Origin of the sequence: Corynebacterium sp. LK33 (genome assembly GCF_014334955.1) — a bacterium.
In the GTDB taxonomy this organism is placed as follows: Bacteria; Actinomycetota; Actinomycetes; order Mycobacteriales; family Mycobacteriaceae; genus Corynebacterium; species Corynebacterium jeikeium_D.
Genome location: NZ_PDGU01000008.1, coordinates 173,015 through 229,163 on the forward strand (window position 1 = coordinate 173,015; position 56,149 = coordinate 229,163).

Here is a 56,149-nt window from a genome sequence, read left to right on the forward strand (position 1 = left end):
ATTTCGGCCATGACCACCTCTTACTCCGAAGATCTCGCCCTCGCACTCTCGCTTGCCGACGCAGCCGACGAGCTCACGATGTCCCGCTTCGAGGCGGCCAATCTAATCGTCGAGTCCAAGCCCGACCTGACACCGGTCTCCGATGCCGATATCGCGTGCGAAAAACTGCTCCGCGAGATTCTGTCGGACAAGCGCCCGAGCGATGAAGTTCTCGGCGAAGAATTCGGTGGCGAAGCTGTGTTTGAGGGGCGCCAGTGGGTCATCGACCCCATCGACGGCACTAAGAACTTCGTGCGCAATGTCCCGGTCTGGGCCACCTTGATTGCCCTGCTGGAGGACGGCAAGCCGGTTGTCGGCGTAGTCTCTGCCCCAGCACTGGGCCGTCGCTGGTGGGCATCCGAGGGCGACGGCGCATTCAAGCGCACCCACGTCGATGGCCGGGAAGCCACCGAGCGCCGCATTGAGGTCTCGAAGGTGGCAGACATCGCGGACTGCTCAATTTCCAACTCTTCGCTCACCGGCTGGGCTGAGCGCGACCTACGCGATAACTTCATCGGGCTTACCGATGACGCCTGGCGACTGCGTGGCTATGGCGACTTCTTCTCCTACTGCCTGGTAGCCGAGGGTGCGGTCGATGTCGCCGCGGAGCCGGAGGTTTCCCTGTGGGACCTGGCAGCGCTTGCGATCCTGGTGGAGGAAGCTGGCGGCCGCTTCACTTCCCTCGCGGGTGTCAACGGGCCGCACGGCGGGGACGCAGTTGCGACGAATGGGTTGCTTCACGACGCCGTCGTCAAGCGCCTGGGCGGGTAAACAGGGTTTTCCAACCTATCGCAATTTGCGACGAGCGGCTCACTATCTCCCGTCCGCGTGACCGATATCCAGGATACGTCGCAGCTCAGCAAATACCTCAGGGCGTACCTCATGGGTTACCACCCGTCCACTCTTAGACCTAGTTAGCAGCCCGGCATCCGCCATGGTCTTTAAATGATGCGACACCGTCGGCTGACTAAGCCCAGAAACAGCGGCCAGCTCCCCTACGGTCATCGGACTACAGCCAGCGGCAGCGAGCTGAGACAAAATTTGCAGGCGCGCCGGTTGCGCCAGCGCTTTGAAGAGCGTTGCCGCAGCCTGCGCTTCCGCCGCGTCGAGAGGCCGACCGCCAAGTGCACAGCATTCTGAGATTTCGTCCATACCCGTTGAGGCTACACGGCCTCCCCTCTAAATATATTGACAATCATCGATATATTGATTACACCGGAAACTATGACACAGACTACAAAGTCACTCAGCTTCCTAGACCGCTTCTTGCCGCTATGGATTGCAGCTGCAATGGCAATTGGCCTCATTCTGGGCAAAATTGCACCGTCACTTGTGAACTGGCTGGCAGAGGCAAAAATTACGACAATTTCCGTACCAATCGCCATCGGATTGCTGGTCATGATGTACCCACCGCTCGCAAAGGTTCGATACGACAAAACGGGCAAAATTTTGACATCAAGGAAGCTGATGGGCATCACAGTCTTCCTCAATTGGATTCTCGGCCCCGCACTGATGTTCACCCTTGCCTGGATATTCCTCAGTGATAGTCCAGAACTGCGCACTGGCGTGATCATCGTCGGTCTCGCCCGCTGCATTGCAATGGTTTTGGTCTGGAACGACCTATCTTGCGGCGATACTGAAGTCGCTGCCGTATTGGTGGCCGTCAACTCGCTATTTCAAATTTTCATGTTCGGCGCTCTAGGGTGGTTCTACCTGCAGATTCTGCCCTCCTGGTTGGGACTGGAAACCACTTCCGCCACCTTTTCTTTTTGGGCAATCGCACTATCTGTAGTGGTATTCCTCGGTATTCCGCTTCTGGCTGGCGCGGCATCACGCATAATTGGTGAACGCACCCGTGGTCGCGACTGGTATGAAAATGAGTACTTGCCCAAAATCTCACCATTGGCACTTGCCGGCCTTCTATACACAATCGTGTTGCTCTTTGCGCTTCAGTCACAGCAGATTCTTGAGAATCCCTGGACCGTTGCGAAAGTGGCACTACCACTAGTGATCTACTTCCTCGCCATGTTCGCGATCGCTCTCACTTCGGCCAAGGCCGCGGGCATGAACTACGCAACCTCCGCATCGATTGCCTTTACGGCCGCCGGAAATAACTTCGAGTTGGCAATTGCGGTTGCGGTTGGCACCTTCGGCCCATTGTCCCAGCAAGCACTTGCGGGAACGATTGGACCACTTATTGAAGTACCCGTACTCGTTGCACTTGTCTACGTCACCCGCTGGCTCGGGCCACGCTTTTTTCCCAATGACCTTTCCGTACCGGACAAACTATAGAAAAAGGATTCTGAAATGAAGGAAATCCCGAAGGTACTTTTCATCTGCGTGGCAAATGCCGGTAAATCCCAGATGGCCGAGGCCATTGCGCGTGCAAAATATGCCACGCAGTTCATCGCCCTTTCAGCAGGAACGAACCCCAAAACTACTACCAATGCGCTTGCAGCCAAATCAGTTGCAGAAATCGGCGCTTCTATGGACGGTGCATCACCAAAGCCGATTGACCCCACGATTCTCCGGACTGCAGATCGTGTTGTCATCATCGGCGATGCCGCTCATGTAGAGCTCCCCTCGGACGCTCAAGGCTCACTCGAGCGTTGGCTTACTGACGAGCCTTCAAAACGAGGCATCGACGGAAAAGAACGCATGGACCTAATTCGCGATGACCTCGAGCACCGTATCGACGAGTTAGCTGTCGAACTCCGTTACACTAAGAATCCCTAAGCGGCAGAATCCAACAAAAGCCGCCTTATCGCCAGCGTAAGCCACACGACTGCGCCGACGCCTGCGATGAGGCCGAGGAGCAGGAACATCAGGCCGACTGCCCAGAGCCCGGTGGTGTCGTCGGTGCCGGCAATGATGCTCCAGCACAGGGCGTAGCCGGCGACGGCAGCCCACCAGGTGGGCAGCAGGTTCAGAGTTGGGACGGCCACGCGCATCATGGCAGAGGCAGTGAGGATGACCATCGCAAAGCCGCTGCAGAAAACCTGCCACGGCGAGTAGTCGTATTCGCCCTCGAGCGTCCACGCGAGCGTACAAAAGCAGATTAGGAATGCTGCGACGAAGACGAAAATCGTGTGCCCAAATGCGATACGCTCGCCGTATTTTTTGGCCAACCATGCGGCGCCCACCCATGCGAGGACGGTGGGGATGGCAATGATCAACAGGTACGCGAGGAAGACACCTGGCACCTCAGCCCAGGTGAAACTCGTCAGCATCGATGTCATGCCACCAGGCTACGCCTGCCTCTTAGCTTTTTGAGCGCGCTAGTTTCCCAGTAAAAACACAGACGAAACACCATGATTTACACATAGTCACTTAATGTATTGTCAGGTTCGGTTGCTACAACTAGAAAGTCGTTTTCAATACGCCGTTTGTAGAGAGTGCTTTTTACCAAAGAGCACCTCCCTATAAGTTGTAGTAAAGGAGAAATCCGGGGTGAATAAACCTACCCGAATTGTGGGGCTCGATATAGCGCGCTCACTCGCCATCATCGGCATGATCATTGTCCATATGGCCTCACTACTTTGGAGCACAAAGGTTGTGCTCTCTGGCCTACCCTCATCACTGTTCGCCATTATCGCCGGCGCCACAATGATGATTATCGGCCGCAATTACAGCAGCACTACCTTCTTGCGCCTGATCACTCGCGGTGCCCTGATCATTCTCATCGGCCTGGCGCTATTGCCGGTGGGTGGAGAAATTCAGGTGGTCCTCGTCATCATGGGCCTGGTCATGATGCTGGTTTCCTGGATGCCAGCGCTCGGAACCTGGTGGCGAGTCGGCTTCTTCATCGCCGCAACCATCGCCGCCACAATCAAGTACGCGCCTATGACGCTGCCGCAGATCTATCCACTACTCGCGTGGATCGCATATTTCATCGGCGGCATGCTGCTTTACGACGTCTACCTACGCAGTCGCCTGCAAGACACTTCCACCTCCGAGACCAGCGCTAATGCTCGGTTGAGCTGGATTGTCACCGCTGTCAGTGCTGTCATCACGGCCGTCGGCATGTACTTCCGATTTGATCCCGAGATTGCTGGCTGGCTCCGTTTTACCGGACACACTGGCGTCTTCGGAGAAATCATTCTCTCCGTCGCAGTTGCCGCCATTGTGCTGCACTTGTGCCTTTTCGTAGGCGATCGCTTCCCAGCTGTGGTTTACCCATTCGCGGCTATGGGAACAATGTCGCTGACCATCTACATCCTGCACGTTCTCACCGCATTTTATTGGCAGCAGAATGTTGCATTGCATTCCACATTGTCTGCAGCAGGTTTCATCGTATTCTTCCTCGTCATCGCTAGCCTCTGGAAGAAATTTGTCGGACAGGGCCCTGCCGAAAAACTCGTTGCCACCGCAATCAAGGCCATTGTTCCTTCTGGGAAAGGGGAATAACTGTGAAGAAAACATCTTTTTCCATCGCAGCAATTGTTAGCAGCACCCTGCTTCTATCTGCGACTCCAGCTATTGCATTGGAAAACGGCGAACCCGCGCCCGCCAATGCTGAAAGCAGTTCTGTGGCCGCGCTGAAGATTGGCAAAATCGGTAATTTCGGTGACTGCACCGGCACGCTGGTTGCCGATCAGTGGGTGCTCACCGCACGCCACTGCCTGGAGTCTGTGAACAACGAAGGGACCCAGGCCCGGATCGGCGGGAAGGTCTACGATGCCGATTCTTGGGCGCTTTCTCCAATGTCTGATGCGGGATTGCTTCACCTGACCCAAAAGGTCACCGACGCAACCCCGGCGAAGGTCTCCCGCGATATCCCCACACCTGGACAGACGGGAACTCTCTACGGCTGGAGCAGCAGCTCGTCCATGGCACGATCCGGGCAGCTTCCGATGACCAAGATGGTCGTCAATGAGCTGCTGGGCGGCGGGCCGACTGAAGGAACTCCAGGTGAGGCTGCGCCTGGTGGTGCTGTTCCGGGTGACGCTACTCCAGGCGAAGCTGTTCCGGGTGAGACTATTCCGGGCGGCGCTGTTCCGGGTGACGCTATGGAATCAATGGAGATGCAGCCAGGAGCTGCCATGCCAGATGACTCCAAAACCGAGTCGATCCCGGCAGGGACAGAAAGTATCCCAGCCGACGCTGCCATGATGCCAATGATTCAAAGCGCCATCCTGGACGCACATTCCGTTTCTGGCGCGGGTATGCAGGGAGGCGACTCCGGTGGCCCATTCTTCGTTGACGGAGAGCTCGCTGGTCTCGCTACCGCCGGAACCTCCAATGGCGACCCTGACCTGCCCTCCCCCAGCGCAGCTATCACTACCCTCGCTGGCACTGCTGACTGGATCGATGACATCACCTCCGGCCGTGACACAGAAAGTGTGCTAACTGCGGAGAACACTCCTGCTCCGCCAAAGACCATTCAGACCAGCGGTGATCACATGTGGGCCTACCTCGCCATCGCATGCGCTGGCGTGGTTATCGCAGCGGCTTGGTCGCGCATTAGGAATGGGCGACAGTAGAACCGTCTGACCTCAACCAAGACCACCTCCCAGAAGGAACTGGGTAGGTGGTTTTTTGATGAGGCGGTTCCTCCCCCGGTTCCAAAAGCTTCTCATCCCCGCACCGATTACTGCGGGCTTGCTCGGCTTGCTGCTAGGCCCCAACGCTTTGGGAATAATCCAGTTCAGCGAGCATGTCGGCGACTACGCGACCATTCTCATCGCGGCAGTCTTCGGTGCCCTGCCATTCACAATGGATTTCGATGCCAAGGTGCGCCAGCGCGCGCGAACGATGTGGTCCTATTCCGTAGGCATGTACCTGGCGCAGTGGGGATTCTTCGCACTGCTTGGCGTGAATTTTTTTTGCCCCACTGTTCAATACGTCAGACTGGTGTGGCTATTCGGTGGAGTCGCGCTTATCGGTGGGCTAGCCCTGTTGATTCCGCCGATGATCATGCTGAAGAAATCGAAGGCCAGGGCTTCGTAGAGTTCTTTATAGAGGGCGGGGACAGGAAAAGTTTTCTCCCGCCCTCTACTGTTGCGACCCCACCGTGGACTGACCAGGCCCGTCTGCCAGCTATTTTCTAGCGCTGCGCTCACCTATCGATGCATGATTCACCTATCGATGCGCTCCAGCGTATCCATAAGTGAATAACTCATCGATATGTGAAACCGAAAGCCAGCAGCGCGTACATGAGCTGAGGCGAATCGACCGGAATCAACCCAGCACCCCCTCAAGCTAAGTACCTTCAGGCCGACTAATCGAGCAGCGCCTCACACTGCATTTCTGATGACCGCCCCTTTAATGCCCGGTTGTGCAGTGCGCGAGTTCGTCAGACCCAACGGCTACCCAACGACTTACCCCCAAAAAAACGGTGAAAAACGGTGATTTGACCCCCGAATAACGAAGACCCCTACCAGCGTTTACACCGGTAGGGGTCTCTTCTTAGTGGCGGGGGCTGGATTCGAACCAACGACCTCTGGGTTATGAGCCCAGCGAGCTACCGAGCTGCTCCACCCCGCGTCAACTGTCCTGGCTTTTACAAGCACTCACAGCGGGTGCTGACCTCTCCGGCCAACGAGATGTAACTGTAGCACGGACCTTCCAACAAAGACCAATCCCCAGGTCATAGCCAGTTTCGCTACAACCTGGGGACTCTGCGAACCATAAGACCCTATGATTCTCGGCTAATCTCCCGTTGCAAGCCTTACTCTCTGTAAACCTTACTGGCCGTTGGCCTTCTGGTAGTCAGCGGCAGCGCGGTCGAGCTCGGCAAGTGCCTGGCCCTGGGCTGCGTAGTCACCGTTCTTCTGGGCGTCGTTAAGCTTCTTTAGCGCGTCGGAGATACGGCGAGCGGCGTCGTCACGCGCAGCGACATCAACCTTGCGCTCTTCCTTCGGTGCCTCGTCGTCGGACTCAGCGTCGGCGGCGTCCTTGTCCTTATCCGACGGCTGCTCCTCAGCCTCTTCCTCACCGCGGACCTTGGTCACGGCGGAAGCATCGATACCGACCTGACTCAGAGCCTCAGTGACCGTAGCGCCGTAGCCCACCTGACCGCGGTAAGCGACGAGAATACGCAACAGCTTCGGGAATGCGGTCTCCTGCCCCTTGCGTTGGGTGTAGACCGGTTCGACATAGAGAATCTCGCCATCGCCGACCGGCAGCGTCAGCAGGTTACCGTTGGTGACTACGTTCGTACCCTCGAGCAGGGTGCGGTCCTGGGCGACCTCATCTGCGGACATCATCGTGTCCTGCGCCTGACGTGGACCCATGGTCTGGGTGTTGGTCGGCAGAGCACGAATAGTGATTTGGCCGTAGGTCTCCGGCTCGGAGGAAGCACTCATCTGAGCGGAGAGGAACTCACGCTCCAGTCCACGGAATGCCGAGATCAGCTGGAAGCTCGGCTTGCCGCTCTCCGGATCGGAAGCGACAACATAGTACGGCGGCTGAGAGAGGTTCTTGTCTTCCGGTGCGGTCGGGTCGGACGGGACAGACCAGAAGGAGTCATTGGCGAAGAACACGCCCGGATCGCTGACGTGGTACTTCGCCATCAGCTCACGCTGAACCTTAAACAAGTCCTCCGGGTAGCGCAGGTGCTCCTGCAGCTCCTCGGAAATCTCGGACTTTGGCTTCACCACACCTGGGAAGACGCCTTCCCAGGCCTTGAGCACCGGATCTTCCTCATCGAACTCGTAGAGCTCAACGGTGCCATCGTAGGCATCGACGGTCGCCTTGACCGAGTTGCGGATGTAGCTGACCTCGCTGTTCGGCAGCGGGCGTGGAGTGCCATCCGGGTTAATGGAGTCCTGCGTGGTTTCCTGGAGGCTCATGCGCTGGGAGTACGGCATCTTGGCCAGCGTGGTGTAGCCGTCGACGATCCACTTCATACGGCCATCGACTACAGCCGGGTACGTCTTGGTGTCGGTAGTCAGCCATGGGGCGACCTTCTGAACACGGTCACGCGGATCGCGGTTGTAGATAATCTTGGAGTCCGACCCAATGCGGTCGGACAGCAGGATGTTGAGTTCCTGGTAACGGGTGGCGAAAATCATGCGGCTGGCAAGTCCGCCAACGCCAACACCGCCCTCACCGTCGTAGGTGAAGTTTCGGCCGTCAGCATCGTACTCGTAGTCCTTGCCGTCACCATTGCCACCGACAATCGCGTAGTCGGCATCGCTGTTGGCGATAACCGGACCGTAGTAGATACGCGGCTGCTTCAGGTTCAGGTTCATGCCGTTCGGGTCCTCGGACTCGAACAGGTCAGCCACGGTGTACAGCGGGTAACCACCGCGGGCGGAACCGGACTCGGAGGCAACCTCGTCAACCTTATTAGCCGGCGCAGCAACGAAACCATTGCCGTGAGTGTAGACCGTGTGACGGTTAATCCAGTCAGTCTGGTTGCCCTGCAGAGTCTGCGGGTTCAGCTCACGAGCAGCGACAATGAAGTCACGGGACTCCCCATCAATCTGGTAGCGGTCAATGGCAAGCGGATCGGAGAAACCGTAGAAGTTCTTCAGCTGACGTTGCTGAGTGAAGGTACGCGGCAGGACCTCCGGATCCAGGATTCGGATATTGGCCAATGTCGCGGCATCGCGCGAAATCGAATCCGCACCTTCCTTTGCTGCCTCCTTATCGCCTTCCTTTTCAGCCGGAACGCCCCAGTCGCGCTCGACCTTCACCTTGTCGTCGGTAAGCCCGTAGTGGTAGCGCGTCGATTCAATGTTGCGCGCAATGTATTCACGTTCCTTGGAAGCGCGGTTCGGGTTAACCGAGAACTGCTCAACTGCCATCGGCCAGGCCACGCCGATCAGCCCCGCGGAGACCAGCATCAGCACTGTGGCAAACGCCGGAATGGAGAGGTTGCGCAGGAAGATAGAAGCGAAGAATGCAGCGGCCACGACAATTGCGATGACCAGCAGCGTAATCTTTGCCGGCAGCAGCGCATTGATATCGGTGTAGGAACCACCGGTGAAGGTTTTCTGCTTGTTATTCAGCAGCTCATAGCGGTCCAGCCAGTAAGACACAGCCTTGAGCAGCATGAAAACACCGGCCCAGCACGCCAACTGCGCACGAGCCGCATTGGAAACGCGGGTCTTCTCCCCTGTAGTCGGGTTACCTGGGCGGATGCCACCAAGGAAGTAATGTGTCACCAGCGACAGCAGGAACGCAATAACTACCAGGACAACCAGCGTCGAAACGATGTACGACCACAGCGGCAACTGGAATGCATAGAAGCCCAAGTCCTTGCCGTACTGCGGGTCAGTCTCACCGAAGGACTGCCGGTTTAAGAACAGCTGCACCGTCTGCCAATTGCCCTGCCCCACAAGGCCACCGAGTACGCCGAATACAACGGGCAGCGTGGTGAACATCGACTTCGAACCAGATTCAGCCATCCGTCGGTACACTGCCTGCGGGCTGCGTGGATCCGTCAGCCCGAGGTCGACGGGACGCGAGCGCCACGCCAGCCACATAGATAGAAATGTCAGTGCACCCGTTATTAGGCCTACGGTGATAAACAGGACAATACGAGTGAGCCACGTGGTGGCGAATACCCCTCGATAGCCCACTTCACCGAACCACTGAAAGTCCGTATAAAAATTGACGGCGATGGGAATAACAAAGGTCAGCGCGGCAATCACCAACACGGTAATTGCCAGCCACCCCGGGCGGCCACCCGCCGATCGTCTCGGTCGAGTCTGGTTTAGAGACAACGTCTCTCCTGTTCAAGTTGAGCTTGACTTACCAGCGAGCTGGCAAGTCGAACGTACGCTTATCTGTCATCTACTCTAAATAAAGTTCCTAACAATTGACTAAGGATGCTGTTTAAACAGCGTTGCCAGGAAAGGGGCGTCGTCAAGCGTCATGAGCGAAAACAACGGCACACAGACTCATCTCAGCCAGCAGGCACTCAATCGCGCCGTGCGCGAGGCTGTCGAATACGTCCACGCCGAAGGTTGGGACCGTGCTCCGAGTCTCTTCGCCCTCGTCCCCACCGCCGCGCTTGCCGACGTGCTTGCCGACGAGCTGATTGACAGCGCCCCGCTGACTGTCGTTGCGCAGGAGCCTCTCCCCGAGGGAATTGAAGGTGGTAGCCCTGAGTTGGCGGACTTTATCGCTCGAACATCGTGGCCAGCAGGTGTCGTCGGTGCCGTGTTAGCGCAGGAAATTATAGTCCTTTCCCCGGAGCAGGCGGACAGTTTTGAGGGAGCATCCGTAGACGAGGTGCGGGCACAGGCGGATGGCGAGGCGGCTCGTCAGGCACGTCTTTTCAGTGGCGTTATCAGTGAGGGGCCACACCTAACGCTGATTCAGCCGCGCCCCACAGAAGCAGAACTGGATGAGCGTGGCCCCTTTGCTGAAGATGAGATTGAGCTAAAAGATGGTTCTGGGGTAGCCGATGGTGTCATCGCTGCGCTGTACTCCACGTTCGGAAGTAACTCATAACTCCACCTACCAGCGACAAGAGACAAACAAGAGGCGTTGAAAGCGCCGAATATCCTTATAACTAGCTGATTCCGGTTGACATCAGGACTAGAACCTAGTTGTATAACAAAGTGATAAAGGCGCGTCTCTAAGTTTCCGCTCAGGGTTCTGTTGGACTTGGTTCTGTTGGACTCGGATTCTTCCAGGGACGGGCGAATGTGGCGAAGAAATCGCGAGTGTAGCGCGAGTTTTTCCTTCTATTGGTTTTCAACTAAGAGGTTTTTAATTATGAAGAACAACGTTGTTCGCCGTGCAGCAGCCTCGGCAGCTGCAGCTTCTGCGCTGGCAGCCTCCCTCCTGACTGGTGGTGTTGCCAACGCTCTTCCTACTGGTAACTACGTTGCCTTCGGCGATTCCTTCGCTGCTAACCCGGGCCAGTCCGATCCGGCCGTGCCGGGCCGTGGTGGCTGCCCAATTTCGGTTTCGAACATCGGCTCTCACGTTGCTCGCGAGACTGGCCTTGAACTGCACGACTACTCCTGCAACGGCACTACCGCTTTCATGCCGACTCAGCCGCAGAAGTCCCTGATGGGACAGGTTGACAACGCTATCGCCCAGGGCTCCCTCGGCCCGGCTACCCAGCTGGTGACCATCTACGTTGGCGCCAATGACGCAATGCAGGGCGCTGTGCTGCCAATGCCGGTTCAGGATGACCTGTACACCACCAACGTTGTTGCCGCGGTGCAGAAAATCAAGGCCGCTAACCCAACTGCTCGCGTCATGCTGATTGGCTACCCAGCTTTCACCTCGAATGATCCGACTCACTACGCTTGCCCGGTCAACGCCGCAGGTTTTGCACCGCACATTCCGGCTGCCGGCATGCACCAGTTTGAGATGGCTCTGCAGAACCGTCAGGAGCGCGCTGCAAATGAGTCCGGCATCGGTTTCGTCAACATGAAGAACATTGCCAACATCGATGTCGCAATGTGCGGCCCGGACGGTGAGCGTCAAGTCTCGGCAATTCTGGATACTGACGTTGCTTCCTACAACATGACCAACCACCCGACCTTCCACGGTTCGGCAGTTACTGGCACCACCATCGCCAACGTCTACAAGAGCACCTTCTAAGGTCTTTCGACGTCGCTCAGACGTCTTCAAGTACAACGAGAAAATCCCCGGCCATAATGACCGGGGATTTCTATTTGTGGAGCTGCCGAGAATTGAACTCGGGTCCACCGCCAACTCGCCAGGGCTTCTCCGTGCGCAGTTCGCACGATCGCCTCTACTCGACCCTTCGGCTCAGGCAAACATGTCCGAATGACGGGCCCAGCCGCAAGTAAGAAGATCCCCGATGAGCCTTACGGCACACCCATCGGGCGAGCCCTTTTAAGTCGATGCCAGGGTCCGGACCAAAGGGCAAGCCCGGTCTGACAGACACGCTAGTCGCTTAATTAGGCAGCGAGAGCGTAGTCGCGCTGAGTGTTCTCGGCGCTTAATCAGTTGCTACGACGCTTAAACGGTGGTCTCTAGCCTGCACCGGCACGCTTCCCCTGGCTCACTGTACGGTGTCGAAACCATGTCAGCCCCATACAACGCCTTCGAGCGCGGGAATGTGCGTAGCACTCAAAGGATGTTCAAGAATAACGCTTTACGACGAGAAAAGTCAACAAACCTCGTCATAAAAGCCAGCAACCCAATACGGTCGTCAACTCCGGGTTGACACTAGCGTCAACCTATGGTTGACTGCAGTCATGGATCCATTGACGACAATCCGTCACCGACTGCAAGCAACGAACATTGCCGAACAAGAACTTGAAGATGCCGTGGCGCAGGCTCGCGCAGCGGGCCATTCATGGGCAGAGATTGGAAATGTACTCAATATCTCCCGGCAAGCGGCATTCAAACGGTTCGGAAGTGTCCAAAACCCCGTTTCAGGAGAATTGATGACTGCCACAAAAACTACACATATCGCCGAACTCGGCGAAAAATTCCTTCGCCACATCATCAACGGTGAAGAAGCAGAAACCGTAAGCATGATCTCCCCAAAGCTCCGGAAGGATCTCCCCTGGTCCACTATCTACTCTGTCTGGGAAGATGTTCTCACCGAGACTGGGGCGTTCGAATCTTTCGACGACACCCAAGTCACCAGCCTCGGGGGAACCAGGACTAAGGAACCGACCTCGCAGAAACTCCTGTCGAAGATTCTCGGCACAAGTCTCGTCATCACCACCCTCAAACATGAGGCTGGCGAATGGATGGCTCGAGTTGCCTTTGACCGTCACGAAAACGTCATTGGCCTGCTCATCCTCCCAGTCGATGCGACTGAGTTCCCCTTCTAATAGAGCCCTTTCCTAATGAAGACCTCTGCTACCCCTTGATGCCCTTCACACGGCGACCCAGCGCACGAGTAGCTTCGCGCTCCTCCGTGCGGCGCTTGATGTCCTGGCGCTTGTCATAGTCCTGCTTACCGCGGGCGAGTGCGAGCTCGACCTTCAAGCGACCGTTGGTGAAATACAGCTTCAGGGGTACAAGCGTGTTGTTACCATCGCGGACCTTGCCCCACAGGGTGTCAATCTCCTTGCGGTGCAACAACAGCTTGCGCGAACGACGCGGCGAGTGATTAGTCCACGAACCGTAGGAGTACTCCGGGATATGCAGCCCGCGCAGCCACACTTCTCCGTCATCGATGGTCGCGAAGGCGTCGTTAAGCGATGCTTTGCCCTCGCGCAGCGCCTTGACCTCAGTGCCCACGAGAACGACACCGCATTCGTAGGTGTCAAGAATGTTGTAGTCATGGCGGGCACGACGATTGGTGGCCACCACCGCGTTGTTGGCGCTGACCTTTTCTTTCTTCGACTTCTTCTTGCCCATAACCTACTTAACTCTAGTCGAAGAAGGTGCACTACAGCTATTTCCTAGCTATTCCCTTAACTTTCCCTTGTGCGCCTCCTTGCAGCCAACATATATATGCCTCTGGCCTTTTACGTTGTGACGCAACTTACTTTCCCCTAACCTTTTACCAACGTCTAACACAGAGGGATTTAAATATGGGACAGTCAAAAACGTTGGAACCGGACAAAGCGCCCCCGAAGCCAAAGGGGTTCCTAGCAACACTGGAACGCATCGGCAACGCACTGCCAAATCCGTTTTGGCTATTCGTGATTCTTGCCGGTGTAGTCATCGTTTCTTCGTGGCTCGGTGAGGCTGCGGGTATGCAGGCTAAGGATCCCGCGTCGGGTGACATCATCGAGGTGGAAAGTCTCGCTACCGCTGAGTATCTGCAAAAGATGGTTTCTGAGGCGGTAACGAACTTCACGGACTTCGCACCAGTTGGCCTGATTCTGGTGTGCATGCTCGGTGTCGCCATTGCGGAGTACTCCGGTTACATCGGCTCGGCAATTCGCGCGGCAATTTCCAAGGTGCACTCCCCTGTCCTGCTGACATTCATTGTCGCCCTGGCCGGCGTGACTGGTTCGATCGCTTCTGACGCCGTCTACGTGATTCTCATTCCGCTGGGAGCCGCCTCATTTGCCGCGGTTGGCCGTAACCCTATTGTCGGTGCGATGGTCGCCTTTGCCGCCTCGTCGGCCGGGTTCAATTCATCACTGGTGCTCAACATTACCGATGTGCTGCTGGCAGGCATCTCCACGCATGCTGCGCACTTCGTAGATCCGGAATACGTAGTTTCGCCGCTGGCCAACTACTTCTTCACCATGGCCTCGTCGATTGTGCTGGCTCTGATTATTACGGCTGTTACTGAGCTGTTCATCACCAAGCACGTGGAGAAGACCATCCACGAAGATCATGTTGACCACGAAGCTGCCGAGTTCACCAAGCCGGGCGCTTCGGAGGAGGCTGCTGAGGAAAACGCTAAGAAAAAGGAGCAGGACACCGCGTCGAGCAGCTCCAACAGCGGCCGCGATAAGCTCGTTCTAAATCCCTCCGAACGCCATGGCCTGCGCTACGGCAACATCGCCGCCGTCATCTTCCTGGCGCTGTGGTTCGCTGCCCTATTCATCCCGGGTTCGCCTCTGCGCGGCGAAGGCGACGGCATCTTGAATTCCGTGCTGCTTACCGACGTCGTGGTGTCCATTGCCCTCTTCTTCGCCGTGGTCGGTATTGCGTACGGCATTGGCGCCAAGACCATCACCTCCTCTGCAGATGTGCCCGCCTTCATGGAACGTGGCCTGGGCACACTGACCACAATGATGGTGCTCTTCTTCGCTGTTTCGCAGTTCACGGCCTACTTCAAGTGGTCCAATATCGGCCAGTGGACCGCCATCAAGGGCTCCGAATTCCTGACCAAGGCGGATCTGCCGCCGCTGTTGCTCTTTGCTGCCTTCGTCCTGATGGTGGCTGTTCTCAACATGCTGATTACCTCGGGCTCTGCACAGTGGGCACTGATGGCGCCGGTCGTGGTGCCGATGCTGATGTACGTCAACGTCTCCCCGGAGGTCTCTCAGCAGCTATTCCGTATTGGTGACTCCCCGACCAACATCATTACACCGATGTCGCCGTACTTTGCGCTGGCACTGACCTTCCTGCAGAAGTACTACAAGCCGGCGGGTGTCGGCACGCTGATGTCACTGGCCATCCCGTACTCGCTGTGCATGCTGGTGGGCTGGTTCCTATTCTTTGTCGTGTGGTATCTCGCGGGTATTCCGCTGGGGCCAGGAGTTCCGGTGCGTTAACTCACAACTTCTGGGCAACTGAGGGATTGGTCGAATTTTTCGGTCAATCCCTCACTTATTTGCGGTACTCGGGTCTAGTATTGCGTACGGTCGCCACCACAACGGGCGTCGTTAAGCGAAAACGTACACACTTTGAGCACACACTGAGACGCGGATATAACCTATGCCAACAAAGCACCTAAAATTTACGGGATCGACAGGCGAGACTCTAGCTGCATCGATTGATTTGCCGGATGGTAAGCCACGCGCGTGGGCACTATTTGGTCATTGCTTCACGTGTAATCGGATGGTGCCCGGCGCGTCACGCACCTGCAAGGCGCTGGCGAAGAAGGGCATTGCGGCGTTCCGGTTCGACTTCACTGGTCTTGGGCAGTCCACTGGCGATTTCGGTGAGACGACGTTCCAGACCAACATTGATGATCTCAAGGCTGCCTACAAGTTCATGGAGGCAGAGTTCGAGGCACCGTCACTACTAATTGGGCACTCGCTCGGTGGCGCAGCGGCACTGAACGCCGGCCACGATATGCCGAAGGTCAAGGCGGTAGCGACAATCGGTGCGCCCTTCGATCCAGCTCACTCGATTGTGCGCATCGCCGGTGATATTTCGACGGTCGATGAGCATGGCACGCAGGTTCTGCAGATTGAAGGTCGTGGCATTCCGATCTCCCGTGAGTTCCTGGAAGTGTTGGCGGACTACAACCCGGAGGTCTATCTCAGCCAGCTGCGCAAGCCGCTTCTGATTCTGCACTCTCCGACCGACCAGACCGTCGGTATCGACAGTGCGCAGAAGATTTTCCAGGTATCTCGCTATCCAAAGTCTCTGATGAGCTTGGATCGCGCGGACCACTTGCTCACTCGCGCTAAGTCCGCTGCGCGTGCCGCTGACCTGATTTATGCGTGGGCTGACAGCTATCTTCCGGAGGCTGAATAGCCCTGTTATCATTAGGAGTTATGGACACGACTGAACACTCTGGCCATTCACACGGCCACGGTCACTCACACGGTCATTCACACGGCCACGGTCACGGCCATGACCACGCTCATTTTGACCCCGCGAATACTCCTGCTCGCCGCCTTCTCGCGGCTGCTGGTCTAACTCTTGTCGTTTTTCTCGCCGAGCTCATCGGGGGCTTGGTTTCGGGTTCACTGGCGCTGCTGGCAGATGCCGGCCATATGGTGACGGACTCCGCGGGCCTGCTGATGGCAGTTGCCGGTTTGGCTATCGCCCAGCGCGGAGCCAATCACCGCGCGACGTACGGGTACCGTCGTGTTGAAGTTCTGACTGCTCTCGTCAACGGTCTGACCGTTTTCATCATTGCCGCTGTGATTCTCTGGGGCGCAATCCGGCGATTCGGGTCAGTGGAGCAATCTGAAATCCAGACCACGTCGATGCTCATCATCGCGGTCATCGGCCTGCTCACCAACGTGATTGCGGCGTTCCTGCTCGCGGGTGCTGCCAAGGAGAGCGTCAACGTCCGCGGCGCATATCTCCATGTGCTTGTCGACGCCGCTGGTTCGGTCGCCGTCATTATCTCCGCTATCGCTATCGCATACACCGGCTGGACTGCCATCGACTCGGTGGTCTCTATCGTGATTGCGGTCTTCATTGTCCCGCGCGCTGCCATTCTGGTGCGCGACTGCCTTCACGTGTTGCTGGAGTACACCCCGGAGGGCGTAGACACCGAGAAAATTACTGCTGACCTGTCTGACTTGGACGGAGTGGTCGATGTCCACGACCTCCACGTCTGGTCCCTCAATGGCAATGACCTGCTGGCGTCTGTCCATCTCGTGCGCTGCGACACGCTCCCCAACGGCGACGAGCACGCATTGCTCGACCGCGCGCAGGCACTGCTTCACGACGTCCACGGGATTGAACACGCCACGGTGCAAATTGAAAGAACCGGGCACGCTGACCACGAGTACCCGGCTCATACCTAAAATGTTCGGCTAGTAGCTGAAGTAAGATGCTAGCCCTCGAGCTGCTCCCCTAGCTCCAGCCACTCCATCTCCAGCTCTGCCTTCTGCTCAACCACCTCCGCAGCACGGCGATCGAGGTCCGCCAGCTTTTGTGTGTCCAAGTTGGCTACATCAGCACTCGCTTCCGCCATCTGCGCATGCAGTTCACTTTCTTGCTGGCTGAGCTTCGCCATCTTCCGCTCCAGAGCACTCATCTTCTTCTGGACAGCATGAGCTTCCGCAGCCGAGAGCTTCGAGGTATCCTCCTCTGAAGCTGCGCCACGGGTCTGCGGACTACCGGCATTTGCTTGAGAGGCACCACCACTAGCGGCCGAGTCAGCCAGCTGTGCGCGACGCTGGAGGTACTGACTAATCCCGCCTGGCAAGTTCGTCAGCTCGCCATCGCCGAAGAGGGCCCAGGTCGAGTCGGCAATACGCTCAATCAGGTAGCGGTCGTGCGAGATGACCACCAACGTGCCCGGCCAATTGTCCAGCAGGTCTTCCAATTCCTGCAGCGTGTCAATATCCAGGTCATTCGTCGGCTCGTCGAGCAGCAGGAAGTTCGGCTCACTCATCAACACGCGTGTGAGTTGCAAGCGGCGACGCTCACCACCGGAGAGGTCTGCGATTGGGGTGCGCTGCCGCTTCGGGGAAAAACCCAGTCGCTCCGCCAGTTGCGAGGCGCTAATTTGCTTCTTGCCCAGGTCAATGTAGGTCGCCACGTCCTCCACAGCGTCGAGCACACGCATATCCAGCGGCAGATCATCGAGCTCCTGTCGCAGCCAACCCAGGCGCACCGTCTTGCCCTCAATCCGCTTGCCATCGCTTAAGGGGTAGTCTCCCGCCAATGCGCGCAACAAAGTCGTCTTACCCGAGCCGTTGACACCGACCAGGCCAATGCGCTCGCCGGGGGCCAGACGCCACGTGACGTCGTTAAGCAATTCCCTACCGTCGGGCGTTTCCAGGGACGCATGCTCTAGCTCCACGACCACCTTGCCCTGTCGACGCTGCGAAAACGCCATCAACTCCACGGAATCACGCGGCGCCGGGACATCGGCGATGAGAGCCTCAGCTGCTTCGATGCGGTAGCGAGGCTTTGAGGTGCGGGCCGGCGCACCCCGGCGCAACCACGCGAGTTCCTTACGCGCAAGGTTCTGGCGACGCTGCTCGGCGGCATCGGCTTGGCGCGCACGCTCGGCACGCGCGAACGTCCAGTCGTTGTAACCGCCATCGTAAAAATCGACGGTGCCGTCGTGGACTTCCCACGTCTTCGTGGCAACGGTATCCAGGAACCAACGATCGTGCGTGACGACGACCAGGGCTGCCCGGCGCGAAAGGACATGATCGGCCAACCACTGCACACCCTCAATATCGAGGTGGTTCGTTGGCTCATCGAGAATGAGCAGATCCAGATCTCGGACCAGCGCGGCCGCCAGGTTAACGCGACGGCGCTCACCACCGGAGAGATTGGCGACCTTGGTATCCATACCGAGGTCATTGATACCGATGCCATCGAGGACCTCGCGGATGGAAGCGTTACCCGCCCACTCGTGTTCAGCGAGTCCCAGCGGTGCAATGACGCACTCAAACACGGTGGAATTCGGGTCGAGCTCGGCGCCCTGGGTGACATGCGCCATGGCCATGTCGTTGGCTCGCGAAATACGTCCGGAGTCCGCTGGCTCCACGCCTGCCAGAATCTTCAGCAGTGTGGACTTGCCGCCACCGTTCAAACCGACAACACCGATGCGGTCGCCCTCTTGAACACCGAGGCTGACGCCGTCGAGCAGAGTCTTGAGCCCGAAGGACTTAGAAATATTCTCGCAATTAATCAGATTCGCCATGATGAGTATTTATTGTGCCCCATTCGACGTTGCCAAGCACACGCCGGACATACCAGGCCACCGGCAGCTCATCGAACTGCTCTCGGGTTACCCATTTAAACTCCGGATGCTCGCCGCTGAGCTGGACATTCTGCGTGTCGTCGGCCTCGCGTACTAGAAAGGTCACCGTGTGGAAGCGGAAATTCTCCCCGCCCAAGTCCGGATTGGAATAGTGGGCAAATTCACTGACCTCCGCTGCGCGCAGGCCGGCCTCTTCACGCAGTTCGCGCACAGCGGCCTCCGCGGGCTCCTCCCCCGCGTCGAGCTTGCCACCGGGCAAATCCCACTGGCCCCCGAGGAAGCCCTCGTATTCACGCAGCAGAAGCAGCAAGCGGTCACCTCGGAAAACTATGCAGTTGCACACCCAGCCGTCGTCGTCAGGCCAGAACTTAGTCCAAGCCAGGTCGCGCGGTTCGCGCCGGCCGATTTCGGCCCTGCTGGGGTTGTCGTCACGGTGCATGGGGGAAAGATCGCCTGTCCTTTGTTAAAAGCGCTGGTCTCGTGAGACCTCAGCGAGGCGAACGAAATCGGCAATTTCGAGCTTCTCTCCTCGCTGCTTGGGGTCAATCCCCGCTGCCATAAGCGCCTCTTCGGCTGCGGCACCAGATCCGTAAATCCCCGATAGGGCCGCACGGAGGGTCTTGCGGCGTTGCGCAAAAGCAGCGTCGATAAGCGGGAAAAGGCGCGCGCGAAATTGCGGCGAAATCTCCCACGGAGCCTCGGGGGCATCGGCGGCATTGGGGTTCTCAGGAGCGTCGGAGCGGGCGTAGCAGTCAATGCGCACAAGCCCGGAATCAACCTTCGGGACCGGCCAAAAGACGTGCGGACCAATGGCACCGGCGCGACGCACTGTGCCGTAGTAGGCGGCCTTGACGCTGGGGACGCCGTAAATCTTGGAGCCCGGCTGAGCCGCCAGCCGGTCAGCGACCTCAGACTGCACCATCACGAGCACGCGGCGGATGGTGGGGAGCTCGGCAAGCATGTGCAGCAGCACCGGTACCGAAACGTTGTATGGCAGATTGGCCACCAGCGCATCTGGGGCGGTCTGAAAGTCCTCGCGGCTGACCTTCAGCGCATCTTTCTCAATGAGCTCGAGTTCACAGCCCTCAGCGCGCTCAGCGACTGTCTGGGGCAAACGCTCCGCCAACCGAGAATCGATTTCAACAGCCGCGGCGCGGCCGCAGTGTTCGAGCAGCCCGAGGGTCAGCGAGCCCAAGCCGGGGCCGACCTCAACAGGGTAGGAATCCTCCGGCAAGTCCGCCGCAGCGACAATTCGACGCACGGTGTTGGCGTCGTGGACGAAGTTCTGCCCCAATTTCTTCGTCGGGACAATATCCAACTGCGCCGCCAAGTCGCGCACTTCGACCGGCCCCAGGAAAGAAACTTCTGCTTTAGTCACAGTTAGATACTACGGGGTCAAAAGACAAAATAGGTTTAGCTCGTTTTGGCTAGTCTGAACTAGCTTTAACGAAGCCCCATGGAAGCGGTGCAAGCGGGCCATGCACCCCAACCCTGACCAGCCTGGACGCGCTCGGCGACAGCGATCTGCTGCTCGCGGGAAGCCTGCGATGCACGCGGTGCATACTCAGTACCGCCGTAAGCTGCCCAGGTGGAATCGGTGAACTGTAGACCACCGGAGAAACCGTTACCGGTATCGATAGCCCAGTCGCCGCCGGACTCACACTGAGCCAGCTGATCCCACACACCGTAGCCAGCGGCCGGAGCTGCAATGCGAGACTTAGTGCCCTGGCGGATAGTGGAGATACCCGGAGCCTTTAGCTCCTTTTCTTCCAGGACCTCGCGTCCGAGCTCTTCGCCGTCGCGAGAGGTGACCTTGACCTGACGCTCTACCTGGCCCGGCTCACCCTCCTGCTCAACGATGCGCTCGTCTTCGAACATCGAATCATCTTCAATGATGTTCTCGTGAGCTGGAATTTCCTCAGTCTCGGTGATGGTCTTATCAATCAGACGAGACAGCGCGATGCGCATGCCTTCAGTGACCGGCGCATCCAGACCCGGCTCAACGGTGTCGTCTTCACGCAGCTCAATGCCACGCTGTGCCAGTACATCACCGACGGTCAAAGCCGGGACGGTCAGGTCGATGTCCTTGGCATCGTCGTGAAGCACAATATTCTTGGCACGAACGACGTCGAGTTCGACCCCCTTAGCGGAAATCTCGCCCTTTTCGACCTCGACCTTGTCCTTATCGGAGATGAGCCCCTGCTTCTTCAGACCTTCAATCAGCTCATCGGTAGTGATGGCATTGGTCTTGTGCTCCTGCGGCTTGCCATCGACAATCATCGTGACCGGCTTGACAGAGCGGTAGACCAGCTTGCCGCCGTCCGTGAGGTCGCCCTGACGCTGAACCAAGTCTCCGCCGGTGGTTTCGACACCAGCCTTCTCTAGAATGGCCTTGTCATCCTTGGACCAGGTTGCAATTTGCTCGACCTTGCCGTCAATCTCGACGGTGATGGTGTCGTAGTTGGATGCTGCGACAGTGCCACCCAGAGCAACAGCAGCGACCAGACCGCCAGCAGCGATCTTGGACGAAGTGGAGACTCCGTCGTTAGCACGATTGAGATGACGCTTCTTCGCAGCACTCACGGGGTTCGTCACAGCCTTTCGGAGGATGGGCAGCTTTCAGATGAAAGAAATACAGTTTGTAACAGTACGGTAAAGATTCAGTGTTGTCTAAAATATATCGATAAAAGTGACGGGAAATACAACAAACCGCCCCGGCTGCATTTCCACAGCTCAGGGCGGCGATACGCCGGCACGTGCTTAAATGCCGTACACCCGACGTGCGTTATCCGTCAAAATCTGCGCCATCTCCTCCGCCCCGATTTCTCGGGCCGCAGCCATCGCACGCGCCTGATGCCCGATAAAAGTTGACTCATTGCGCGCACCTCGGAACGGCTCCGCGGTCATGTAGGGGGCATCGGTTTCCACCAGCAGCTGCTCCGCCGGCGCCTCAGCCACAGCCTGCCGCAGGTAATCATTGCGTTTGAAGGTCACGTTTCCGGTAAAGCTCAGCAGGTAACCGCGCGCAATGGCCTCGCGGGCAACCTCAATGGGCGAGGAGAAGCAGTGCAAAATGACCGTATTGTCATAGCCGTCCAACGCCGCCATCAGATCTTCATCGGCGTCGCGGTTATGAATCATCAACGGCTTGCCGACGGTTGCTGCGAGCTCCATATGCCACTGCAACGCAGCCAGCTGTTCGCTCTTCGACGCGCAGCCGTCGAGAGAATCCAACCAGTACCAATCCAATCCCGTCTCCCCCACGGCCACAACCCTGGGGTCGGCAGCCATTTCGGTTAAGCGGGCCTTGGCGTCGTCGTCAAGCTCGTGCGCGCGCGTCGGATGGATGGCGGCGGCGGCCCAGACGTTGGGGTGCGCGTGTGCGGCGGTAAAGGCCAGTTCGGTTTCCGGCATGCCATCGCCGACCGTGCAGACTCCGACGACGCCCGCTGCGGCGGCCCGGTCCATGAGCGCCGCAATCTCTTCCGGAGTTTGCGCCCCACAGGACGCGAGATGCGTGTGGGCGTCAAACAGCGGAGTGAGATACTCCGCGGGTTCTGCAATCTTGCGTTTGCGCTTTCCCATACCTCTACTGTGCCCCTACTTCACCTGTGCCCACTCGGGGCCGTGCTCAGCCAACTCAGAGTCGAGCTTGGTGAAAATCGGCTTCGGCTTGGCCAGCGCCGTACCCGGCTCAATGTCGAAGCGACGCCAGGCGGCCTTCTGATTGACGTAGTCACCAGTGATGATTGGGTAGCTCCTGCCCTCTGCCGGCAGGTCAGCGCCGACCGGCTCGACCGGCATGTCGTCCTGGACTTCCTGCACTTCCGGCATTGCGGCCCAGATGCCCTCGCCGCCCAGGGTCTCGAAGACCTTCTGCGCGCTTTCCGGCAGGTACGGGGTCAGCAGGACATTGGCGTCGCTGACTACCTGCAGCGCTGTCCACAACACAGTGGCGAGACGCTCACGCTGGGACTCGTCCTTCGCCAGCTTCCACGGCTCCTGCGCAGCAATGTAGGCGTTCGCCTCCCCGACCAGGTGCATTGCGGCAGTAATACCGGCGCGGAAACGGGACAGTGCGAGTGCGTCGCCGACCTCGGCGAAAGAGCTCTCAGCCAGGTCGAGCAGTTCACGGTCAGCGTCGGTGAGCTCGCCCGGAGTTGGCACCTCACCGAAGTTCTTGAAAGCCATGGACACGGTGCGGTTGACCAGGTTGCCCCAGGAGTTGGCCAGCTCGTTATTCACGCGGCGGACAAACTCATCCCAGGTGAAGTCGGTGTCCTGGTTTTCCGGACCAGCCATGGCGATGAAGTAGCGCAGCGGATCCGGACCGAACTCCGCCAGGAAGTCCTTCACATAGATGACAACGCCCTTGGAAGAGGAGAACTTCGAGCCCGACATGGTCAGGTACTCCGAGGAGACGACCTCCGTCGGCAGGTTCAACTCACCGAGCTCCCCGACTTTACCTCCGCGGGAGCCTTCGCCACGGTAGCCCAGCAGCTCAGCCGGCCAAATCTGGGAGTGGAAGGTGATGTTGTCCTTGCCCATGAAGTAGTAGGACAGCGCCTCCGGGTCATTCCACCACTTGCGCCACGCTTCCGGGTCACCGATGCGCCAGGCCCACTCGATGGAAGCGGATAGGTAACCGACGACGGCGTCGAACCAAACGTATAGTTTCTTGGTTCCGTTTTCCGACCAGCCCTCCAGCGGAATCGGCACACCCCAGTCAATGTCACGGCTCATTGCACGCGGACGGATGTCCTTCAGGATGTTCAGGGAGAATTTCAGCACATTTGGGCGCCAGTCCTTGCGCCCTTGAAGCCACTCGGTCAAGGCCTCTGCCAGCGCTGGCAGGTCTAGCAGGAAGTGCTCAGTTTCAACGAACTTCGGGGTCTCGCCGTTGATTTTCGACACCGGATCAATCAAATCGGCCGGGTCAAGCTGGTTACCGCAGTTGTCACACTGATCACCGCGGGCACCGGACGCACCACAGATTGGGCAGGTACCTTCGATGTAACGATCCGGCAGCGTCCGACCTGTCGACGGGGAAATCGCACCCATCGTGGTCTGCTTGACCATGTAGCCGTTTTCGTAGAGCCCGCGGAAGAGCTCCTGGACAATCGCGTAGTGGTTGCGCGTGGTAGTGCGCGTAAACAGGTCGTAGGAAAGCCCCAGACCCGCGAGGTCCTGCACAATCTGGCGGTTGTAACGGTCGGCCAATTCCTGGACAGAAACGCCTTCCTTCTCCGCTTGCACAAGCAGCGGCGTGCCATGCTCATCAGTACCGGAGACCATCAGCACGTCATTGCCAATCATTCGCTGGTAGCGAGCGAAAACGTCCGAGGGGACTCCGAAACCTGCAACATGGCCGATATGTCGCGGACCGTTAGCGTACGGCCACGCAACTGCTGTGAAAATGCGAGACATATCTAACAGGGTAATAGATGACCTACCATCACGATGAACTGTGCCCTCATGAAGTCTTCCAAGAACTGTCCCCTAGCGTCATCGCGCGCTCGCGCAGTCACTACGCTTATGTCCTATGTCCACTCGGTCCACCTCCTCCGACTCGGCCGCTGACTTCACTTCGCGCGCGACCACTGCGCTAGCTCGTCTTATCGCCGCCGGTCATCGCCCCGCCGCACTCGTCGGCTCCTGGTTCGGTTATCGCGCAGTTCTCGCCGCCAACGTCGAGCTCACCGCCTGCGATTCGACAGCGCTTTTCACCAGCCCCGGCTCCGATGCGTGGATATTTGGGTTCCGCCCCTACTCCGGCACCAGCGCGCATGGGACCGCTGGCTGCGTCGCATTGCTTGCCGACGACGGCACGTGGCATTTCGACGGCCCCGGCACCGGTGACCCCTCAAATCCGGATTTCCAAGCCCTTCAGGAGGCCATCACTTACTCGCACGAACACACGCGTGACGACGCGCTCCCCGCGGCCACACCACTGGAGTGGGATCAGGGCGACCGAGAACACCACCAGCGTGCGGTGGCGAACTGCAAGGAGGCAATTGCCGCAGGCGAGGTGTATCAAACCTGCATTTCCACACGCTTTCACGCGGAGCTGAATGCGGAATCGGGCACGAACGTCGAGGTGGACAACGCTGCACTAGCCCACGCCGGCGCGTGGTTTTCCTCCCGCGTGGCGCGGTATCAGCCGGCTCGAGCGGCATTCTTGCCCGGCAACCTCGATGCTGGAATTCCAATTCTGACCTCGCTGAGTCCTGAGGAGTTCCTCATCCGCGCGGGCACAAGCGTGACTGAAACTCCTATCAAAGGCACGATTCCCGCTGACCGGCCCCCGCATGAGCTGTTGCGCAGCGATAAGGATGTCGCCGAGAACATCATGATTGTCGACCTGGTGCGCCACGACCTCGGCCAGGTGGCCAAAACTGGCACTGTGAAGGTCACGGATCTACTTAGTGTGCGTCCGGCACCGGGCGTGTGGCACCTGTTTTCCACAGTTTCCGCGGAACTTCCCGATCAGCTCAGCCACGCTGAGTTGATCGATGCCTGCTTCCCACCGGCCTCAGTCACCGGTACACCGAAGCTGCGAGCAATTGAGCTTCTGCGCGAGTGGGAACCCGAGCCCCGTGGTGCTCACTGCGGCGCGATTGGTGCGGCCCACGGGGATGCGCTTGAGCTCAATGTCGCCATTCGTACCGCTGAGTACGCAAAAGACCCGAACTCGGGGAGAGTTCGGGTCGAAGCTGGCATCGGCGGTGGCATCACCATCGGGTCTACACCCGAGGGCGAATGGGCCGAGATTGAGGCCAAGGCCGCACCGCTGCTGTTGGAAAGCTAGTTGCGCAATTTACGAGCACGGCGGCGTTCGCGCTGTTCGGCTGCTTCCGCCAAGCGGCGCTCGCGAGCCATGCGCAGGGCAAACTGACGCTGTTCCTTGTCATCGAGGTACATCGGATCGTCGGAAAGCCCCTTAACCAGCGCCACCATCAGCGCCAAGATAACAATGACGAACGGGCTTGCCGCCAAAATGGTGATGTTCTGCAGGTTGGACAGGGCATCGCTGCCGCCGGTGACCAATAGGACAATCGCAATCAGAGCGGTGAAAATACCCCACATAGCAGTGACCGTGCGCGATGCTGTGAGTCGACCGAACTGGCTCATGGTGCCCATCACCGTGGAGGCAGAATCCGCCGAGGTAATGAAGAAGGTAGCCAGCAGAATCATTGCAATAGCGGAAGTAATCGCGCCACCCGGCAGGGATTCCAGCAGGTTGAACAGCTGGCTCTCAGCCGAGCCGTCGCCATAGATGGAAGCACCCTGCTGCTCACGAGTAATGGCGGTGCCACCAAAGATGGAGAACCATACCGCAGAGACAATCGACGGAACTGCGACGACGGTGAAGACGAACTCACGGATAGTACGGCCGCGAGAAATGCGCGCGATGAACATACCGACAAACGGCGACCAGGAAATCCACCAGGCCCAGTAGAAAATTGTCCAGGACGAGAGCCATTCGCCGGCGGTACCGTCAGCGGAAGCGCTGGAGCGGGCGGCCATCTCAAAGAAGGAATTCAGGTAGCTACCAATAGAAGTCGGAATCAGGTTCAGAATCACCACGGTAGGGCCGAGGACCAACACCAGCAGAGCCAGCAGGCCAGCGGCAACCATGTTGAAGTTCGAAATGTACTGAATGCCCTTGCCTACACCCGACAGCGCAGAAGCCAAAAAGGCACAACCCAGAATGAGGATAAGACCAATCCACAAACTTGTGCCCTTGATGGCAGTGAAACCGTTGATCTCCAAACCAGCGGAAATCTGCAGCACACCAACACCGAGAGAGGCTGCCGTACCGAAGACGGTGGCAAAAATCGCAAGTGCGTCGATAAGCTTGCCCAACCATCCCTCAGCGCGACGTGCGCCAATGAGCGGGATGAACGCCGCGGAAATCAGCTGCTTACGACCAAGACGGTAGGTCGAGTAAGCAATGGCAAGGCCGACGATGGCGTAGAGCGACCACGGGTGCAGAGTCCAGTGGAACATCGTCGATGCCATGGCGGTACCGACTTCCTTTGGCTGGTGACCCGGCACACCTTCGCGGTAGAAGGTCAGTGGCTCAGCAACGCCGTAGAACATCAGACCGATGCCCATACCGGCGGCGAACATCATGGCAATCCAGCTAGGTGTGGAAAACTCTGGTTTCTCGGCGTCCTTGCCCAGGCGGATGTGACCGAACTTGGAAATCGCGATGGACACAATAAAGAAGACAAAGACGGTGCTAGCCAAGATAAACAGCCAGCCGGTGTTCTCCACGACCCAGTTCAGAGAACTAGATGCAAACGTGGAGAAACTGTCCGGCCACACCAGTCCCCAGACGATAATTGCCAGAATTGCGGCAATGGCGGGGACGGTAACCCCGAGGTTCACGGGAGCGTGAGAATCGTCGGCCCTGACTTCGCCAACGACCGACTCCCCTACTTCTTGTTGTATTTCATGTTCTGGTGGATTCGTCATTCCTCCACCATGTCCACCATTGACCTGGGATTTCAACTTAGAATGCGGGTTTTCTCAGGTTTTCTTCATTTTTTCCCAGCTTGCAAAAACTGCCAATAATGGCGTTTACCCTGTTCACTGTCGTGCGCTGGGCATTTCCTGGCACAAAGTAACAATCGCCTAACGATTTTCCTCGCGAGCAGCCAAAACCGCCTGATAGAGATCACGGTGCTTTGTCATTCCAGCCTCCGCCGCAGCCTGCTTCGCGGCGTCCTTCAACCGCATGCCATCAGCCACGAGCTCCTCCACGCGGTCAACTAGGTCCTCCGTGGATACCTCCGTCGCCTGCTGCCCCGCGCCCTCAATCACCACCGTAATTTCTCCGCGGACACCTTCTTCCGCCCACGCAGCCAGCTCTCCCAGCGTCTCGCGGCGAGTCTCTTCAAAGCGCTTGGTCAACTCACGGCTTACCGACGCGCGCCGCTCCTCACCTAAAATCTCCGCGGCATCCGCCAACGTGGCAGCCAATCGATGCGGCGACTCAAAGAAACAACAGGCTCGCTTCTCTGTCTTCAGTGATTCCAACCAGGCCCGGCGCGCCCCCTGTTTACGAGGTGCAAAGCCATCGAAGCAGAAGTGGCCGACACCCAAGCCGCTGAGAGCCAATGCGGTAGTCACCGCGCTCGGTCCCGGTACGCAGGACACCGGCACACCCGCGTCGTGAGCAGCCGCCACCACAGCCAGGCCAGGGTCTGACACCACCGGCATCCCCGCATCGGTCACCACAATGACTTTCTGTCCCGCCTTCGCCGCCTGAATCAGCGACTCAGTGCGGCTCTCTTCGTTGTGATCGAAGTTCGAAACAAACTTCCCCTTGGGGGAAATGCCCAGCGCTGTGGCTAGGTTGCGCGCCCGCCGGGTGTCTTCCGCGGCGATGATATCGGCGTCGATAAGCGCACCGCGCAAGCGGTCGGAGGCATCGGCGATATTGCCCAGCGGCGTTGCCACCAGAGTGATGCCGGGAGCCAGCGTCGTAGCCTCGCTGAGGGGCTCGTTCTCGTGCGGTTGGAAGTTCGATGCCGAATGCGTCATGATTCCATAGCTTAAACTGACATTCGTGACCGATGCCGCTTTAACCCCACCACCGGAAACCGAGCGCCGCGCGAAAAAGCGTTTCCTGCGCCCGATTCCCCCGGTTCCCCCGCTGCCGCCACTGCGGCGGTGGGACAAATGGGATACCGCCACTTTTGTGGTTCTCGGAATCGTCGCAGCGCTAACGCGTTTCATCGGGCTTGCTGCCAAGACCGACAATGGCACCCCGCTCTTCGATGAGAAGCACTATGTGCCGCAGGCATGGCAGATTCTGGAGTCCACGCGCGACCCCATCTCGTCTGGCATTGAGGACAATCCCGGCTACGGTCTGATTGTGCATCCGCCAGTGGCCAAGCAGGTCATCGCCTTGGGCGAGTGGATCTTCGGTTATTCACCAATGGGCTGGCGATTTATGTCGGCGGTGTGTGGCACGCTGGTTATCCTGCTGCTCATGGACATCGTCCGACGCATCTCTCGCGGCTCGCGGTTGGCGGTGGGTATTGCTGGTCTCTACGCGCTTGCCGACGGAGTGCTGTTTGTCTCCTCTCGGGTCGGCATGCTGGACATGATTCAGACCTTCTTCATCATCGCGGCCGCGTGGGCACTTCTCATTGACCAGGCCGATGCCCGCAAGCGCCTGGAATCCGCCACGGAGCTAGGTAGTTTCGGCCCCTATCTCAGTTATCGCTGGTGGCGACTGCTCGCCGGCATCATGCTGGGGCTTGCCACCGGGGTGAAGTGGTCCGGTCTGTACTACATGGCCGCATTCGGCCTGTGGTCTGTCTTCACGGATCTGGTGTCACGCAAGAATGCCGGTGCGGACAAGCCCGTGCTCGGCGCACTCGCCCGCGATACCGCCCCGGCGTTGCGTGATCTGGTGGTGGTCCCGCTGGGCGTTTACTTCTTAAGTTGGCGTTCTTGGTTCGCCGAAGAAACGTCGGTCTATCGCCATGTCTCGCCCGAAGAGCGCGATACGGGACTCCCCGGCACCGGCTGGCTTCCCGAGGCCGTGCAGAACTACCTGCACTACCAGAACAGCGTGCTGAAGTTCCACGCCGAGCTGACCACCTCTAATGGCCACAAACACCCTTGGGAGTCCAAGCCCTGGGAGTGGCTGGTCAGCTGGCGCCCAATGCTCTACTACTCCACCGAAACCACCTGCAGTGGCGGCCAGGAGTGCAAGGGCTGGATGATGCTCTTTGGCACCCCGCCCATCTGGTGGTTGCTGGTACCCGTGGTCCTGTGGGCCACATGGCGCTGGCTCGGCCGCCGGGACGGCCGCTACGCGCTGCCGGTCATCGGTTTCCTCGCCTCGTGGCTGCCGTGGGTCATCGGCTACGACCGTCAGATGTACTTCTTCTACGCCACCGCGCTGATTCCATTTGTACTCATCGCCTTTGCTCTGCTTGCCGACGATCTCTCACACTGGTGGCCTCGCGATAAGCCGGTGGGGTTAGTAATCGTTGGCGCACACGCCGCACTAGTGGTGGCCGCGTTTGTGTTCTGGCTGCCGATTTTGACCGGCTACCCGCTGCCTCTCAACCACTTCGATTGGCGGTTCTGGTTGCCGTCCTGGAGCTAGTGCCGCTGTGGCGGCACGCCTGTGACCGGCAACCCGGAGGCGGCTCGCCATGCCTGTGCGATTGCCGTCGGCGTATAACCGCCCAGCCACACAACGGCCAGTGTCAAAGCGGAGACAAACATCAAGGCCAGGCCAGCGATCTCTGATGCTCCCTGAGCACCGATGAGAATGTCACGAATACCAAAACCGATGCTGAACGTGGCGACGGCACCGTAGACCGGCGCCATGCCCATGGCAGCGCGTGGCCGCCAAGCAGCCCAGAACAATCCCACTGCCAATGCAAGCCGAATTGCCGCGAGTTGGATGGCAAGGCGTGCTCCGAGCTCCATTGGGTCAACGGTGGCAGTGGAACCGTCGATAGGCGCTCCCGTGCTTGTTGCGATTCCTGCACCGTCCTGCGGCTGCGCCAAGGAAAGTCCGAGCGTCATCATGCCGGAGGCGTCGACCAGTGTCGCAATCCCCCAGACCGCCCAGCAAAGGCCCAGCGCAATGAGCACCCCGCGGGCGGTGCCGGCCATGAGCAGCCATGCGCGCTCACGCCGCCGGCGCTCCGGTTCGATGGAGACCAAAATGCGCTCCGAGAGATCATCCGTGGAAATCTCCGGCATACCATCGGCAGGCCCAACCGTAAGGGCGCGGTTCAGCCGCACCGCTCGCTCGTACCAAGCTCGGCACTCCTCGCAGGCCCCAAGATGGGCATCGATGACTTCATCGGCAATGCTTGCCTGCTCGCCATCGAGGCGAGCTGACAATGCTGCGCGAATTTCCTCGCACTCCACGGGGAATCTCCACCGCCTTTAACTCTTAAGGGGGTTGTACCTAATGAGGTCTTACCTGATGAACTGCCTGTCCAAACTGAAACGGCCAGCCCCGAAAACGAAAATCATCACCAGACCACCGATGAGCGACATCACAAGCTCCGCACCGTTGTCGCGGATAAACAGGCCATTGCCCAAGTGCATCGACCACCAGGCACCAATCATCTCAATGATGAAGACCATCGCCACCGTCGGTGCCAAGAGTCCCAGAATCAGCAACGCGCCACCGACCAGTTCGACTAGAGCGACAACCCAGACCGTCAAGTGCGCCTGCGGGATATTCGCGGCGACAAAGTAACCGGTCGTCTTGTCGATACCGGTGATAAAAATCTTGTCCCAGCCATGGCAGATGAAGATAATTCCGAGTATCAGGCGGAGAATCACGAGCGCGATATCGCGCATTACCGGTCGATCCATGAGGGACATGCTACCCGACGGCACGGTCAAAACACGGTAGCACTGCGGCTGCGAGAGGCCAGCGACTTAAACATGCAAAAAGGCTTCTCCCAACCCCTCGGGAGAAGCCTTCCGCCAAACACACCCGGTGTGTCATGTCTTAGGTAGTGACATCGTAACAGGCCGAGTTTCTAACAAAAAATCGCGCTGACGTGCTCAGACAACTTTAAGGTTGTTCTACGGCTCAGTTCACAGGACTAGCTCACACGAGCCTGTGGCATTTCGTCATAATCGTCGTCATCAAAGCGGTGGTCAGTGTAGGCCAGATCTGCGAAATCCGGGTCCTCATCATCAAGCTCGACCACTACCGCGCCCGGACGGCGCAGTCGCTGTGGAATTCCCAGCTCATCATCCTCGCGGTTACGCACGCCGAGGCGGGCCATCTTCATCCGGCGAATTCGGCGAGCTCGCAGTTCCTGCTCTGCACGCACGGTGCGGCGCAGGTTGACCAGATACAGGGTCATCAAGCCGACACCGACCAGTGGAATCCACCAGGTCCAACCACCGGCGAAAGCAGCGATGATGACCGTGACCGCGATGAACGCTGCCAGCCCAGCAACCGAACGGCGGCGGCGGGCAAAGCGAGTCTCAGCGTACTGAGCATCCGAAATCGGATCGAACCCACCACGACCACGGCGCTTCTCAGCGAACGCGTAATCATCTTCGGTCAAGATGTCATCGACAGCAACTGCGTCATCGTTGGACTCGACACTGTGGTCGCTGTCGTCCTCGACGGTCTCGTCGGGTTCCGCCTGCTCGTCTACGGTGTCTGCTGCCTCTTCAGTCTCAGAGAGAGCCTCAGCGTCCGCGTGCTCAGCGTCAGCCGCGGCACCGGAATCAGCGTCAGATTCAACGGCATCTTCGAACATCAAGTCATCGGCGTCGACAAACTGACGGCGAACGTCAACGCTCACATCGGAAGAGGACTCATCTGCACGAACCACGTCACCTTCGGCGGAGGCAACGGCGGAGTCAGATTCAGCATCCTCGTCATTAACGACAGCCTGCAGCGACTGGTCTGCAGACTCATCATCGGACACGTCCATGTCAGAGCGGTCAGAAGACTCAGCAGTGGCTTCCTCGGTAGCGGAATCATCCGCCTGCGGGGTCTCCTCCTCTGCATCTGCCGCTTCCAGCTCGTAGACGATATCGCCGTCAACGACGGCCGGGTCGGCCGCCTCGTCCACGGTGTCGTCGATAAGCACGTCGCTGACATCGAAGTCATCGTCGACCTGCGCGTCAACGGTTTCGAGAGAATCGTCGACTTCTTCGGCCACGCGCACGTCCGACTCCTTAAAAGACGGACGGCGGCGCGTCGTGGCCAACTCCTCGCCACCACGATGCAGCACGCGGGTCTTACCTAGCGCATCGGAGGTACGACGAATCGGCTTGCGCGTATTGACCACCAGCGGGGCAAGCACAAACAGCCACAGTACAACGATGAGTATCAGCAACAGTGAAGTTGACATATTTTGTGTCTCCTTGCGATTTCGCCCGGGGTTTCGCCGTCTCTCCCCGGCCCAAATACGCCACCCACATGCCCTTCCACAGAGGCATTTGCGAAGGCAGTCAGCGTATCTAGAGCGAATTCGCCCAATAGTAGAGTTGTCATCACCCTATCGGCGTGTGTTACTCAGACTACTCAGGCGCGCCGTTGCGGTGGGTATTTCTCCGCCTCTTCATATTGCGCGCGACCACTCGCCACGATGAGGTCCACTGCACTGTCCTCCCCCACCCGCGCATAGGTCAGATGATCGCGCCACGCGCCATCCATATGGAAGGCTTCCCGCGCCACGCCTTCGTACTCGAACCCACAGTTTTCCAGCACGCGTATCGACGGGACATTGCTGTCCAACACAGTCGCTTCAATTCGGTGGACGCCAACTCTCTTGGCATAATCCGACGCCAACGCCACTGCCGCAGTGGCGACCCCTCCACATGTAAAGCCGCTGCCGACCCAGTAGCCAATCCATGCGTGAGCGACGGGGAAAGGCGTAATACCGCCGAGTGTGAGCATGCCGGCGAACTGGCCGTCTACCTCAATGGTGGAGACAATCATGTCTCCCGCAGCCTCTGAACGACGCCAACTGCGCAGGTTACGGCGGAAAACAGAAGCCCTGTGGGCGTTATCCCAGTCGTCCTCGAGGGTTGGCTCCACGGGGCGCAAAATGGGCTCGTCGCGCAGCCGCAGTGCCCGCCATGCAGAGGCATCAGAGCGCTCTGGCACACGCAGGCGGACTCGGCCGCCACTGGTTACTAGACGAGAAGTACGCACAGCAACAATACTCGCGGTAGTGGAGTGAGGTTAGGCCTGGCGCGCCATGAACAGCACGTCAACTACATCTCCCGGACGCACGTGCAGCACGTCTTCCGGAATCACGATGAGGCTGTTGGCTTCCGACATACCGGCCAAAAGGTGGGCTTGCGCACCGCCGGAACCTCCCAGCGGCTGCACCATGTATTCGCCGGTCTCGCGGTCGCGCATGAGCTGGCCACGGATGTAGCCACGGCGCTTCTCCGCCGACTCGATCGGGCCGACAGCACGAGCGGTGACAGCGCGGCGGCGGGGATTGCGCTTCCCCAACGCCAGTCGGATGAGGGGACGAACCATGACCTCAAAAACGACCAATGCGCCGACCGGATTCGACGGCAGGAGGAACGTTGGAATCTTGTCATCTCCCAGCAGACCAAAGCCCTGGACTGAACCAGGATGCATAGCGATGCGGGAAACATCAACCTCGCCCAATTCAGCCAGCACACGGCGAATCTGCTCACCCGCGGCACCGCCGACAGCCCCCGTGATGACCAAGAGCTCACTGCGAATGAGCTGGCCTTCGATGATTTCCCGGATGCGGCGGGGCTCACCGGTGGCAATACCCACTCGGTGTACCTCAGCCCCAGCATCGCGGCCGGCTGCAGCCAGCGCGTAGGAGTTGACGTCGTAGACCTGACCGAGCCCCGGTGTGCGGTCAACATCGACCAACTCATTACCAATGGAAATCACGGACATACGTGGCTTGGGGTGCACCAAAACCTTCGAACGCCCCACCGCTGCCAGCAATCCAACCTGTGACGGCGAAATCACCGAGTCCAAGGACACCGCCACGTCACCCGGCTGCACGTCGTCACCGACCTTGCGCACAAAGTCACCGGAGTAGACCGGATGGAGAACATTAACTCGACGGCCACCGCGGTCGGTCCAGTTTAGGGGCACGACGGCGTCGGCAAGCGATGGCAGCGGCGCACCAGTTTGTACGCGCACGGCCTGCTTCGGCTGTAGCCGCATCGGATGGTGAGATCCAGCTGTCACCTCACCGACAACAGGTAGCTCAACCTCGCGAAAATCAACATCACTCTGACGCGCATCCGGAGGTAAAGACCCAGATTCACCGACGATATCGACAGCGCGCACCGCATAACCATCGATCGCTGACTGCACGAATCCCGGTAACGGCTGCTCAGCGATGACATCCTCAGCGCACAGCATGCCGAGGGATTCCGAAATAGCAACGCGCACAGGATCAGGCATCACAGCGTGTGCGGTGATTGCCGCCAACTGTTCTTCCACAGAACGCATGTTTTACCTTCCTCGGCACCAACCCGCGGTGCGCTTTATGGCTATTCAGCTTCTCAGTACAAGCCTCTATAAAAAAGGCTTTAAGCCTGTTCATCCTGCGCCAGACGCTGCTGCATGTAGTCGCGCAGCCCCTCGCCGTAGTCCGGATGCCTGAGTCCAAAGTCTACGCAAGCGCGAATGAAGCCACCAGGATTTCCCAGGTCATGGCGGAACCCCTTGTGAACGACCACATGAACCGGATGCCCCTCTTGAATCAGCAGCTCAATTGCATCGGTGAGCTGGTACTCGCCGCCCTTGCCGCGCGGGATACGACGCAGCGCATCAAAGATGGCACGATCGAGCAAGTAACGTCCGACTGCAACGAAGTTGGATGGAGCATCCGCAGGGTCCGGCTTTTCCACCATGCCCTTGACTCGCTTCACATCGTCCCAGGCATCAGCGTCGGCTGCGTCTGCACCGAGCTCACCAGACTCCGCCGGGGTAGCGTCCTCGATATCGAAGACACCGTAGTTGTAGACCTCTTCGTGAGGAATTTCCAGCGCACACAGCACCGAACCACCAAAGCGCTTGCGCACTTCCGTCATGCGGTCCATTACGCCCACTGGGAGCACGAGATCGTCGGGAAGCATGACAGCAACGCTGTCCTCATCGTCTTCGAGCAGCGGCTCTGCGACCAACACCGCATGCCCCAGGCCCAGCGGTCGATCTTGAACAACGGATTCCACGCGAATGACCTCGGTGGCGCGGCGTACCTTCGCTGCAATCTTGTCCTTGCCACGCTCGGCGAGAGTCTGCTCAAGGTCCGGGCGCGGGTCGAAGTGCCCAAGCACGCCATCCTTACTCGGCGCTGTGACAATAGCCAGGCGTTGCGCACCAGTGGCGGCGGCCTCTTCAGCAATCATCTCGATGCCCGGCGTATCAACTACGGGCAGCAATTCTTTCGGCACTGTCTTGGTGGCAGGCAAGAATCGCGTACCCATGCCCGCGGCAGGAACGATGACAGTTCGAACCGGAGTAGTCATGTCCGAACCAGACTCTTTAGACGATGAGACCATAATGGCAACGATACCTATATAACTTCCATTTGCTCGGAGGCTGACCCCGCTTTTTCAACGCATTAATCAGAAATTTTCTCCTGCGCGGACGACAGAGGTCTCTCCCCTACCTGACAGAGTAGGTTTGCAGGTATGGCTCCGCTTCCCGAAACCACGTCTGATTTCAAAACCCGCACACGGTACGAGGTACTCGCCGCACGCGCCGCCAAGGGGCAGCGTGAGCGCATGCTTGACGACGAAGCACTGGCACAGCGGTTGCAAGAATGGTTATCCAATACCGTCGGCGACCTCGCAAAACCCGTCATTGCCGCTTATGTCCCCGCTGGCGACGAACCCGGCGCAAGCGTTTCTAGTTCGACTGGTGGTGAGCCCGGCCAGGGCTTTGTGGAGGCTCTGGCCAACGCGGTTCCCGGAGCACGAATTCTGCTTCCCGTCTGCCCGCCCGGTCCACCACAACCGCTGCACTGGGGTTACTACAACGGCAGCTTCCACAAGGGCCGATTTGGACTCTTAGAACCTGTTTCGGTGGAAGACTCTGCTGGCCCAGCTGAGCTGGGTGTTGCCGACGCCATTATTCTGCCGGCAGTTGCGGCCGACCTCGCAACCGGGATGCGGTTAGGGCGTGGCGCTGGTTACTACGATCGCAGCTTGGTTTTCGCTCGACGCGACGACGATACGGATGGAGCGAGAACTGCGGTCATCGCTGTTGCGGTTTTCGACACCGAATTGCGCACGGAGCTTGCCTACGATGAGCACGACATTCCTGCCGATTATGTGATCACGCCAGCGGGGATTTCACAGATTTAATGGAACCGATTCCGGGATTTTCGCGCCTAACTTAATATGAGCCCAAAATATTCGTCCCGGTTTCCGCGTCCATTCCGAAAGCTCCGCCCCACAACTATTCGGCGGATGGTTGCCCTCACTGTTTTCCTATGCGCAGTCGGCCTGGCGGCGGTGGAGTCATTGACACCCCGCAGCGGCCATATTCGGGTAGTGGTTAGCGCCAAATCCATTGCCGCTGGCGCATCGGTGGCAGAACAAGATGTGGCTTTCAAGGACATTCCCCGGGAGCTCGTTCCCGGTGGAGCCGTAACGGACATCGCCTCTGTGCGGGGACGCACCCTGGCCACCGGCATGTCACCGAGAGAGATAATTACAGAGCAGCGAATGGTCGGCCCGTCACTTGCCAAGTCGCTGACGGGGACGTCGGAAAGCAAAATTATTGCCATCACGTTGACTGATGCGGGCATTGTGTCCGCTCTTCGCACTGGTGACAGCGTGGATATTGTGTCGACAGCGGATGAGCGCGGGGTGGCGGCGCCGCTTGCACACGGGGCAAGGGTGGTCAACATCGTCGACGATGAGGTGGTCTTGGTCGCTCTGCCCACCGGCGCCGCGGAGGTGGTGGCTGCGACATCGCTAGCATCTCCGCTCACACTGTTACTCGCGGGTTAGTGACCAAAATCTCACTGATCCAAAGAATTTACGGCTCTGAACAGTGTTTTTCGCAGAAAGTTGACTTGTCCCACAACTTAGTGCAGGGATACAATGGCCAGGCAATTCAAAACTACGATTAGAGCGAAGAAGAGTGGCACTGCCTGATATCGCACTGCCCCGTTTCTCAAAATCGTATGGGCCTGCCATGAGCAACACGATGACTCACAGGTCTCGTTTGGTTTGTTCCGTTTCTACAGAAGGAAATTTCCTATGCTTAAGGGCTTTAAAGAGTTCATCATGCGCGGCAACGTCATCGACCTGGCGGTCGGTGTTGTCATCGGTGCTGCGTTCACCGCAATCGTCACTGCTTTCACCGACAGCCTGCTCGAGCCGCTGCTGAACACCATCGGTGGCGCAGAGGTCACTGGCCTTGGCTTCGAAATCATCAGCGGCAACCCGTCGACCTACCTTGACTTCGCAGCTGTCATCACCGCAGTCATCAACTTCCTGCTGGTCGCAGCGGTTGTCTACTTCGTCATCGTTGCTCCGATGAACAAGTTCAACGCGATGCGTGAGGCTCGTCTGGAGACCTCCGCTGAACCGGAGGTCACCGAGGCTGACCTGCTGACTGAGATTCGTGACCTGCTGGCAGAGCAGAACGGCAAGCCGAAGACGGAGCTGAACTAGCCTCTAGCTGCTAGTTGCGAGCTTCCGATAAGAAGCTAACTAACGCTTTTTACACAGCGCTCATCCCCAATGGGGTGGGCGCTGTTTTGTCCAGTAGTCCGCATCAAAATCACGAGCATCCTCCGGGGATTCATCGTGATAGTGCACTGTGCGCGCAGTTTTCGCACTGCGCGACTGGGCAAAGTTTTTCGCCGGTGCACCTGCGCGACGACGCTGCCTACGGCTGCCACTGCGCGGCGCGGCTTGCTCAGGCTGATTGGGCTGCTTAGCGTCGCCCATTCCTAGACGCTCCAGCGGCAGAGGTCATCAAGCACGTGAGAGACCAGCGGGAGAATTGTCGCCATGCCATCGCGCACTGCAGCGCGAGACTCCGCGAGATTGATAATCACTGTCTGACCGGACACACCGGCCAAACCGCGGGACAGCCCCGCATCCAAGGCGCCAGCTCCCATACCGGAGTTACGAATAGCCTGCTCGATGCCCTGCAGCCGCACATCGAGAACCTTGCGAGTGGCATCCGGAGTCTTCGCACGAGGACCAACTCCAACACCACCCACCGTGACGACCAAATCTGCGCCACCGACAACAGCGGTATCTAGAGCCTTCCGGATCTCACGCTTCACTGCACCCGTGCTGACCACGGCATCGACCGAGTAGCCGTCTTCTTCCAACAGCTCAACCATGAGCGAAGCCGCACCATCCGGGTTCTCGAAATGGTCGCCCACGAGGACAACGAACGCATTTCGGACCTGGCCGTCGTCGTTGATAAGACGCTCCATCTCAGCGAGGTTGACGTCACTTGGCTCAGTACTCACGGTTTCACTCATCTGCTCTATCTCGCTTTCTCCCACAGCTTTTCACTCGAAGTTTCACTCGAAAACTCTTCTACAGATGGTGAGGTACTCACTCCACCACGCTGCCTATCAATCCTGGGCTTCTGCCAAGGTGACATCGACCGTTCGCTCGTTGCCGCCTCGCTCATCTGTAACTGTAAGTGTGACAGAATCCCCGATCCGATGCGACCGAATAGCCGCAATTAGTGCAACGCCGTTGTCAAGTGTGCGGTCATCAACCTTGGTAATCAGGTCACCATCTTTCAGCCCCGCTTTATCAGCTGGGCCACCTGGCGTTACCTCTCGCACCAGTGCACCACGTGCAATCGGACGCGAATCGATCTGGGCGCCAATGACAGGCATCCGCGCCTTGCCGGAATCGATCAGGTCTTCCGCTATGCGACGAGCCTGATTAACCGGAATTGCGAAACCAAGGCCAATGCTGCCCGCCTGCTCCGACGCCTCACTGTTAGAGGCAATCACGCTGGGCACACCGATGAGGTTGCCTTCCATGTCCACTAGCGCTCCGCCGGAGTTACCCGGATTAATCGCCGCATCGGTCTGGATTGCATCAATGACCGAGGACTGACCGTCTTCACCAGCGGCGGTCACCGGACGGTTCTTAGCGGAGACAATGCCCTGCGTAACAGTGGAGGTCAGTCCCAGTGGCGAACCAACGGCTACCACTTCCTGGCCAACCTGAACCTGCGAGGAGTTGCCCAGCGAGATTGGGCGCAGCCCGTTAACACCTTCAATTCGAATAACGGCAATATCCGTAGCCGCATCCCCTGCAACCAGAGTTGCCGGGTGCGTGGTGCCGTCGGAAAGCAGGACTTCCATATGTGCGTCCGGACCCGCGCCTGCGACGACGTGATTATTCGTCAGCACCAGACCGTCGGACGACAGAATGGAGCCTGACCCCGACGCCATGCCCCGCTCCGAGGCAGTGGTGATGGAGACGACACTGGGAAGGACCTTCTGCGCGACCTTCTCCACGGACCCCTCAGCTGCTGCTACCTGACGGGTTTCCGCAGGCTTATCCAGCGCGTTGTCCGCGGGGGCCGACGACTGCGAGTTGTGAACTACCCATGCGCCGACACCACCACCGATACCGGCCGAGCACAGCATCAGGGCAGCGACTGCCAGCGCCCCCATGCCCTTAGCCCCCTGGGCACCCTTGGTCTTCTGCTGATTGGCCGCAACGTCCCACTCTGAACCGCCTCCGTAAGCGCCGTTCGGCTGAGACGGGATGGTGTTGTAGTGGGAATTCTCCCAGCCGCGCTCATTGACAGAAAACTGGTTTGTCTCACCAGCATCCCCAATGGCACGGTTCTCGCTGAAGTTGTGAGATTGCGAGGAGTAGTGTCCCCGCTCATCTCCTCGCGAGGAATCGTTGAAAGAGTTGCTCATACGTAATACCTTGCACTGTCTGTCTAACAATTGGCTGAGAGCAGTCTGCGGTCTCGCCGATAATTCCCCGAATGAAACACCGAATCCTCGCCACGCACTTCCTTAAAAGGCCGCGTGCAGCGGGGATTACATCAGCTTTGACGTGGGGTTATGCGTTTCTAGCTAGGCTCTTGAGCTGAATCGGAGTCTTCGCCTTTTCCGCTGTGCGGACTGCCCGGCAGAGTCACTCGCATCAAGGCACCGCCATCATCGGACTCATCGGCAGTAATCGTGCCCCCGTGGCGGACGATGACCGACTTCACAATGGCCAAGCCCAGGCCGGATCCAGGCATCGACCGCGACTGAATGGAACGGTAGAAACGCTCGAAGACCTTGTCTCGATCTTCCTTCGGGATACCTGGCCCCGAGTCCGCCACCGTGAATTCAGCGACAACCTCGCTGAGCGGCGTTAGACGAACCCGCACGGTGCCATTTTCCGGCGACCACTTTGCAGCATTGTCCATTAAGTTCAAAACTGCGCGACCAAGACCCGCCGAATCCCCGTAGACATACCACGGAGCTGTCTGCACATCGAAGGTAATATCCGGACGACGACGCTCAACACGCGCCAGCGACGTGGAAATGATTTCGTCGACATCGACATGCTCAATAACCTGTTGCGGGCCATCTTCGCGTGCCAAATCAACCAAGTCACCGACCAACGTCGACAACTCTTCCAACTGTGCGATGACGTCAGCTTCCAGATCCGCGCGATCTTCATCCGAGATTGCCGCTCCCGAACGGGAGGCCATCATCAGCAGTTCAATATTTGTGCGTAACGACGTCAGCGGAGTCTTCAACTCATGACCAGCATCTGCAACCAGCTCCGCTTGCTTAATGCGCGACGCTTGAAGTGCAGCCAACATCTCATTGAAGCTGCGCGTAAAGCGCGCAAGCTCATCATCGCCCTCCACAGGGATTGGGCGCAGCTCGTCGGTTTCCGTCACTCGCTCCGCAGCAATGCGCAGCCGAGTGACCGGGCGCAGACCCGTTGTTGCCACCGTAATACCTGATCCGATTGCGAAGAGGATTCCGATAGCAGAGATACTCAGCAGCACTGCACTGAGCGCTTTCAAGACCGACTGCGTCGAGCTCAGATCCTGTGACAGGATTAGCGTCGCACCGTCTTCGGAGCGGACTGCGTATACGCGACGGCCGTTGTACTCATCGGTGCGAATCGATTCCTGTCGATTCCCCCGCAACACCGCAAGTTCGGGGCCACCAATAGAGATAGAGCCACCGCCTTTGCCCGCCACACTGCCGTGGGCAAAGTACACCGCGTCCAAATCGGGGTTCAGAATCCTGTTCGAGTCCGCTTCAAAGGAGGGGCCAATGGCAAACTCCGAAGCGTACGGTGACATCAGCAGCTTTTCCGCCTGGCTACGGAGGTTACTGTCCACCTCGCGGTATAGCGCTGCCTGCACAGTAAAAAATGCAGCCAGCGTCATCAGCCCCACCGACATCGCCACAATGAGCGCTGTCAGAATAGTCAGCCGCCAACGCAGCGAAGGGATACGCGAGCTCCGCGGCAGGCCGGGAAGCGATTCCCCTGCCATCGTCTCAGTATTCGCGGACTTCTCTTGCTTACCGACGGTACCTTGCCCCGGATTGGCCTCCGTGGCAGAACGCTGATTTGATTGCACGCCACCGCCGGTCGAACGACGACGGCGCAACATCACGGTGCGGTCTCCCGCATCACATAACCGACACCACGAACGGTGTGAATCAGACGCGGCTCTCCCTCTGCCTCCGTCTTGCGACGCAGGTAGCCAATGTAGACCTCCAGCGCATTGCCGGACGTCGGGAAGTCATAGCCCCAGACATCCTCCAAAATGGCGGTACGGGAGAGCACACGCCGCGGGTTGCTCATCAGCAATTCCAGCAGCGCAAATTCTGTACGAGTGAGACTAATGCGACGTTCACCGCGGAAGACTTCACGAGTTTCCGGGTCCAGGGAGAGATCCTCAAACTGCAGAGTTGCGGCATCCTCCATCGCAGGCACTTCCAAAGCAGAACGACGAAGTAGCGAACGGACACGAGCGAGCAGCTCTTCCAATGCGAACGGCTTGGGCAGGTAGTCATCTGCGCCGGCATCAAGACCAGCTACGCGCTCGGAGACCGAATCACGTGCAGTCAACATCATGACCGGCAGATCATCGCCTTCGCTGCGCAGCCGACGGCAAACATCCAGGCCGTCGAGCTTCGGCATCATGACATCCAAAATGGCCAAATCCGGACGATCCTTGGCAATCTTTTCCAAGGCCTCTGCGCCATCCTCGGCGAGCTCGACCGTGTAGCCATTAAAAGTCAACGATCGCCGCAACGCTTCGCGTACCGCTTGATCGTCATCAACTACCAAAATCTTCATACTGCCCATTGTGCCTTGAAAATATAAGGCGAGTGTAAATGTGACACAGATTCTTCGTGAGAGTGCTCCCATAAAACTCGGCCATACAACTGAAAAACCTCACCCCATCGCCAAGTACAAGCGATGGGGTGAGGTTTAAAAAGCTCTTTATCAACTGTTCCTTACGCACTGAACGCACTCTGGGCGCGCGAAGCGCTTCGCGGTTCAGCGAGGAACGTTGTCAGCATCCTAAAAGATGCGCGTTAGAACTTCTCGACGTCAACCAGGCCGAGCTGAACAGCCTTGGCGATGCGACGAGGAACGTTGTAGACGCGGCCGTTTACCTTGACTTCCTGGAGAGCGACGTTGTTGCTCTTCCACTGGGAACGGCGAGCGCGGGTGTTAGCACGCGACATGCGACGCTTTGGTACTGCCATTTTCTTATTCCCCTCCTATTCTTAGTTCTTCTTCGCGCGGCGAATGCGGTTACCGTAACGGCGCTGGAACTTCTCGACGCGACCAGCGGTGTCCATGACACGCTGAGCACCGGTCCAGAACGGGTGCGACTCGCTGGTGACGTCAACGACGATCAGCGGGTACTCGTTACCGTCTTCCCACTCGACAGTGCGGTCGGAGGTGGCGGTGGAACGGGTAAGGAAAGAGTGACCCGTGCCTGCGTCCTTGAAAACCACCGGGTGGTAATCAGGATGGATGTCCTTCTTCATTAATTCTCGTTTCCCTCAGGATTGAACTTCAGGTCGCTTTCCCCCAGCTAAGAGTGAGAGAATCGTGCCTGAGTTGGGTACGAACACGACTTACAATGACACGTACCGGGTCAATATTTCTATAAACCGGCATGTGACACTCGATGGAATATTACAGGCTCGAGCCCGAAAATTAAAAAAGGGCCCTGCACTAACGCCCGTCGACAAGCACGAACTCTATGACGACCCGCGAGAGTCGCGCCGAGAAAACCACAGTGGAACAGCGATTAGGTTATCCCGCAACTCGTGTGTAAACTGTTCTCTCGCTGTTGTCTAGTTATTCGTTTACGCGCTCAGCGTCGAGTGTCAGTGGGCAGCGCCCCGGAAAAGGCCAGGTGGATTCCTCGGTTATTCAATAGTCCGGCGTGGCGCACCAGTGATGTCGGCATTGGGCGGCAAGGAAGCAAAGGAATCCCTATGTCGGCGATTTGCCAGGTTACGGGACGCAAGCCGTCTTTCGGCAAGACCGTGTCCCACTCCCACCGGCGCACTTCGCGCCGTTGGAACCCCAACGTGCAGCGTAAGAAGTTCTACCTCGCCTCTGAGGGGCGTCACATCACTCTGAATGTGTCCCCGAAGGGTCTGAAGACCATCGACAAGTACGGTATCGAGGCTGTTGTTGCTCAGATTCGTGCACGTGGGGAGAAGATCTAAAAAATGGCACGTAATGACATTCGTCCAATCATCAAGCTGAAGTCCACTGCGGGCACCGGTTACACCTACGTGACCCGTAAGAACAAGCGCAATACCCCGGACCGTATCACCATTAAGAAGTACGATCCGGTTGTCCGCAAGCACGTCGAATTCCGCGAGGAGCGCTAATTCATGGCTAAGAAGTCCAAGATTGCCAAGAACGAGCAGCGCAAGGAAATCGTCGCTCGTTATGCAGAACGTCGCGCTGAACTGAAGCGCATCATCAAGTCCCCGCACTCCACTGACGAAGAGCGCATGGACGCACAGTACGAGCTGAACCGTCAGCCGCGTGACGCGTCCCCGATTCGCGTCCGCAACCGTGACGCTGCAGATGGTCGCCCGCGCGGCTACCTCCGCAAGTTCGGTCTGTCCCGTGTCCGCGTTCGTGAGATGGCCCACCGTGGCGAACTCCCGGGCGTCCGTAAGTCCAGCTGGTAAGTCGAGGAGCACCAATGAAGCGCAATCACTCTAACAAGAAGGCGCGGATGGAGCAGTCCCGCCGCCCGAAGAAGAACCCGCTCAAGGCCGCAGGCGTTGAGAAGGTTGATTACAAGGACATTAACCTGCTCCGCCAGTTCATCTCTGACCGTGGCAAGATTCGTTCCCGCCGCGTCACCGGTCTGACTCCGCAGCAGCAGCGCCAGGTCGCTACCGCTGTGAAGAACGCCCGCGAGATGGCACTCCTGCCGTTCACCAGCCGCTAAAGATGGCTGGTCGGCGGGAGCCGATCATTCGAACACCCGCCGAAAGGCCTTATTTACGCGCTGGCCGCATGACGATACATGCGATAACAGCGTAAAACGGACTCAGTCCTTCCCCACCGAGGGGATTGGATTGGGTCCGTTTTTTATTGTCTAAAATATGCACTTATGCCCGCTCTCACCGAAATATTCACCGGCTTTGGTTCCGTCGCAGTACTGATCATTGTTGGCTGGTTGTTTGGGCGCAGTGAGATCGTCGATAAGCGGGCATCTTTTACCCTGAACATGGTCGTGTTCTGGATCGCGATGCCGTGCATGCTCGCGCACACTCTCGCAACGGCGGATTCGGCGAGCATCTTCGGTTCGGCGTTTGGTGTCGCGGCACTGTCGGCGCTTGGCACGGCGGCGTTCTACCGGATTTTTGTGGCGCCCATGTTCAAACAGCGCGGCGCCGATGCTGTGGTCGGCGCGATGTCGACGAGTTACAACAACGTCGCTAATCTCGGCGTGCCCATCGCAGTCGCAGTGCTTCACGACGCTACCGCCGTCGTCCCGGCCCTTATCTTTCAGATTGCCTTCTATGCGCCCGCTTCCATGACCGTGCTGGAAATCCTCACTAACCGCGGTCATTTCCGACCGCGCAATGTCATCATGACGCCGCTGAAGAACCCAATCTTTCTGGCGGCGATGGTGGGGCTTGCGGTTAATGCGTTTGCTATCGAAGTACCTCAGTTCGTAGCGCATCCAGTGGGGCTATTGGGGCAGGCCGCGGTGCCAATGGCACTTCTGGCCTTCGGTATTAGCCTGCATGGCATGCCGTTTATGGAAGCCGGCCGCTCCCCTCGTCGCGCTGTCGTGGTGGCGTCTATGCTGAAGCTTTTCCTCCACCCCGCGCTGGCTCTGCTGTTCGGCCATTTCGTTTTTGGTCTCAACGGGCATGCGCTGCTGGCAGCTGTGATTATCGCCGGCCTGCCGACAGCCCAGAACGTCTACACCTTCGCCTCCCGCTTCGGCCGGAACCTTGAGCAGGCGCGCGACTGCGGCGTGATTACGACAATCGCCTGCTTGCCGACGATCCTGTTGTTCACCCTGCTGTTGAGTTAGGGGACTCCTCCCGACGGCTTCGACCGATTCTCGTTACCCTTGGAGGCGTGGAGATTCTGAAGACACTTCTCGAGACCGACCCATCCGTGCCTCGTTTGACCTGTTATGACGAAACTACCGGCGGTCGTACCGATTTATCGGCTCAAACCCTGGACAACTGGGCCAGCAAGATCGCCAACATGCTGCACGATGAGTTCGACCTCGTCGCCGGAGACCAAGTATGGATTGACTTGCCGTTGATCTGGCAGTCCGCCTGCATCATCCTGGGCTGCGAGCGTGCTGGCGTCACCGTTAGCGATGAGGAGCCGCTGGTTGTATTCACCACTGTCAGCAACGTCAGCACGTGGGAAGAGAAGTTCCCAGACGCCTATATCGCAGTGCTTACCGACGATCCCTTTGGCCGCGGTGTCGTGGAATGCGGTGATGATATTCCACCGGGAGTCATTGACTTTGGTCCGGAAGTTCGTTTCCACCCAGACGCATATCTAGGCGCAGGCCCGGACTCCGACCAAACCCCCGTTATTGGGGAGAAGTCGGCTGCAGAACTGCTTTCATCTGCTGGCGATTATGCGGACGAGATGCAGCTCACGACCGGTTCCCGCGTTGTTTCCGACGGCTGGCTGGTGCCTGATTCTTCACAGGTCACCGCAGATAAATGGGCACGTAATGTGCTGTCGGCTTGGGTTCGTGGAGGTGCTGCCGTCGTCGTGCGCGGTGGTGATAGCGAGCGTGTCACTGCTATTTCTACGGCCGAAAAAGCCCGTGTGATTTAGTCGCAGCTGTCCCGTCGAGAAGCGCTCTAAGTAGTCGCGATAACCTGGAAACCGTGATTACCCGACCATATATTCTTGCGATTCTCGCCCTCATCAACGTCTTGGGTGCACTGGCTGTATGGGATTTGAGCCCATGGTGGTGGATTCTGATGGCCTTCATCCTCTTCCTGGATGTTGTGGCTATCTATGACATGCTTCAGAGGAAGCATTCCATCTTGCGGAACTTCCCGGTCATCGGCCATCTGCGCTACATGGGTGAGACCATTCGCCCTGAGATGCAGCAGTACTTCATCGAGCGCAACTTCGACGGCGCTCCATTCGACCGCGATACTCGTACCGTGGTCTACGAGCGTGCGAAGGGGCTGTCCTCAAAGAAGTCCTTTGGTACTGAGCGGAAGATTAACGCGCCCGGCTACGAGTACGTCCGCCACTCGATGGCGCCGAGCCAGCACGTCATCGAGGATCCGCGCGTAGATATTGGCGGTCCGGACTGCGCCCAGCCGTACTCAGCGTCTATCTTCAACATCTCAGCCATGAGTTTCGGCTCTCTGTCCCCTAACGCTGTCATGGCAATGAATAAGGGCGCGAAGCTGGGCAACTTCGTACAGGACACCGGCGAGGGCGCTATCAGCCCTTACCATTTGAAGTATGGTGCCGACCTCTATTGGCAGCTGGGTTCCGGTTACTTCGGTGCGCGTACCGAGGATGGCGACTTCGATCCGGAGCTCTTCCGCGAAAAGGCTAAGATTCCGCAGGTCAAGGCAACCTATCTGAAGGTTAGCCAGGGCGCAAAGCCTGGACTCGGCGGCATGCTGCCAGGTCACAAGGTCAATGAGGAAATCGCGGCTACTCGCCACGTACCAGTTGGCAAGGGTGTGATGAGCCCGCCGTACCACCGCGTCTACTCCACCCCGCGTGAACTTGTTCGGTTTATGGGCACCATGCGTGAGCTCAACGGTGGCAAGCCGGTCGGTTTCAAGCTGTGTGTTGGCTCCCAGCTTGAGTTCCTCGCCGTGTGCAAGGCCATGCTGGAAGAGAACATCACCCCGGACTTCATCATCGTCGACGGCGCTGAAGGCGGCACCGGTGCTGCACCGCTGGAATACTCCGACCGCGTTGGCCTGCCGCTTACCGACGGCCTGATTCTCGTCCATAACGCGCTCGTAGGTGCCGGTCTGCGCGATCGCATTAAGCTCGGTGCGTCCGGCAAGGTCATTACTGGCTTCGATATTGTGAAGCGCATGTGCATCGGTGCTGACTTTGTGAACTCGGCTCGCGGCATGATGATGGCCACCGGCTGTATCCAATCTCAGCTATGTCATACAAACACCTGCCCGGTGGGTGTGGCTACCCAGGATCCGAGCCTGTGGAAGGCCCTGGATGTCGACGACAAGGGTCAGCGTGTGGCCAACTATCACAATGCCACGGTCGCGGAAGCAGCTAGCCTGTTGGCATCGATGGGCCTGAATAGCTTCTCTGAGCTGGGGCCGTCCCACCTGCTGCGGCGCACCAATGAGCAGGTCGGTGAGACCTACGCGGAGCTCTACAACTGGCTGCAGCCAGGCGAGCTGCTGAGCGGAACTCGCTTCCACAACTGGGCCGAAGCCTGGGAGACTGCCGACCCGGACACGTTCCACTACCCCGCGGTTCATATGCGCCGGTAGTTCGGGGCTGGTTGCGCGCCCTACTCGCCCATCAGCTTCTTGCGCAGGCGCTCGTCCTTCGCCAGAACTTCATCGCGCATGTTGGCCTGGTAGTTCTCCATCGCCACAATGAGCTCCGGGTAACCGGCCGAGAGAATACGCACAGCCAGCAGGCCAGCGTTCTTAGCGCCGCCCACACCGACGGTTGCCACCGGAACGCCGCCCGGCATCTGAACGATTGACAGCAGGGAATCGACACCCTCCAGGTTCTCCAACGCGCGTGGCACGCCGATAACCGGCAGCGGAGTGGCCGACGCAACCATGCCCGGCAGGTGTGCTGCACCACCGGCGCCAGCGATAATGCAGCGCAGCCCCTTGTCAGCGGCGGACTTTGCGTAGTCAATCATGCGTTCCGGAGTGCGGTGTGCAGAGACCACACCTACCTCAAAGGGAATTCCGAACTCAGCCAAGACCTCCGCTGCGGGCTCCATGGTCGGCCAATCCGAGTCCGACCCCATAATCAGACCGACCAGCGGACCGGTTACGTTGGCCAACTTCGGGCTTGCCACCTGGTTTGCTTCAGCCAATGTTGTCTCCTTGAGATAGCAATCTAATTCTTATACAGCGCCAGCCACCTATGCGGTGTAGCCGTCTGCCCACACGCCATCGACGATGTAGCCAGCAGCGAGGTTGGCAACCCGCCGGGTCTCCGCGATGCCTTCCGGGCTTGCGTCGTAGCCGCACAGGTTGACGTGCCCCAGCTTACGTCCAGGGCGCCAATCCTTCCCGTACCAGTGAATCTTCGCTGATGGGAAACGACGCCATACCTCAGCAAAACGCTGTGAAATAGGTACATCCGAGGCCTCATCGCCACCGAGCGTATTGACCATTACCGTCACCGGCGCAGTCGGGCGAGTGGAACCCAGTGGCATGTCAGCAACTGCACGCAGGTGCTGCTCAAACTGGCTGGTCTCACAGCCGTCCTGCGACCAGTGACCAGTGTTGTGTGGCCGCATGGCCAACTCGTTGACAAAAATCTCCGGATTGCCGTCAGCATCGACGGTTTCGAACAGCTCAACTGCCAGCGCGCCGGTTACTCCCAGCTCGGAAGCGATGGTCACACTGAGCTTTTCGGCCGCTCTCGCAAGGTCGTCGGCAAGCCCTGGCGCCGGGCAGATTGCCTCAACACAGATGCCGTCACGCTGCACGGACTCGAGGACCGGCCAGGCCTTGACCTCGCCCGACGGCGTGCGCGCACACATGGCCGACAACTCACGAACCAGCGCGACCTTCCGCTCGGCCATCAGCGGCACGTCCTTGCCCAGCAGTTCGTCGACAAGCGCACGCAGATCCTCGCGGTCCTTCGGGAACCACACGCCGTGACCGTCGTAACCGCCGCGGCGAGCCTTCAGGCAGACGGCACCGTCAACGCGGTCGAAGAATGCTTCGGCATCCTCGGCGGACTCAATTGCAGCGTAGGCAGGTACTGGAGCGCCCAGTTCCTCCAGGCGCTGGCGCATCAGCAGCTTATCCTGCGCGTACAGCAACGCCGATGGCTGAGGCTGAACCGAGTAGCCCATCTCGGTCAGCTTGTTGAGGAATTCGGTGGGAACGTGCTCATGGTCGAAAGTCACGGCCTGCGCACCGGCGACAGCGCGCTCAACATCTTCCCAGACGTGGTAGTCGCCGATGATAACGTCCGCACACACCTGCGCTGCGGAAGCATCCGGCGAACCGGCGAGCAAACGGATGGACTGTCCCAGCTCAATGGCCTCAGTCTGCATCATACGAGCCAGCTGACCGTCACCAATCACCGCCACAACCGGCACGCCATCAGCATGCGCGGGATGCTGCGCAGCAGTTAGCGCTGCAGCGGAATCAGAAGTGGAATTAGTGGGGTTTTCAGGGGTATCCGAAGCAATCACACCCCTGATTGTAGGTTATGACCCAAAATTCTAAGTCAACCGGGAGACCAACTTAGCCACCTTGCGGGAGCTGGGAATATCTTCTACAGCCAGCGGCGGGCCGAAACTGCGGGTGTGCAGATACAGCACGCCGCCCTTGCGATTGACCGCACGTACCGAACGCAGATCAATCGAGACCACCTGCGGGCACAGAATGCCACGGCGCAGAATAATTCGCCTATCAGTCAGTACGAACCGCTCCCCCAGCCAACTTAGTACCGGACGAACGACGCGCCAGAGAATAAGCCCCAGCCACGCGAAGAGCAGCAGCTGACGCACACCTTGCAGATCTCCCGGAGCAATCGCAGGGCCGTCGATAAAACCAATCAGCAACCAGCAGACGCCCGTGATAACCATGAGTTCCAAGAGCGGCCACACCAGCCGACCAAAAGTTGGATTGGTGTCCAGCAGAATTGCCTCGCGCGTGTCCAACTCATCATCGGGAAAGGCCATACAGCACTACCCCCGCTCCGAATCAGCCTGCGGGGACGCATAGCCGCCGTCAGTGGCACGAACATGGAACACGTCACCGGCCGCAACAAAGTGACTTGTGCCAGCTTCATCGGTGACGATCAATTCGCCGTCGGCACGCACGCCAACCGCCTTGCCCACCAGCACGCGATCCCCCGGCAACTCCACGCGCACGTTCGAACCGATGGTCGCGCACACCGCCTCGTAGTCCCGCAGCAGCTCCGCATCGCCCTTTCGCCACTGCGCTTGACGACGTCCCAGCGCCCGCAACACACCAGCGGAGATGTCGTCGCGGTCGAGGTTTTCCGCTCCCGCCAGGTATAGCGAAATGGCGTGTGGCACCGGCAACTCATCTTCCTGCAGGGAAACGTTGATGCCGATTCCCGGAATGAGAATTGGCGGTGTCAGCGACGCGGCCTCCACCAGAATTCCGCAGAGCTTACGACCGTCAACCAGGACATCGTTCGGCCACTTCAAGGAAACGCGTTCAGGCGCAAGACCCGCAACTTCCACGACAGCATCGACAACTGCGAGGCCCGCGACTAACGGCAACAGACCCAGTTGCTCGGGTGCGAGCCCTTCCGGGCGCAGCAGCGCGCTGAGTGCAATGGACGCACCCTTCGGGGCCGTCCAACTACGACTCAGTCGACCGCGACCTGCGGTCTGCTCCGAGGCGATAAGCGCACTGAGATCTGCCACCTGCCCCAGTGCCGCCTGTTTCCGAAGATCAGCGTTGGTCGAACCAGTGGTTTCGACAACCTCAATGGAATTCCAGCCCGGCGCGGCTGCGCGCACACGCGTGGCGTCAAGAGGCTTGCGGGAAGCAACAATCCTGGGGTTGGTCATGCACAGCAGTCTAGCGCCATGGCCGGATTCACTGAGTCGTGACCTTTCTCAAGAGCTCGACAGCGTGAGAATCATCACAGCTCGCCTGCTTTACTATTTTCCTTCCCAAACACTACATTCCATAACATGACTATTTCCTCACGTTTGGCGGCGGAGCAACACACCACCGCTTTTCTCAATGAAGACCTTCTACGCCGACGCACTGCTGCACTGACTCCGATGGGGTCGCGGGGCTACGACAAGCTCAAACTGACTGAGCGCATGAATGCCCGCGAGCGCATTGACTACCTGCTGGACGAAGGGTCTTTTGTCGAATTCGATGCGCTAGCCCGCCACCGCACTACCGCATTTGGAATGGAAGCCAAACGCCCCGTGACCGACGGAATCATCACCGGCTGGGGAACCATAGACGGCCGTGAGGTCTGCATCTTCTCTCAGGACGGCACAATCTTCGGTGGTGCACTCGGAGAGGTCTACGGCGAAAAGATGGTCAAGATTCAGGAACTTGCCATCACTACCGGCCGCCCCCTTATTGGCATGTACGAAGGCGCCGGCGCCCGTATCCAAGATGGCGCAGTCTCACTGGACTTTATTGCCCAGACGTTCCACCACAACGTTCGCGCCAGCGGCGTCATTCCGCAGATTTCAGTCATTTTTGGTGCCTGTGCGGGCGGAAATGCCTACTCCCCAGCACTGACGGACTTCGTTGTCATGGTGGAGGAAAACTCCCGTATGTTCGTCACCGGCCCTGACGTAATCGAAACAGTCACTGGCGAAAAAATCAGCCAACACGAGCTCGGCGGCGCCGACACCCATATGGAGATCGCCGGAAACTCCCACTACACCGCCACTAGCGAGCAGGATGGACTCGACTGGGTCTGCGATTTGCTGGACTACCTCCCCAACAACACAACCTCCCCCGCGCCCAGCTGGGATTCCGATGCCAGTGACGAAATCACCGACCTCGATCGCACCCTCGACAGTCTCATTCCCGACAGCCCATCCACGCCGTACGACGTGCATGAAGTCATCTACGCGCTTTGCGACGATGCGGAGTTCCTGGAAATCCAGGAAAACCGGGCAGCCAATGTCGTGATTGGCCTTGGCCGTCTCAACGGTCAATCTGTTGGGTTTGTCGCTAATCAGCCCATGGAATTCGCGGGCTGCCTAGATATCGATGCAGCGGAGAAGGCCGCGCGATTCGTCCGAACCTGCGATTGTTTCAACATTCCACTCGTCTTTCTCGTAGACGTACCCGGCTTTCTCCCCGGTTCAAATCAAGAACACCAGGGAATTCTGCGCCGTGGCGCTAAATTGCTCTATGCGTATGCAGAAGCAACCGTTCCTAAAATCACCGTCACCATGCGCAAAGCCTATGGCGGCGCGTATTGCGTGATGGGATCAAAGGGGCTCGGCGCGGATGTAAATCTGGCTTGGCCGACGGCACAGATCGCCGTGATGGGCGCCTCAGGCGCAGTACGCTTCCTCCATCGTGCCGAGATTCGAACCGCCACCGAAGCAGCTCTCGCAGCAGACCCAGCGGCCGATAGATTTGGCACTCCCGAGAGTGTGAAAGAACTCATTGCTGAACTGGAAATGGGATACGAGCAACACATGCTCACGCCTTATCGCGCCGCCGAACGGGGGTTAATTGATGAAGTCATCCTCCCCTCCGAGACACGAACTCGGGTGATAAAAAATCTGCGCCTTCCAACTTCAAAGAAAGTACCGTGGCCTGCGCGCAAGCACGGCAATATTCCACTGTAAGAGCAGGCTTTTTGCTGTACAACGAGCTAGTCATTACCCCTACTTTTGTTAACAGCGATTGCCCCCAACTACCTCCCCCCGTTTTCGAAACGTAAACTAGTTGGTATGACGACTGCCGCAAATACATCAACCGGTGAAACCCCGGATTTGACCACTACTGCTGGAAAGCTGGCCGATCTGCGAGCCCGTCTCGCAGAGACCCAGGCTCCAATGGGCCAGGCCAGCATTGACCGCGTCCACGACAAGGGCAAGATGACCGCTCGTGAGCGCATCGAGTTCCTCTTGGACGAGGGCTCGTTCGTGGAGGTTGACGCTCTCGCACGTCACCGCTCCAAGAACTTCGGCCTCGATGCCAAGCGCCCTGTCACTGACGGTGTTGTGACAGGCTACGGCACCATCGATGGCCGCCAGGTCTGTGTCTTCTCGCAGGACGGCGCCATCTTCGGTGGCGCGCTCGGTGAAGTCTACGGTGAAAAGATTGTCAAGATCATGGATTTGGCCATCAAGACCGGTGTCCCAATTATCGGCATCAACGAGGGTGCTGGTGCCCGCATCCAAGAGGGCGTTGTTTCCCTCGGCCTCTACTCCCAGATCTTCTTCCGAAACACCCAGGCTTCTGGTGTTATCCCACAGATTTCCCTGATCATGGGCGCCTGCGCTGGTGGCCACGTCTACTCCCCGGCTCTGACCGACTTCATTGTCATGGTCGATGGCACTTCCAAGATGTTCATCACCGGCCCGGACGTTATTAAGACCGTCACTGGCGAAGAGGTCACACAGGAAGAGCTGGGTGGCGCTGGTACTCACATGAGCACCTCCGGTACTTCGCACTACACCGCCGCTGATGACGAAGACGCTCTGACTTTCGTTCAGGAATTGGTCAGCTACCTGCCGTCCAACAACCGCGCTGAGGCTCCTCGCATGGAGGCTGAGCCGTTCGAGGGCTCCATCGCTGACAACATCACTGAGACTGACCTCGAGCTCGACACGCTGATTCCGGACTCCCCAAACCAGCCGTACGACATCAAGGACGTCATCACCCGTCTGGTCGACGACGAGGACTTCCTGGAAATTCAGGAGGACTACGCACAGAACGTGGTCATCGGCTTCGGTCGCGTGGAAGGTCGCTCGGTCGGTTTCGTCGCCAACCAGCCGATTCAGTTCGCTGGCTGCCTCGACATCAAGGCATCCGAGAAGGCGGCTCGCTTCGTCCGCACCTGTGACGCCTTCAACATTCCGATCATCATGCTGGTTGACGTTCCAGGCTTCCTGCCGGGCACCAACCAAGAGTTCGACGGCATCATCCGCCGTGGCGCCAAGCTGCTGTACGCATATGCTGAGGCCACCGTCCCGAAGATTACCGTCATCACCCGTAAGGCCTACGGCGGAGCTTACTGTGTGATGGGCTCCAAGGACATGGGCGCTGACATCAACCTGGCATGGCCGACCGCTCAGATTGCGGTCATGGGTGCTTCCGGCGCTGTCGGCTTCATCTACCGCAAGGAGCTCAAGGCTGCTGCAGCCGAGGGCAAGGACGTCGTCGCACTGCAGAAGGAGTACGAGGCAGAGTACGAGGCCACCCTGGTCAACCCGTACATGGCTGCTGAGCGCGGCTTCATCGACGCCGTTATCCCGCCGAGCGAGACCCGCGGTCAGATCATCGAGGGTCTGCGTCTGCTGGATCGCAAGGTTGTTAACGTACCCGCCAAGAAGCATGGGAACATTCCGCTGTGACCGATTCCAAAAACACCCCAGCAACCGAAGACAAGGACGCCGCTACAGCCCCGGCTGCACCGTTCATGTCCGTCCTCAAGGGCAACCCGTCAGACGCTGAAACCGCCACGCTCGCGCTTTTGTTCGCAGGTATGGCAGCAGCCGGCGGTGCCCCAGAGGACCGCGGCCCGCGCAACAACTGGGGTCGGCTGGAAGAGGGTTTCCACCAGCCGCACCAGCACGTACCGGGCACGTTCCGCAACGTCCATTTCTACTAGTACAGCTACCGCTTACCGCGTAGTCGTTACCGCACGCTAGCTGCGTCGATTCGCTAGCACAAAGCGCCACCATCGGGTTTTCCGATGGTGGCGCTTTGGTTTTTGTTACTGCCTTAGCCTTGACCACTGCTTATTACTAGCGCTGTTCACCCAGCGACTCGCCATCAAACTCGTCATCGAGCTCCCGGTCCAGCCGACGCTGATCACGGTTGCGAGCTACCGGCCACACCACCTTGAACAGGAAATACACAAACGCCAGACCGATGGCAGCACCCACCACAGCGCCGGCAATGAATCCCCACGATTCCGATAGTGCCCCACCAGCGCTTGCCTCAGAGAGCATTTGCACTCTGATAAAACCAATCAGCCACAGCCCAATGACGGCTACGAGTGCTGCAATCTCGCCTTTTGTAAGACCATTAATCTTCGGCATTGGCACTTGACGTCGCAACCACCGCTGCGAAAACAGGAGTCCAACCAGCGGCATCAAGATGATTGCCACTGTCACGCCCACCATCTTTGGCTCTGGAATGAGCCAAATCAGTACCGTTGCAAGCACGTAATTAGCCCACATCATCATTGTGAACCCGTACGTGTAGGACTTATGCAGCAACATCTGCTGATACTCATCGTCCACCGTGGCGCTGTTGCGTTCAATTACGA

56 protein-coding genes, 1 tRNA gene, 1 other RNA gene and 1 pseudogene (1 of these 59 only partly in view) are annotated in these 56,149 nt (G+C 58.5%); 27 read left to right on the top strand and 32 right to left on the bottom strand.

Annotated elements, in window-relative coordinates; genetic code table 11:
* Positions 1-9 precede the first annotated feature (9 nt).
* On the top strand, positions 10-810 hold the full coding sequence (hisN, locus tag CRD20_RS02745; protein ID WP_016423237.1) for a histidinol-phosphatase: 801 nt from the start codon (positions 10-12) through the stop codon (positions 808-810).
* Positions 811-852: 42 nt separating this feature from the next.
* Here the strand turns inward: hisN and CRD20_RS02750 are convergent, their stop codons facing one another.
* Positions 853-1,191: a helix-turn-helix transcriptional regulator gene (locus CRD20_RS02750; RefSeq protein WP_016423238.1), complete on the bottom strand. Its 339-nt coding sequence runs from the start codon at positions 1,189-1,191 to the stop codon at positions 853-855.
* A gap of 72 nt (positions 1,192-1,263) precedes the next feature.
* On the opposite strand from CRD20_RS02750, the gene arsB reads away from it, so the two are divergent.
* Positions 1,264-2,331, top strand: coding sequence for an ACR3 family arsenite efflux transporter (gene arsB / locus CRD20_RS02755; protein ID WP_187404795.1), 1,068 nt, complete (start codon positions 1,264-1,266; stop codon positions 2,329-2,331).
* Positions 2,332-2,346: 15 nt separating this feature from the next.
* A complete protein-coding gene (locus CRD20_RS02760; RefSeq protein ID WP_016423240.1) occupies positions 2,347-2,775 on the top strand; it encodes a low molecular weight phosphatase family protein in 429 nt (142 codons plus the stop codon).
* Here the strand turns inward: CRD20_RS02760 and CRD20_RS02765 are convergent.
* Complete coding sequence (locus tag CRD20_RS02765; RefSeq protein ID WP_049189562.1) at positions 2,772-3,278, bottom strand: hypothetical protein; 507 nt, start codon at positions 3,276-3,278, stop codon at positions 2,772-2,774. The two genes, CRD20_RS02760 and CRD20_RS02765, sit on opposite strands and share 4 nt — an antisense overlap.
* A 211-nt stretch (positions 3,279-3,489) precedes the next feature.
* Here CRD20_RS02765 and CRD20_RS02770 point away from each other — a divergent pair, with 211 nt between their 5' ends.
* The 3 genes and pseudogenes from CRD20_RS02770 to CRD20_RS02780 all read left to right on the top strand — a co-directional run.
* Positions 3,490-4,446, top strand: coding sequence for a DUF418 domain-containing protein (locus tag CRD20_RS02770; RefSeq protein WP_187404796.1), 957 nt, complete (start codon positions 3,490-3,492; stop codon positions 4,444-4,446).
* Positions 4,447-4,448: 2 nt separating this feature from the next.
* Positions 4,449-5,522, top strand: coding sequence for a trypsin-like serine protease (locus CRD20_RS02775; protein ID WP_187404797.1), 1,074 nt, complete (start codon positions 4,449-4,451; stop codon positions 5,520-5,522).
* Positions 5,523-5,580: 58 nt separating this feature from the next.
* Positions 5,581-5,899, top strand: a pseudogene (locus tag CRD20_RS02780) (sodium:glutamate symporter); the annotation flags it as partial.
* Between the two features lie 552 nt (positions 5,900-6,451).
* Here CRD20_RS02780 and CRD20_RS02785 read toward each other — a convergent pair.
* Positions 6,452-6,525, bottom strand: a tRNA-Met gene (locus CRD20_RS02785).
* Positions 6,526-6,725: 200 nt separating this feature from the next.
* Positions 6,726-9,713 (bottom strand): UPF0182 family protein, encoded by a 2,988-nt coding sequence (locus CRD20_RS02790; RefSeq protein ID WP_016423244.1) that lies wholly within the window; start codon positions 9,711-9,713, stop codon positions 6,726-6,728.
* A gap of 151 nt (positions 9,714-9,864) precedes the next feature.
* On the opposite strand from CRD20_RS02790, the gene CRD20_RS02795 reads away from it, so the two are divergent.
* Positions 9,865-10,446 (top strand): PPA1309 family protein, encoded by a 582-nt coding sequence (locus CRD20_RS02795; protein WP_049180920.1) that lies wholly within the window; start codon positions 9,865-9,867, stop codon positions 10,444-10,446.
* Positions 10,447-10,713: 267 nt separating this feature from the next.
* Positions 10,714-11,553, top strand: a complete 840-nt coding sequence (locus CRD20_RS02800) for a GDSL-type esterase/lipase family protein (protein ID WP_038626297.1) — start codon at positions 10,714-10,716, stop codon at positions 11,551-11,553.
* Between the two features lie 74 nt (positions 11,554-11,627).
* Here the strand turns inward: CRD20_RS02800 and ssrA are convergent.
* Positions 11,628-12,012, bottom strand: a transfer-messenger RNA (tmRNA) gene (ssrA, locus tag CRD20_RS02805).
* A gap of 356 nt (positions 12,013-12,368) precedes the next feature.
* On the opposite strand from ssrA, the gene CRD20_RS02810 reads away from it, so the two are divergent.
* On the top strand, positions 12,369-12,764 hold the full coding sequence (locus CRD20_RS02810; protein ID WP_016423247.1) for a DUF3887 domain-containing protein: 396 nt from the start codon (positions 12,369-12,371) through the stop codon (positions 12,762-12,764).
* A gap of 28 nt (positions 12,765-12,792) precedes the next feature.
* Here the strand turns inward: CRD20_RS02810 and smpB are convergent, their stop codons facing one another.
* Positions 12,793-13,296 carry an SsrA-binding protein SmpB gene (gene smpB, locus CRD20_RS02815; protein WP_005511394.1) on the bottom strand — a complete coding sequence of 168 codons (504 nt, stop codon included), beginning with the start codon at positions 13,294-13,296 and terminating at the stop codon, positions 12,793-12,795.
* 176 nt (positions 13,297-13,472) lie between these two features.
* Between smpB and CRD20_RS02820 the strand changes: the two genes are divergently transcribed.
* The 3 genes from CRD20_RS02820 to CRD20_RS02830 all read left to right on the top strand — a co-directional run bounded on the left by CRD20_RS02820 (position 13,473) and on the right by CRD20_RS02830 (position 17,054).
* Positions 13,473-15,116: an AbgT family transporter gene (locus CRD20_RS02820; protein WP_083229264.1), complete on the top strand. Its 1,644-nt coding sequence runs from the start codon at positions 13,473-13,475 to the stop codon at positions 15,114-15,116.
* Positions 15,117-15,279: 163 nt separating this feature from the next.
* On the top strand, positions 15,280-16,047 hold the full coding sequence (locus CRD20_RS02825; protein WP_005511397.1) for a S9 family peptidase: 768 nt from the start codon (positions 15,280-15,282) through the stop codon (positions 16,045-16,047).
* 20 nt (positions 16,048-16,067) lie between these two features.
* Positions 16,068-17,054, top strand: a complete 987-nt coding sequence (locus CRD20_RS02830) for a cation diffusion facilitator family transporter (protein ID WP_187404798.1) — start codon at positions 16,068-16,070, stop codon at positions 17,052-17,054.
* A 29-nt stretch (positions 17,055-17,083) separates the two neighbouring features.
* On the opposite strand, the gene CRD20_RS02835 is transcribed toward CRD20_RS02830, so the two are convergent.
* From CRD20_RS02835 to metG, 6 genes are all read right to left on the bottom strand, one after another.
* Positions 17,084-18,913: an ABC-F family ATP-binding cassette domain-containing protein gene (locus CRD20_RS02835; protein WP_049171263.1), complete on the bottom strand. Its 1,830-nt coding sequence runs from the start codon at positions 18,911-18,913 to the stop codon at positions 17,084-17,086.
* On the bottom strand, positions 18,897-19,412 hold the full coding sequence (locus tag CRD20_RS02840; RefSeq protein ID WP_048733558.1) for an NUDIX hydrolase: 516 nt from the start codon (positions 19,410-19,412) through the stop codon (positions 18,897-18,899). Before CRD20_RS02840 ends, CRD20_RS02835 begins: the two co-directional genes overlap by 17 nt.
* Before the next feature lie 24 nt (positions 19,413-19,436).
* Positions 19,437-20,351 carry a 16S rRNA (adenine(1518)-N(6)/adenine(1519)-N(6))-dimethyltransferase RsmA gene (gene rsmA / locus CRD20_RS02845; RefSeq protein WP_187404799.1) on the bottom strand — a complete coding sequence of 305 codons (915 nt, stop codon included), beginning with the start codon at positions 20,349-20,351 and terminating at the stop codon, positions 19,437-19,439.
* 65 nt (positions 20,352-20,416) lie between these two features.
* Positions 20,417-21,568, bottom strand: coding sequence for a resuscitation-promoting factor (locus tag CRD20_RS11125; RefSeq protein WP_275451915.1), 1,152 nt, complete (start codon positions 21,566-21,568; stop codon positions 20,417-20,419).
* A gap of 165 nt (positions 21,569-21,733) precedes the next feature.
* Positions 21,734-22,558, bottom strand: coding sequence for a TatD family hydrolase (locus CRD20_RS02855; protein WP_115598903.1), 825 nt, complete (start codon positions 22,556-22,558; stop codon positions 21,734-21,736).
* Positions 22,559-22,573: 15 nt separating this feature from the next.
* Positions 22,574-24,400 carry a methionine--tRNA ligase gene (gene metG, locus CRD20_RS02860; RefSeq protein WP_187404800.1) on the bottom strand — a complete coding sequence of 609 codons (1,827 nt, stop codon included), beginning with the start codon at positions 24,398-24,400 and terminating at the stop codon, positions 22,574-22,576.
* Positions 24,401-24,515: 115 nt separating this feature from the next.
* On the opposite strand from metG, the gene CRD20_RS02865 reads away from it, so the two are divergent.
* Entirely contained in the window at positions 24,516-25,781 is a 1,266-nt protein-coding gene (locus tag CRD20_RS02865) for an aminodeoxychorismate synthase component I (protein ID WP_070602801.1), read from the top strand.
* Here CRD20_RS02865 and CRD20_RS02870 read toward each other — a convergent pair.
* Positions 25,778-27,454 carry a BCCT family transporter gene (locus CRD20_RS02870; RefSeq protein WP_187404801.1) on the bottom strand — a complete coding sequence of 559 codons (1,677 nt, stop codon included), beginning with the start codon at positions 27,452-27,454 and terminating at the stop codon, positions 25,778-25,780. The two genes, CRD20_RS02865 and CRD20_RS02870, sit on opposite strands and share 4 nt — an antisense overlap.
* Positions 27,455-27,613: 159 nt before the next feature.
* Positions 27,614-28,525 (bottom strand): 16S rRNA (cytidine(1402)-2'-O)-methyltransferase, encoded by a 912-nt coding sequence (gene rsmI, locus CRD20_RS02875; RefSeq protein ID WP_070602796.1) that lies wholly within the window; start codon positions 28,523-28,525, stop codon positions 27,614-27,616.
* Positions 28,526-28,610: 85 nt separating this feature from the next.
* On the opposite strand from rsmI, the gene CRD20_RS02880 reads away from it, so the two are divergent.
* A complete protein-coding gene (locus tag CRD20_RS02880; RefSeq protein WP_255462043.1) occupies positions 28,611-30,107 on the top strand; it encodes a dolichyl-phosphate-mannose--protein mannosyltransferase in 1,497 nt (498 codons plus the stop codon).
* Here the strand turns inward: CRD20_RS02880 and CRD20_RS02885 are convergent.
* From CRD20_RS02885 to CRD20_RS02910, 6 genes are all read right to left on the bottom strand, one after another.
* Positions 30,104-30,886: a zf-HC2 domain-containing protein gene (locus tag CRD20_RS02885; protein ID WP_187404802.1), complete on the bottom strand. Its 783-nt coding sequence runs from the start codon at positions 30,884-30,886 to the stop codon at positions 30,104-30,106. The genes CRD20_RS02880 and CRD20_RS02885 overlap by 4 nt on opposite strands.
* A 51-nt stretch (positions 30,887-30,937) precedes the next feature.
* On the bottom strand, positions 30,938-31,342 hold the full coding sequence (locus CRD20_RS02890; RefSeq protein ID WP_038629133.1) for a DoxX family protein: 405 nt from the start codon (positions 31,340-31,342) through the stop codon (positions 30,938-30,940).
* A gap of 236 nt (positions 31,343-31,578) precedes the next feature.
* On the bottom strand, positions 31,579-32,850 hold the full coding sequence (glpR, locus tag CRD20_RS02895; RefSeq protein WP_049189706.1) for a gephyrin-like molybdotransferase receptor GlpR: 1,272 nt from the start codon (positions 32,848-32,850) through the stop codon (positions 31,579-31,581).
* A gap of 173 nt (positions 32,851-33,023) precedes the next feature.
* Complete coding sequence (locus tag CRD20_RS02900; protein ID WP_048733595.1) at positions 33,024-33,656, bottom strand: GNAT family N-acetyltransferase; 633 nt, start codon at positions 33,654-33,656, stop codon at positions 33,024-33,026.
* Positions 33,657-33,686: 30 nt separating this feature from the next.
* On the bottom strand, positions 33,687-34,958 hold the full coding sequence (glp, locus tag CRD20_RS02905; RefSeq protein ID WP_005511382.1) for a gephyrin-like molybdotransferase Glp: 1,272 nt from the start codon (positions 34,956-34,958) through the stop codon (positions 33,687-33,689).
* An 80-nt stretch (positions 34,959-35,038) separates the two neighbouring features.
* Positions 35,039-36,013 (bottom strand): UTP--glucose-1-phosphate uridylyltransferase, encoded by a 975-nt coding sequence (locus CRD20_RS02910; protein WP_187404803.1) that lies wholly within the window; start codon positions 36,011-36,013, stop codon positions 35,039-35,041.
* 132 nt (positions 36,014-36,145) lie between these two features.
* Here CRD20_RS02910 and CRD20_RS02915 point away from each other — a divergent pair, with 132 nt between their 5' ends.
* The 3 genes from CRD20_RS02915 to mscL all read left to right on the top strand — a co-directional run bounded on the left by CRD20_RS02915 (position 36,146) and on the right by mscL (position 38,140).
* Positions 36,146-36,820, top strand: coding sequence for a 5-formyltetrahydrofolate cyclo-ligase (locus tag CRD20_RS02915; RefSeq protein ID WP_070602790.1), 675 nt, complete (start codon positions 36,146-36,148; stop codon positions 36,818-36,820).
* 105 nt (positions 36,821-36,925) lie between these two features.
* Entirely contained in the window at positions 36,926-37,471 is a 546-nt protein-coding gene (locus tag CRD20_RS02920) for an SAF domain-containing protein (protein ID WP_224433571.1), read from the top strand.
* Positions 37,472-37,723: 252 nt separating this feature from the next.
* On the top strand, positions 37,724-38,140 hold the full coding sequence (gene mscL / locus CRD20_RS02925; protein WP_016423268.1) for a large-conductance mechanosensitive channel protein MscL: 417 nt from the start codon (positions 37,724-37,726) through the stop codon (positions 38,138-38,140).
* 60 nt (positions 38,141-38,200) lie between these two features.
* On the opposite strand, the gene CRD20_RS02930 is transcribed toward mscL, so the two are convergent.
* The 7 genes from CRD20_RS02930 to CRD20_RS02960 all read right to left on the bottom strand — a co-directional run bounded on the left by CRD20_RS02930 (position 38,201) and on the right by CRD20_RS02960 (position 43,494).
* Entirely contained in the window at positions 38,201-38,419 is a 219-nt protein-coding gene (locus CRD20_RS02930; protein ID WP_083276386.1) for a hypothetical protein, read from the bottom strand.
* A 2-nt stretch (positions 38,420-38,421) separates the two neighbouring features.
* Positions 38,422-38,991, bottom strand: coding sequence for a molybdenum cofactor biosynthesis protein B (locus CRD20_RS02935; RefSeq protein ID WP_005511427.1), 570 nt, complete (start codon positions 38,989-38,991; stop codon positions 38,422-38,424).
* A gap of 72 nt (positions 38,992-39,063) precedes the next feature.
* Positions 39,064-40,383: a S1C family serine protease gene (locus tag CRD20_RS02940; protein WP_070602788.1), complete on the bottom strand. Its 1,320-nt coding sequence runs from the start codon at positions 40,381-40,383 to the stop codon at positions 39,064-39,066.
* 158 nt (positions 40,384-40,541) lie between these two features.
* Complete coding sequence (locus CRD20_RS02945; protein ID WP_048733614.1) at positions 40,542-42,098, bottom strand: HAMP domain-containing sensor histidine kinase; 1,557 nt, start codon at positions 42,096-42,098, stop codon at positions 40,542-40,544.
* The gene (locus tag CRD20_RS02950) at positions 42,098-42,790 is read right to left on the bottom strand and encodes a response regulator transcription factor (RefSeq protein ID WP_005511429.1); all 693 of its coding nucleotides are present in this window, start codon (positions 42,788-42,790) and stop codon (positions 42,098-42,100) included. Before CRD20_RS02950 ends, CRD20_RS02945 begins: the two co-directional genes overlap by 1 nt.
* A 242-nt stretch (positions 42,791-43,032) precedes the next feature.
* Positions 43,033-43,206: a 50S ribosomal protein L32 gene (gene rpmF, locus CRD20_RS02955; protein WP_005511439.1), complete on the bottom strand. Its 174-nt coding sequence runs from the start codon at positions 43,204-43,206 to the stop codon at positions 43,033-43,035.
* Between the two features lie 21 nt (positions 43,207-43,227).
* Entirely contained in the window at positions 43,228-43,494 is a 267-nt protein-coding gene (locus tag CRD20_RS02960; RefSeq protein ID WP_005511390.1) for a type B 50S ribosomal protein L31, read from the bottom strand.
* Positions 43,495-43,950: 456 nt separating this feature from the next.
* On the opposite strand from CRD20_RS02960, the gene rpmB reads away from it, so the two are divergent.
* The 7 genes from rpmB (at position 43,951) to CRD20_RS02995 (ending at position 48,468) form a co-directional block, all read left to right on the top strand.
* Positions 43,951-44,187, top strand: coding sequence for a 50S ribosomal protein L28 (gene rpmB / locus CRD20_RS02965; RefSeq protein ID WP_016423274.1), 237 nt, complete (start codon positions 43,951-43,953; stop codon positions 44,185-44,187).
* 3 nt (positions 44,188-44,190) lie between these two features.
* Positions 44,191-44,355 carry a 50S ribosomal protein L33 gene (rpmG, locus tag CRD20_RS02970; RefSeq protein WP_005511413.1) on the top strand — a complete coding sequence of 55 codons (165 nt, stop codon included), beginning with the start codon at positions 44,191-44,193 and terminating at the stop codon, positions 44,353-44,355.
* A gap of 3 nt (positions 44,356-44,358) precedes the next feature.
* A complete protein-coding gene (gene rpsN, locus CRD20_RS02975; RefSeq protein ID WP_005511414.1) occupies positions 44,359-44,664 on the top strand; it encodes a 30S ribosomal protein S14 in 306 nt (101 codons plus the stop codon).
* Positions 44,665-44,678: 14 nt separating this feature from the next.
* Complete coding sequence (gene rpsR / locus CRD20_RS02980) at positions 44,679-44,930, top strand: 30S ribosomal protein S18 (RefSeq protein WP_005511410.1); 252 nt, start codon at positions 44,679-44,681, stop codon at positions 44,928-44,930.
* Positions 44,931-45,095: 165 nt separating this feature from the next.
* Positions 45,096-46,031, top strand: coding sequence for an AEC family transporter (locus tag CRD20_RS02985; protein WP_070767160.1), 936 nt, complete (start codon positions 45,096-45,098; stop codon positions 46,029-46,031).
* Positions 46,032-46,078: 47 nt separating this feature from the next.
* The gene (locus tag CRD20_RS02990; protein ID WP_187404804.1) at positions 46,079-46,804 is read left to right on the top strand and encodes a TIGR03089 family protein; all 726 of its coding nucleotides are present in this window, start codon (positions 46,079-46,081) and stop codon (positions 46,802-46,804) included.
* A gap of 53 nt (positions 46,805-46,857) precedes the next feature.
* Entirely contained in the window at positions 46,858-48,468 is a 1,611-nt protein-coding gene (locus CRD20_RS02995; protein ID WP_187404805.1) for an FMN-binding glutamate synthase family protein, read from the top strand.
* A 20-nt stretch (positions 48,469-48,488) separates the two neighbouring features.
* On the opposite strand, the gene purE is transcribed toward CRD20_RS02995, so the two are convergent.
* The 4 genes from purE to CRD20_RS03015 form a co-directional block, all read right to left on the bottom strand.
* Entirely contained in the window at positions 48,489-48,965 is a 477-nt protein-coding gene (gene purE, locus CRD20_RS03000) for a 5-(carboxyamino)imidazole ribonucleotide mutase (RefSeq protein WP_042389458.1), read from the bottom strand.
* A 117-nt stretch (positions 48,966-49,082) separates the two neighbouring features.
* Positions 49,083-50,372, bottom strand: coding sequence for a 5-(carboxyamino)imidazole ribonucleotide synthase (locus CRD20_RS03005; RefSeq protein WP_083304393.1), 1,290 nt, complete (start codon positions 50,370-50,372; stop codon positions 49,083-49,085).
* A gap of 30 nt (positions 50,373-50,402) precedes the next feature.
* The gene (locus tag CRD20_RS03010; protein WP_187404806.1) at positions 50,403-50,864 is read right to left on the bottom strand and encodes a hypothetical protein; all 462 of its coding nucleotides are present in this window, start codon (positions 50,862-50,864) and stop codon (positions 50,403-50,405) included.
* Positions 50,865-50,870: 6 nt separating this feature from the next.
* The gene (locus CRD20_RS03015) at positions 50,871-51,728 is read right to left on the bottom strand and encodes a biotin--[acetyl-CoA-carboxylase] ligase (protein WP_016423281.1); all 858 of its coding nucleotides are present in this window, start codon (positions 51,726-51,728) and stop codon (positions 50,871-50,873) included.
* 126 nt (positions 51,729-51,854) lie between these two features.
* Here CRD20_RS03015 and CRD20_RS03020 point away from each other — a divergent pair, with 126 nt between their 5' ends.
* From CRD20_RS03020 to CRD20_RS03030, 3 genes are all read left to right on the top strand, one after another.
* On the top strand, positions 51,855-53,495 hold the full coding sequence (locus CRD20_RS03020; protein WP_187404807.1) for an acyl-CoA carboxylase subunit beta: 1,641 nt from the start codon (positions 51,855-51,857) through the stop codon (positions 53,493-53,495).
* Between the two features lie 105 nt (positions 53,496-53,600).
* A complete protein-coding gene (locus CRD20_RS03025; RefSeq protein ID WP_016423283.1) occupies positions 53,601-55,229 on the top strand; it encodes an acyl-CoA carboxylase subunit beta in 1,629 nt (542 codons plus the stop codon).
* Positions 55,226-55,486 carry an acyl-CoA carboxylase epsilon subunit gene (locus CRD20_RS03030; protein ID WP_016423284.1) on the top strand — a complete coding sequence of 87 codons (261 nt, stop codon included), beginning with the start codon at positions 55,226-55,228 and terminating at the stop codon, positions 55,484-55,486. Before CRD20_RS03025 ends, CRD20_RS03030 begins: the two co-directional genes overlap by 4 nt.
* 136 nt (positions 55,487-55,622) lie before the next feature.
* On the opposite strand, the gene CRD20_RS03035 is transcribed toward CRD20_RS03030, so the two are convergent.
* Positions 55,623-56,149: the 3' portion of a hypothetical protein gene (locus CRD20_RS03035; RefSeq protein WP_049193052.1), read on the bottom strand. The gene runs 16 nt beyond the window's last position; the window shows 527 of its 543 coding nt (coding positions 17-543); the start codon falls outside the window, past its right edge — the gene reads right to left on this strand; the stop codon is at positions 55,623-55,625.

What these genes read in the sequence shown, in the direction of transcription:
- CRD20_RS02800 (WP_038626297.1), top strand. Translation starts at nt 10,714, where the DNA reads ATGAAGAACAACGTTGTTCGCCGTGCAGCAGCCTCGGCAGCTGCAGCT.
- CRD20_RS02890 (WP_038629133.1), bottom strand. Translation starts at nt 31,342, where the DNA reads ATGGATCGACCGGTAATGCGCGATATCGCGCTCGTGATTCTCCGCCTG.
- CRD20_RS02950 (WP_005511429.1), bottom strand. Translation starts at nt 42,790, where the DNA reads ATGAAGATTTTGGTAGTTGATGACGATCAAGCGGTACGCGAAGCGTTG.
- metG (WP_187404800.1), bottom strand. Translation starts at nt 24,400, where the DNA reads ATGTCTCGCATTTTCACAGCAGTTGCGTGGCCGTACGCTAACGGTCCG.
- rpsR (WP_005511410.1), top strand. Translation starts at nt 44,679, where the DNA reads ATGAAGCGCAATCACTCTAACAAGAAGGCGCGGATGGAGCAGTCCCGC.
- CRD20_RS02930 (WP_083276386.1), bottom strand. Translation starts at nt 38,419, where the DNA reads ATGGGCGACGCTAAGCAGCCCAATCAGCCTGAGCAAGCCGCGCCGCGC.
- CRD20_RS02760 (WP_016423240.1), top strand. Translation starts at nt 2,347, where the DNA reads ATGAAGGAAATCCCGAAGGTACTTTTCATCTGCGTGGCAAATGCCGGT.
- CRD20_RS02945 (WP_048733614.1), bottom strand. Translation starts at nt 42,098, where the DNA reads ATGTTGCGCCGTCGTCGTTCGACCGGCGGTGGCGTGCAATCAAATCAG.
- CRD20_RS02825 (WP_005511397.1), top strand. Translation starts at nt 15,280, where the DNA reads ATGCCAACAAAGCACCTAAAATTTACGGGATCGACAGGCGAGACTCTA.
- CRD20_RS02765 (WP_049189562.1), bottom strand. Translation starts at nt 3,278, where the DNA reads ATGACATCGATGCTGACGAGTTTCACCTGGGCTGAGGTGCCAGGTGTC.
- CRD20_RS02855 (WP_115598903.1), bottom strand. Translation starts at nt 22,558, where the DNA reads ATGGGAAAGCGCAAACGCAAGATTGCAGAACCCGCGGAGTATCTCACT.
- CRD20_RS02820 (WP_083229264.1), top strand. Translation starts at nt 13,473, where the DNA reads ATGGGACAGTCAAAAACGTTGGAACCGGACAAAGCGCCCCCGAAGCCA.
- CRD20_RS02960 (WP_005511390.1), bottom strand. Translation starts at nt 43,494, where the DNA reads ATGAAGAAGGACATCCATCCTGATTACCACCCGGTGGTTTTCAAGGAC.
- CRD20_RS02910 (WP_187404803.1), bottom strand. Translation starts at nt 36,013, where the DNA reads ATGGTCTCATCGTCTAAAGAGTCTGGTTCGGACATGACTACTCCGGTT.
- CRD20_RS02810 (WP_016423247.1), top strand. Translation starts at nt 12,369, where the DNA reads ATGACTGCCACAAAAACTACACATATCGCCGAACTCGGCGAAAAATTC.
- arsB (WP_187404795.1), top strand. Translation starts at nt 1,264, where the DNA reads ATGACACAGACTACAAAGTCACTCAGCTTCCTAGACCGCTTCTTGCCG.
- glp (WP_005511382.1), bottom strand. Translation starts at nt 34,958, where the DNA reads ATGCGTTCTGTGGAAGAACAGTTGGCGGCAATCACCGCACACGCTGTG.
- CRD20_RS02750 (WP_016423238.1), bottom strand. Translation starts at nt 1,191, where the DNA reads ATGGACGAAATCTCAGAATGCTGTGCACTTGGCGGTCGGCCTCTCGAC.
- CRD20_RS03020 (WP_187404807.1), top strand. Translation starts at nt 51,855, where the DNA reads ATGACTATTTCCTCACGTTTGGCGGCGGAGCAACACACCACCGCTTTT.
- CRD20_RS03025 (WP_016423283.1), top strand. Translation starts at nt 53,601, where the DNA reads ATGACGACTGCCGCAAATACATCAACCGGTGAAACCCCGGATTTGACC.
- CRD20_RS02865 (WP_070602801.1), top strand. Translation starts at nt 24,516, where the DNA reads ATGTCCACTCGGTCCACCTCCTCCGACTCGGCCGCTGACTTCACTTCG.
- CRD20_RS03015 (WP_016423281.1), bottom strand. Translation starts at nt 51,728, where the DNA reads ATGACCAACCCCAGGATTGTTGCTTCCCGCAAGCCTCTTGACGCCACG.
- CRD20_RS02985 (WP_070767160.1), top strand. Translation starts at nt 45,096, where the DNA reads ATGCCCGCTCTCACCGAAATATTCACCGGCTTTGGTTCCGTCGCAGTA.
- rpsN (WP_005511414.1), top strand. Translation starts at nt 44,359, where the DNA reads ATGGCTAAGAAGTCCAAGATTGCCAAGAACGAGCAGCGCAAGGAAATC.
- rpmF (WP_005511439.1), bottom strand. Translation starts at nt 43,206, where the DNA reads ATGGCAGTACCAAAGCGTCGCATGTCGCGTGCTAACACCCGCGCTCGC.
- CRD20_RS02915 (WP_070602790.1), top strand. Translation starts at nt 36,146, where the DNA reads ATGGCTCCGCTTCCCGAAACCACGTCTGATTTCAAAACCCGCACACGG.
- rsmI (WP_070602796.1), bottom strand. Translation starts at nt 28,525, where the DNA reads ATGACGCATTCGGCATCGAACTTCCAACCGCACGAGAACGAGCCCCTC.
- CRD20_RS03010 (WP_187404806.1), bottom strand. Translation starts at nt 50,864, where the DNA reads ATGGCCTTTCCCGATGATGAGTTGGACACGCGCGAGGCAATTCTGCTG.
- CRD20_RS02830 (WP_187404798.1), top strand. Translation starts at nt 16,068, where the DNA reads ATGGACACGACTGAACACTCTGGCCATTCACACGGCCACGGTCACTCA.
- CRD20_RS02870 (WP_187404801.1), bottom strand. Translation starts at nt 27,454, where the DNA reads ATGACGAATCCACCAGAACATGAAATACAACAAGAAGTAGGGGAGTCG.
- smpB (WP_005511394.1), bottom strand. Translation starts at nt 13,296, where the DNA reads ATGGGCAAGAAGAAGTCGAAGAAAGAAAAGGTCAGCGCCAACAACGCG.
- mscL (WP_016423268.1), top strand. Translation starts at nt 37,724, where the DNA reads ATGCTTAAGGGCTTTAAAGAGTTCATCATGCGCGGCAACGTCATCGAC.
- CRD20_RS02835 (WP_049171263.1), bottom strand. Translation starts at nt 18,913, where the DNA reads ATGGCGAATCTGATTAATTGCGAGAATATTTCTAAGTCCTTCGGGCTC.
- hisN (WP_016423237.1), top strand. Translation starts at nt 10, where the DNA reads ATGACCACCTCTTACTCCGAAGATCTCGCCCTCGCACTCTCGCTTGCC.
- CRD20_RS02940 (WP_070602788.1), bottom strand. Translation starts at nt 40,383, where the DNA reads ATGAGCAACTCTTTCAACGATTCCTCGCGAGGAGATGAGCGGGGACAC.
- rpmG (WP_005511413.1), top strand. Translation starts at nt 44,191, where the DNA reads ATGGCACGTAATGACATTCGTCCAATCATCAAGCTGAAGTCCACTGCG.
- purE (WP_042389458.1), bottom strand. Translation starts at nt 48,965, where the DNA reads ATGGGGTCGGACTCGGATTGGCCGACCATGGAGCCCGCAGCGGAGGTC.
- CRD20_RS02920 (WP_224433571.1), top strand. Translation starts at nt 36,926, where the DNA reads ATGGTTGCCCTCACTGTTTTCCTATGCGCAGTCGGCCTGGCGGCGGTG.
- glpR (WP_049189706.1), bottom strand. Translation starts at nt 32,850, where the DNA reads ATGTCAACTTCACTGTTGCTGATACTCATCGTTGTACTGTGGCTGTTT.
- CRD20_RS02795 (WP_049180920.1), top strand. Translation starts at nt 9,865, where the DNA reads ATGAGCGAAAACAACGGCACACAGACTCATCTCAGCCAGCAGGCACTC.
- rpmB (WP_016423274.1), top strand. Translation starts at nt 43,951, where the DNA reads ATGTCGGCGATTTGCCAGGTTACGGGACGCAAGCCGTCTTTCGGCAAG.
- CRD20_RS02840 (WP_048733558.1), bottom strand. Translation starts at nt 19,412, where the DNA reads ATGCACCGTGACGACAACCCCAGCAGGGCCGAAATCGGCCGGCGCGAA.